Origin of the sequence: Kitasatospora sp. NBC_01300 (assembly GCF_041435235.1) — a bacterium.
Taxonomy (GTDB): Bacteria; Actinomycetota; Actinomycetes; order Streptomycetales; family Streptomycetaceae; genus Kitasatospora.
In genome coordinates this window covers 7,103,770-7,159,143 of record NZ_CP108408.1, presented here as the reverse complement: position 1 = coordinate 7,159,143, position 55,374 = coordinate 7,103,770, and the positions used below count along the sequence as shown (strand labels likewise).

Annotated in this window: 51 protein-coding genes and 3 pseudogenes (2 of these 54 cut by a window edge); 26 read left to right on the top strand and 28 right to left on the bottom strand. The window is 74.0% G+C overall.

Annotated features, from left to right (window positions below; translation table 11 throughout):
* Positions 1-1,058 carry the 5' portion of an S-(hydroxymethyl)mycothiol dehydrogenase gene (locus OG556_RS31010; RefSeq protein WP_371521946.1) on the bottom strand. 28 nt of this gene lie to the left of the window's left edge, so the window shows 1,058 of its 1,086 coding nt (coding positions 1-1,058); the start codon lies at positions 1,056-1,058; its stop codon lies beyond the left edge, outside the window.
* Positions 1,059-1,680: 622 nt separating this feature from the next.
* On the opposite strand from OG556_RS31010, the gene OG556_RS31005 reads away from it, so the two are divergent.
* The 3 genes from OG556_RS31005 to OG556_RS30995 all read left to right on the top strand — a co-directional run bounded on the left by OG556_RS31005 (position 1,681) and on the right by OG556_RS30995 (position 4,476).
* Positions 1,681-2,898, top strand: a complete 1,218-nt coding sequence (locus OG556_RS31005; protein ID WP_371521944.1) for a cytochrome P450 — start codon at positions 1,681-1,683, stop codon at positions 2,896-2,898.
* Positions 2,895-3,158: a ferredoxin gene (locus OG556_RS31000; RefSeq protein ID WP_371521942.1), complete on the top strand. Its 264-nt coding sequence runs from the start codon at positions 2,895-2,897 to the stop codon at positions 3,156-3,158. The genes OG556_RS31005 and OG556_RS31000 overlap by 4 nt, the downstream gene beginning before the upstream one ends.
* 133 nt (positions 3,159-3,291) lie before the next feature.
* Complete coding sequence (locus OG556_RS30995) at positions 3,292-4,476, top strand: MFS transporter (RefSeq protein WP_371521940.1); 1,185 nt, start codon at positions 3,292-3,294, stop codon at positions 4,474-4,476.
* On the opposite strand, the gene OG556_RS30990 is transcribed toward OG556_RS30995, so the two are convergent.
* The 4 genes from OG556_RS30990 to OG556_RS30975 form a co-directional block, all read right to left on the bottom strand.
* The gene (locus OG556_RS30990) at positions 4,457-5,362 is read right to left on the bottom strand and encodes a LysR family transcriptional regulator (protein WP_371521938.1); all 906 of its coding nucleotides are present in this window, start codon (positions 5,360-5,362) and stop codon (positions 4,457-4,459) included. The genes OG556_RS30995 and OG556_RS30990 overlap by 20 nt on opposite strands.
* Positions 5,363-5,371: 9 nt before the next feature.
* Positions 5,372-6,640 carry a phosphotransferase gene (locus OG556_RS30985; RefSeq protein ID WP_371521936.1) on the bottom strand — a complete coding sequence of 423 codons (1,269 nt, stop codon included), beginning with the start codon at positions 6,638-6,640 and terminating at the stop codon, positions 5,372-5,374.
* Between the two features lie 83 nt (positions 6,641-6,723).
* Positions 6,724-7,581 (bottom strand): PhzF family phenazine biosynthesis protein, encoded by an 858-nt coding sequence (locus tag OG556_RS30980; RefSeq protein ID WP_371521934.1) that lies wholly within the window; start codon positions 7,579-7,581, stop codon positions 6,724-6,726.
* 91 nt (positions 7,582-7,672) lie between these two features.
* Positions 7,673-8,770 (bottom strand): DUF5937 family protein, encoded by a 1,098-nt coding sequence (locus tag OG556_RS30975; RefSeq protein WP_371521932.1) that lies wholly within the window; start codon positions 8,768-8,770, stop codon positions 7,673-7,675.
* A gap of 169 nt (positions 8,771-8,939) precedes the next feature.
* Between OG556_RS30975 and OG556_RS30970 the strand changes: the two genes are divergently transcribed.
* The 4 genes from OG556_RS30970 (at position 8,940) to OG556_RS30955 (ending at position 12,984) form a co-directional block, all read left to right on the top strand.
* Positions 8,940-10,220, top strand: coding sequence for an MFS transporter (locus tag OG556_RS30970; protein WP_371521930.1), 1,281 nt, complete (start codon positions 8,940-8,942; stop codon positions 10,218-10,220).
* Positions 10,221-10,335: 115 nt separating this feature from the next.
* A complete protein-coding gene (locus OG556_RS30965) occupies positions 10,336-11,139 on the top strand; it encodes an MBL fold metallo-hydrolase (protein WP_371521928.1) in 804 nt (267 codons plus the stop codon).
* 6 nt (positions 11,140-11,145) lie between these two features.
* Positions 11,146-11,577 (top strand): nuclear transport factor 2 family protein, encoded by a 432-nt coding sequence (locus tag OG556_RS30960; protein ID WP_363587527.1) that lies wholly within the window; start codon positions 11,146-11,148, stop codon positions 11,575-11,577.
* Between the two features lie 144 nt (positions 11,578-11,721).
* The gene (locus tag OG556_RS30955; RefSeq protein ID WP_371521926.1) at positions 11,722-12,984 is read left to right on the top strand and encodes an NAD(P)/FAD-dependent oxidoreductase; all 1,263 of its coding nucleotides are present in this window, start codon (positions 11,722-11,724) and stop codon (positions 12,982-12,984) included.
* Positions 12,985-13,406: 422 nt separating this feature from the next.
* Here the strand turns inward: OG556_RS30955 and OG556_RS30950 are convergent.
* The 5 genes and pseudogenes from OG556_RS30950 to OG556_RS30930 form a co-directional block, all read right to left on the bottom strand.
* Positions 13,407-13,679 (bottom strand): annotated as a pseudogene (locus OG556_RS30950) (transposase); the annotation flags it as partial.
* A 164-nt stretch (positions 13,680-13,843) separates the two neighbouring features.
* On the bottom strand, positions 13,844-14,140 hold the full coding sequence (locus OG556_RS30945) for a hypothetical protein (protein WP_371521924.1): 297 nt from the start codon (positions 14,138-14,140) through the stop codon (positions 13,844-13,846).
* A 1,214-nt stretch (positions 14,141-15,354) separates the two neighbouring features.
* Positions 15,355-15,648 carry a DUF6087 family protein gene (locus tag OG556_RS30940; RefSeq protein ID WP_371521922.1) on the bottom strand — a complete coding sequence of 98 codons (294 nt, stop codon included), beginning with the start codon at positions 15,646-15,648 and terminating at the stop codon, positions 15,355-15,357.
* A gap of 549 nt (positions 15,649-16,197) precedes the next feature.
* Positions 16,198-16,671 carry a hypothetical protein gene (locus OG556_RS30935; RefSeq protein WP_371521920.1) on the bottom strand — a complete coding sequence of 158 codons (474 nt, stop codon included), beginning with the start codon at positions 16,669-16,671 and terminating at the stop codon, positions 16,198-16,200.
* Positions 16,672-16,953: 282 nt separating this feature from the next.
* Positions 16,954-18,357, bottom strand: a complete 1,404-nt coding sequence (locus tag OG556_RS30930; RefSeq protein WP_371518244.1) for an IS1380 family transposase — start codon at positions 18,355-18,357, stop codon at positions 16,954-16,956.
* Between the two features lie 115 nt (positions 18,358-18,472).
* Here OG556_RS30930 and OG556_RS30925 point away from each other — a divergent pair.
* Positions 18,473-19,291, top strand: a pseudogene (locus OG556_RS30925) (Scr1 family TA system antitoxin-like transcriptional regulator); the annotation flags it as partial.
* Positions 19,288-19,491, top strand: coding sequence for a DUF397 domain-containing protein (locus OG556_RS30920; protein WP_371521918.1), 204 nt, complete (start codon positions 19,288-19,290; stop codon positions 19,489-19,491). The pseudogene OG556_RS30925 and the gene OG556_RS30920, both read left to right, overlap by 4 nt.
* Before the next feature lie 157 nt (positions 19,492-19,648).
* Here the strand turns inward: OG556_RS30920 and OG556_RS30915 are convergent, their stop codons facing one another.
* On the bottom strand, positions 19,649-20,086 hold the full coding sequence (locus OG556_RS30915; protein ID WP_371521916.1) for a hypothetical protein: 438 nt from the start codon (positions 20,084-20,086) through the stop codon (positions 19,649-19,651).
* A 395-nt stretch (positions 20,087-20,481) separates the two neighbouring features.
* Here OG556_RS30915 and OG556_RS30910 point away from each other — a divergent pair, with 395 nt between their 5' ends.
* A complete protein-coding gene (locus OG556_RS30910; RefSeq protein ID WP_371521914.1) occupies positions 20,482-20,898 on the top strand; it encodes a DUF3592 domain-containing protein in 417 nt (138 codons plus the stop codon).
* Between the two features lie 497 nt (positions 20,899-21,395).
* On the opposite strand, the gene OG556_RS30905 is transcribed toward OG556_RS30910, so the two are convergent.
* The gene (locus tag OG556_RS30905; protein WP_371521913.1) at positions 21,396-21,761 is read right to left on the bottom strand and encodes a hypothetical protein; all 366 of its coding nucleotides are present in this window, start codon (positions 21,759-21,761) and stop codon (positions 21,396-21,398) included.
* 141 nt (positions 21,762-21,902) lie between these two features.
* Here OG556_RS30905 and OG556_RS30900 point away from each other — a divergent pair, with 141 nt between their 5' ends.
* From OG556_RS30900 to OG556_RS30890, 3 genes are read left to right on the top strand one after another with little or no spacing between them, the layout of a single operon-like run.
* Complete coding sequence (locus OG556_RS30900) at positions 21,903-22,262, top strand: hypothetical protein (RefSeq protein ID WP_363587515.1); 360 nt, start codon at positions 21,903-21,905, stop codon at positions 22,260-22,262.
* Positions 22,259-23,281, top strand: a complete 1,023-nt coding sequence (locus OG556_RS30895; RefSeq protein WP_371521911.1) for a hypothetical protein — start codon at positions 22,259-22,261, stop codon at positions 23,279-23,281. Before OG556_RS30900 ends, OG556_RS30895 begins: the two co-directional genes overlap by 4 nt.
* Positions 23,278-23,667 (top strand): roadblock/LC7 domain-containing protein, encoded by a 390-nt coding sequence (locus tag OG556_RS30890; protein WP_371521909.1) that lies wholly within the window; start codon positions 23,278-23,280, stop codon positions 23,665-23,667. Before OG556_RS30895 ends, OG556_RS30890 begins: the two co-directional genes overlap by 4 nt.
* A gap of 81 nt (positions 23,668-23,748) precedes the next feature.
* Here OG556_RS30890 and OG556_RS30885 read toward each other — a convergent pair whose 3' ends face one another.
* From OG556_RS30885 to OG556_RS30865, 5 genes are all read right to left on the bottom strand, one after another.
* Positions 23,749-24,807: a Clp protease N-terminal domain-containing protein gene (locus OG556_RS30885; protein WP_371521907.1), complete on the bottom strand. Its 1,059-nt coding sequence runs from the start codon at positions 24,805-24,807 to the stop codon at positions 23,749-23,751.
* Positions 24,808-24,922: 115 nt separating this feature from the next.
* Positions 24,923-26,494, bottom strand: a complete 1,572-nt coding sequence (locus tag OG556_RS30880; protein ID WP_371521906.1) for an APC family permease — start codon at positions 26,492-26,494, stop codon at positions 24,923-24,925.
* 381 nt (positions 26,495-26,875) lie between these two features.
* The gene (locus OG556_RS30875) at positions 26,876-27,292 is read right to left on the bottom strand and encodes a hypothetical protein (protein WP_371521904.1); all 417 of its coding nucleotides are present in this window, start codon (positions 27,290-27,292) and stop codon (positions 26,876-26,878) included.
* Positions 27,293-27,295: 3 nt separating this feature from the next.
* Complete coding sequence (locus OG556_RS30870) at positions 27,296-27,850, bottom strand: universal stress protein (protein ID WP_371521902.1); 555 nt, start codon at positions 27,848-27,850, stop codon at positions 27,296-27,298.
* A 279-nt stretch (positions 27,851-28,129) separates the two neighbouring features.
* A complete protein-coding gene (locus OG556_RS30865; protein WP_371521900.1) occupies positions 28,130-30,529 on the bottom strand; it encodes a DUF4118 domain-containing protein in 2,400 nt (799 codons plus the stop codon).
* 136 nt (positions 30,530-30,665) lie between these two features.
* Here OG556_RS30865 and OG556_RS30860 point away from each other — a divergent pair, with 136 nt between their 5' ends.
* The 4 genes from OG556_RS30860 to OG556_RS30845 all read left to right on the top strand — a co-directional run bounded on the left by OG556_RS30860 (position 30,666) and on the right by OG556_RS30845 (position 33,873).
* On the top strand, positions 30,666-31,013 hold the full coding sequence (locus tag OG556_RS30860; RefSeq protein WP_371521898.1) for a GntR family transcriptional regulator: 348 nt from the start codon (positions 30,666-30,668) through the stop codon (positions 31,011-31,013).
* Positions 31,010-32,023: a DUF1648 domain-containing protein gene (locus OG556_RS30855; protein ID WP_371521896.1), complete on the top strand. Its 1,014-nt coding sequence runs from the start codon at positions 31,010-31,012 to the stop codon at positions 32,021-32,023. The genes OG556_RS30860 and OG556_RS30855 overlap by 4 nt, the downstream gene beginning before the upstream one ends.
* 119 nt (positions 32,024-32,142) lie before the next feature.
* Positions 32,143-32,904 (top strand): hypothetical protein, encoded by a 762-nt coding sequence (locus OG556_RS30850; RefSeq protein WP_371521894.1) that lies wholly within the window; start codon positions 32,143-32,145, stop codon positions 32,902-32,904.
* Between the two features lie 129 nt (positions 32,905-33,033).
* Positions 33,034-33,873 carry an SAM-dependent methyltransferase gene (locus OG556_RS30845; RefSeq protein WP_371521892.1) on the top strand — a complete coding sequence of 280 codons (840 nt, stop codon included), beginning with the start codon at positions 33,034-33,036 and terminating at the stop codon, positions 33,871-33,873.
* A gap of 11 nt (positions 33,874-33,884) precedes the next feature.
* Here the strand turns inward: OG556_RS30845 and OG556_RS30840 are convergent, their stop codons facing one another.
* The gene (locus tag OG556_RS30840; RefSeq protein WP_371521890.1) at positions 33,885-34,595 is read right to left on the bottom strand and encodes a response regulator; all 711 of its coding nucleotides are present in this window, start codon (positions 34,593-34,595) and stop codon (positions 33,885-33,887) included.
* Complete coding sequence (locus OG556_RS30835; protein WP_371521888.1) at positions 34,592-35,794, bottom strand: sensor histidine kinase; 1,203 nt, start codon at positions 35,792-35,794, stop codon at positions 34,592-34,594. The genes OG556_RS30840 and OG556_RS30835 overlap by 4 nt, the downstream gene beginning before the upstream one ends.
* A 132-nt stretch (positions 35,795-35,926) precedes the next feature.
* On the opposite strand from OG556_RS30835, the gene OG556_RS30830 reads away from it, so the two are divergent.
* Positions 35,927-36,838, top strand: coding sequence for an ABC transporter ATP-binding protein (locus OG556_RS30830; protein WP_371521886.1), 912 nt, complete (start codon positions 35,927-35,929; stop codon positions 36,836-36,838).
* Complete coding sequence (locus OG556_RS30825; RefSeq protein WP_371521884.1) at positions 36,835-37,698, top strand: ABC transporter permease; 864 nt, start codon at positions 36,835-36,837, stop codon at positions 37,696-37,698. The genes OG556_RS30830 and OG556_RS30825 overlap by 4 nt, the downstream gene beginning before the upstream one ends.
* A 33-nt stretch (positions 37,699-37,731) precedes the next feature.
* Here OG556_RS30825 and OG556_RS30820 read toward each other — a convergent pair whose 3' ends face one another.
* Positions 37,732-39,201 (bottom strand): MFS transporter, encoded by a 1,470-nt coding sequence (locus OG556_RS30820; RefSeq protein ID WP_371521882.1) that lies wholly within the window; start codon positions 39,199-39,201, stop codon positions 37,732-37,734.
* A gap of 230 nt (positions 39,202-39,431) precedes the next feature.
* On the opposite strand from OG556_RS30820, the gene OG556_RS30815 reads away from it, so the two are divergent.
* Positions 39,432-41,498, top strand: a complete 2,067-nt coding sequence (locus OG556_RS30815; RefSeq protein ID WP_371521880.1) for an MDR family MFS transporter — start codon at positions 39,432-39,434, stop codon at positions 41,496-41,498.
* Here OG556_RS30815 and OG556_RS30810 read toward each other — a convergent pair.
* Positions 41,495-42,028, bottom strand: a complete 534-nt coding sequence (locus tag OG556_RS30810; protein ID WP_371521878.1) for an N-acetyltransferase family protein — start codon at positions 42,026-42,028, stop codon at positions 41,495-41,497. The two genes, OG556_RS30815 and OG556_RS30810, sit on opposite strands and share 4 nt — an antisense overlap.
* A 50-nt stretch (positions 42,029-42,078) precedes the next feature.
* Positions 42,079-43,116 carry an aldo/keto reductase gene (locus OG556_RS30805; protein WP_371521876.1) on the bottom strand — a complete coding sequence of 346 codons (1,038 nt, stop codon included), beginning with the start codon at positions 43,114-43,116 and terminating at the stop codon, positions 42,079-42,081.
* A 147-nt stretch (positions 43,117-43,263) separates the two neighbouring features.
* Here OG556_RS30805 and OG556_RS30800 point away from each other — a divergent pair, with 147 nt between their 5' ends.
* Positions 43,264-43,935: a TetR/AcrR family transcriptional regulator gene (locus OG556_RS30800; protein ID WP_371521875.1), complete on the top strand. Its 672-nt coding sequence runs from the start codon at positions 43,264-43,266 to the stop codon at positions 43,933-43,935.
* 584 nt (positions 43,936-44,519) lie between these two features.
* On the opposite strand, the pseudogene OG556_RS30795 reads toward OG556_RS30800, so the two are convergent.
* Positions 44,520-45,071: pseudogene (locus OG556_RS30795) on the bottom strand (TerD family protein); the annotation flags it as partial.
* Positions 45,072-45,277: 206 nt separating this feature from the next.
* On the opposite strand from OG556_RS30795, the gene OG556_RS30790 reads away from it, so the two are divergent.
* Positions 45,278-46,537, top strand: a complete 1,260-nt coding sequence (locus OG556_RS30790) for a pyroglutamyl peptidase (RefSeq protein ID WP_371521873.1) — start codon at positions 45,278-45,280, stop codon at positions 46,535-46,537.
* Between the two features lie 30 nt (positions 46,538-46,567).
* Here the strand turns inward: OG556_RS30790 and OG556_RS30785 are convergent, their stop codons facing one another.
* On the bottom strand, positions 46,568-47,068 hold the full coding sequence (locus tag OG556_RS30785; RefSeq protein WP_371521871.1) for an inorganic diphosphatase: 501 nt from the start codon (positions 47,066-47,068) through the stop codon (positions 46,568-46,570).
* A gap of 107 nt (positions 47,069-47,175) precedes the next feature.
* Here OG556_RS30785 and OG556_RS30780 point away from each other — a divergent pair, with 107 nt between their 5' ends.
* The 4 genes from OG556_RS30780 to OG556_RS30765 all read left to right on the top strand — a co-directional run bounded on the left by OG556_RS30780 (position 47,176) and on the right by OG556_RS30765 (position 51,018).
* Complete coding sequence (locus OG556_RS30780; protein WP_371521869.1) at positions 47,176-47,994, top strand: hypothetical protein; 819 nt, start codon at positions 47,176-47,178, stop codon at positions 47,992-47,994.
* Between the two features lie 146 nt (positions 47,995-48,140).
* Positions 48,141-48,350, top strand: a complete 210-nt coding sequence (locus tag OG556_RS30775) for a ferredoxin (RefSeq protein WP_371521868.1) — start codon at positions 48,141-48,143, stop codon at positions 48,348-48,350.
* Positions 48,340-49,707: an NAD(P)/FAD-dependent oxidoreductase gene (locus tag OG556_RS30770; protein ID WP_371521866.1), complete on the top strand. Its 1,368-nt coding sequence runs from the start codon at positions 48,340-48,342 to the stop codon at positions 49,705-49,707. Before OG556_RS30775 ends, OG556_RS30770 begins: the two co-directional genes overlap by 11 nt.
* Positions 49,708-49,800: 93 nt before the next feature.
* Complete coding sequence (locus OG556_RS30765) at positions 49,801-51,018, top strand: cytochrome P450 (RefSeq protein WP_371521865.1); 1,218 nt, start codon at positions 49,801-49,803, stop codon at positions 51,016-51,018.
* Between the two features lie 57 nt (positions 51,019-51,075).
* On the opposite strand, the gene OG556_RS30760 is transcribed toward OG556_RS30765, so the two are convergent.
* The 4 genes from OG556_RS30760 to OG556_RS30745 form a co-directional block, all read right to left on the bottom strand.
* Entirely contained in the window at positions 51,076-52,959 is a 1,884-nt protein-coding gene (locus OG556_RS30760) for a CocE/NonD family hydrolase (RefSeq protein WP_371521863.1), read from the bottom strand.
* Positions 52,956-53,381 carry a cupin domain-containing protein gene (locus OG556_RS30755; RefSeq protein ID WP_371521861.1) on the bottom strand — a complete coding sequence of 142 codons (426 nt, stop codon included), beginning with the start codon at positions 53,379-53,381 and terminating at the stop codon, positions 52,956-52,958. Before OG556_RS30755 ends, OG556_RS30760 begins: the two co-directional genes overlap by 4 nt.
* 161 nt (positions 53,382-53,542) lie before the next feature.
* Positions 53,543-54,277 carry a Mut7-C RNAse domain-containing protein gene (locus tag OG556_RS30750; RefSeq protein WP_363617531.1) on the bottom strand — a complete coding sequence of 245 codons (735 nt, stop codon included), beginning with the start codon at positions 54,275-54,277 and terminating at the stop codon, positions 53,543-53,545.
* A 234-nt stretch (positions 54,278-54,511) separates the two neighbouring features.
* A protein-coding gene (locus OG556_RS30745; RefSeq protein ID WP_371521859.1) for an MFS transporter crosses the window boundary here: on the bottom strand, positions 54,512-55,374 show its 3' portion. Its footprint extends 403 nt past the window's final position; the window shows 863 of its 1,266 coding nt (coding positions 404-1,266); its start codon lies beyond the right edge, outside the window; the stop codon is at positions 54,512-54,514.

Genomic DNA, 55,374 nt, shown 5'->3' with positions numbered 1-55,374 from the left:
TCGCCCTGGTGCATGCGCTCGAACGCCTGCTCCACCGCGTCGAGTTCGATGGTCTCGGTGACGAACGCACCGAGGTCCAGGCGGCCCTGGAGGTGGAGGTCGATCAGCATCGGGAAGTCCCGCGAGGGCAGGCAGTCGCCGTACCAGGAGGACTTCAGCGCGCCGCCGCGGCCGAACACGTCGAGCAGCGGCAGCTCCAGCGTCATCTCCGGCGTGGGCACGCCGACCAGGACGACGGTGCCGGCCAGGTCGCGGGCGTAGAAGGCCTGCTTGTACGTCTCCGGGCGGCCGACCGCCTCGACCACCACGTCCGCGCCGTTGCCGCCGGTCAGCTCCCGGATCGCCTCGACCGGGTCGGTGTTGCGGGAGTTGACGGTGTGGGTGGCGCCGAGCTTGCGGGCCGTCTCCAGCTTGCGGTCGTCGATGTCGACGGCGATGATCTTCGACGCGCCCGCCAGCCGCGAGCCCATCACGGCCGCGCCGCCGACGCCGCCGCAGCCGATCACCGCGACCGAGTCGCCGCGACCGACGCCCCCGGTGTTGATGGCGGCGCCGATGCCCGCCATCACACCGCAGCCCAGCAGGCCGGCGACGGCCGGCGAGGCCGCCGGGTCGACCTTGGTGCACTGGCCGGCCGCGACCAGGGTCTTCTCGGCGAACGCGCCGATCCCCAGCGCCGGGGACAGCTCGGTGCCGTCCAGCAGCGTCATCTTCTGCTTGGCGTTGTGGGTGTTGAAGCAGTACTGCGCGCGGCCGCGCCGGCAGGCGCGACACTGGCCGCACACCGCGCGCCAGTTGAGGACGACGAAGTCGCCCGGCTCGACCTCGGTGACGCCCTCGCCGACCGACTCGACGATGCCCGCCGCCTCGTGCCCGAGGAGGAACGGGAACTCGTCGTTGATGCCGCCCTCGCGGTAGTGGAGGTCGGTGTGGCAGACCCCACAGGCCTGGATCTTGACCACCGCCTCGCCCGGCCCCGGGTCCGGCACCACGATCGTGGTCACCTCCACGGGCGCGCCCTTGGCGCGCGCGATGACTGCCTTGACCTGCTGGGCCATCCGATTCCACCTCCGTCGGCCGATGCGGCTCTGCACCGGCGTGACCTGCGACAAACGACTGCCCACGAAGCGTAGCGCCCGTAGCGACGGGCGCCGACGGGGCGGGCCCGGTGATCCGGCTCACCGCACCGGCCGCGAGGGCGTCATATGCCGTCGAGATACCCGCCGGACCCCCGGCGCGGCCCGCAGGGCAGGGCGCGCGGGCGGTGCCGAGCGCCCGTCAACGTGCCTCGAAGTGCCCGGAAAGGAGCGCCGTTGGCTGGAAGTGCCGCTGACGCGCGCGCCGCCGCCCACGTACGGTCGTAGCAGAAGCGGTCCACGCGACCACGCTCAGCACATCCGCCCCACCCGACGGTGCGCCACCGCGCGCCGTCCGCGCCGAGGCGTACCGACCGTACGCCGTCGCACGATTCGCGCCATCCCCCGTTCCGGTCCGCGTTCGCCTCCGCTTCCGCCTTCGATCCGCCGTTCGCTCCACCCGCTCCGCCGTTCGTCCCGGTCCGCCGAACCCGGCCCGGGCCGAGCCGCCCGCCGGCCCGCCCCACCCGTCCCCGCACCATCCCGGTTCCACCCCCCGTCGGGCCGTCACGCGCGGCCCCCCGCCCTGGAGTCTGGAGTACGGATGTCCGCCGAGAACAGTGCGACCGGTGCCGGAACCGGCACCGTCCCGCTCATCCCGATGCACTGCCTGCGCCGCCTGGAGCCCGGCCCGCCGCGGCTCGCCGCGCTGCCCACCGGCACGCCCGTCTGGCTGGTCAGCCGCCACGCGGACGTGCGGCAGGTGCTGACCGACCCGCGCCTGGGCCGCGCCCCGCTCTACGCTCCGGACGCCCCGCCGATCACCCTCATCCCGAACATCCTCGACAGCCCGCAGGGCCTGCTGAACATCGACGGCACCGAGCACCAGCGGCTGCGCCGCACCGTGCAGCGGGCCTTCACGCCGCGCGCCATCGCCCGCTGGCGGCCCTGGGTCGCCTCGGTGGTCGAGGCCCTGATCGACGAGATGATCGACCACGGCTCCCCCACCGACATCGTGGCCGGCTACAGCCGCAAGCTGCCCGTCCAGGTGATCACCCGGCTGATGGGGCTCGACAACCTGGACGGCAAGAAGCTGTCGCACTGGAGCGACCACGCGCTCTCCGCCACCGCCTACACGGCCGAGGAGATCGCCACCGCCATGGCCGAGTTCGCCGGCTTCGGCGCCGCGGTGATCGCCGAACGCCGCGCCGACCCCGGCGAGGACCTGGTCAGCAGCCTGCTCGCGGCCGCGGCCGAGGACGGCTCGATCACCGAGGAGCAGTTGGTCACGCTGGTCATCGGCCTCGTCGTGGCCGGCCACGAGACCACCATGACGAGCCTCGGCAACGCGCTGGTCTACCTGCTCACCGAGGACCGCGAGGCCTGGCAGCGGCTCTCCTCCGACGAGGCCAGCGCGACCGCCGCGACCGAGCAGATCCTGCGCGCCGTCCCGCTCGGCGACGGCCAGCACCTGCCCGGCCTGCTGCGCCGCACCATCGAGGACGTCGAGATCGGCGGGGTGGTCATCCCGGCGGGCAGCGTCGTCGCCGCCGACACCGTCGCCGCCAACCAGGACCCGACGGTCTTCACCGGGGACCTGCTCACCGAGCTGTTCTCCCCGCTGGCCGCGCCGATGCTGACCTTCGGCGCCGGGCCGCACCACTGCCTGGGCGCCTGGCTGGCCCGGATGGAGCTCGAACTCGCCCTGCACCGCCTGGCCCGCCGGCTGCCCTCGCTGCGCCTGACCGGGCCGGCCGAGGAGATCGACTGGCGGCGGGGCCTGCTCACCCGCAGCCCCGAGACCCTCCAGGTCGCCTGGTGACGGCCACCCCGGGGACGGGCGCCGACGCGGTGGTCGTCCGGGTCGACCGGGACCGCTGCATCGGCTCCGGGATGTGCGCCCTGAGCGCCCCCGGCTCGCTGGCGCTCGGCGCCGACGGGCAGGCCGAGCCGGTGGCCGACTACGCGGCCGACGGCGCCGAGCTGACGGAGGCACTGGCCGACGCGGTCGACTTCTGCCCGGTCGAGGCGCTGACCCTCTACTCGGCCGCGGGCGGCTACCGGATCGCCCCGGCGGAGTGACCACGCCCCCGGCGCCGTCCGCCGCACCATGGCGGACGGCACCGGGGGCGTTCCCGGATCGATGAGCCTGGCTAATCGACGGATGAGCTCATCGATCTTGTTCCGCCCTCGGCGCGGCTGATGGGCTGGCCCCATGACCGACGCCGACACCCTCGCTCCCCCGGCCGCCCCCGGCAGCCCGCCCCGCTGGGCACCGATCACCGCCGTGGCCCTCGCCACCTTCACCGTGGTCTCCGCCGAGATGATGCCCGTGGGACTGCTGACCCCCGTCTCGAAGACCCTCGGCGTCTCCGACGGCGTCACCGGGCTCTCCCTGACCATCACCGGGCTCCTCGCCGCCGCCCTGTCCCCGTTCGTTCCCGCGCTCATCGGGCTCCGGGACCGCAAGCACGTGCTGGTCGCCTTCATGCTGCTGCTGTCGCTGGCCAACGCGCTCACCGCACTCGCCCCCAGCTACCCCGTGCTGGCCGCCGGCCGCGTCCTGCTCGGCCTCGCGATGGGCGTCGTGTGGGGCATCACCGCGGGGCTCGGCCCACGCCTCGCCGACGGGCCCCGGATCGCGCTCGCCACCACGCTGATCTTCTCCGGCGTCTCCATCGCCTCGGTGCTCGGCGTCCCCCTGGGCACCTACCTCGCGGCGCTGCTCGGCTGGCGCTCCGCGTTCTGGGCCCTCGCCCTGCTCGGCGCGGTGTCCGCCGCCGTCCTCGCCCGCACGCTCCCCGCCCTCCCCGTCCACGAGCGCGGCCGGCTCGACGGGATCGCGGACGCGCTGCGCAGCCGGGGCGTCGCCGCCGGACTCGCCGTCACGGCGCTGGTCGTGCTCGGCCACTTCACCGGCTACACCTACGTACGGCCGGTGCTCGAACTCGACGCCGGCCTGAGCAGCGGCGTCATCGCCGCCTGCCTGCTGGTCTACGGACTGGCCGGCGTCGCCGGGAACTTCACCCTCGGCCCGGCGGCCGGCCGGCGCCCCAAGGCGGCCGTGACCACCGCCCTCGCGGGCGTCGCGCTCGCCACCGCCCTCCTGCCGCTCCTCACCGGGAGCGTGGTGGCGGTGCTGATCGCGCTCGTCGTCTGGGGCGCCTCGTACGGCGGGGTCTCGATCTCCACCCAGACCTGGGTCCGGATCGCCGACCCCGCCCGGATCGAGGCCTCGGCGGCGCTGTGGGCGGGCGTGTTCAACGCGAGCATCGCGCTGGGCTCGCTCGCCGGCGGGCTGGTCATCGACCGGGCCGGGACCCACGCCGTGCTCCTCACGGCGGCGCTGGTCACGGCGGCCGGGCTGCTGCTCGCCGCCGTCACGCGCCCACGGCGGTGAGCGCCCGCACGAAGGCCCCGGCCAGCGGGTGCGGCGGCCGCTCGCCCTGCACCACCAGCAGCGTGGACGGCTCCAGGCCCGGCACCGGCAGGTAGCGGATGTCCGGCCGCTGGACGTACGCCGTGCTCGCCTCGCACAGCAGCAGCCCCAGGCGGGTGCTGGCCACCGTCGACAGCCCCTCCTGGAGCGTGGCCGCGCCCGCCGGGTAGGCCAGCTCCCGCCCGTCCCGCGTCCGCCGCGGGGCGTTCGCCCGGCGCCAGTAGTCCGGGGCGGGCCCACGCGGTTCGATCAGCGCCAGCCCGGCCAGCTCGTCCGCGGAGACGCTCGCCGCCCCGGCCAGCCGGTGCCCGGCGGAGAGGGCGACGTACATCGGCTGCCGCGAGAACTCCAGCAGCACCCGCAGGCCGTCCTCCCGGCACGGGGACAGCACGATGGCCAGGTCGATCTCGCCCCGGCCCAGGTGGGAGAACGGATCGCCCCAGGACAGTTCGACGAGCTGGGCCGCCCCCTCCGCAAGGCCCGCGATCGCCCTGGCCACCGGCTCGTACACGGCGCACTGGAACCCCAGGCGCAGCGGCCGGTCCGTCGAGGCGGCCCGGGCGCGGGCCGCCTCGAAGCCCGCCCGGAGCCGGTCGACGGCGGGCACCACCTGCTCGGCCAGCTCGCGCCCCAGCTCGGTCAACTCGACCCGTCGGCTGGTCCGTTCGAACACCGGGGCGCCGACCCGGCCCTCCAGCCGCTTGATCAGCTGGGAGACCCGGCCCTGCGAGACGCCCAGCAGCTGCGCCGTCCGCCCGAAGTGCAACTGGCGCACCAGGACGGAGAAGCACTCCAGCTCCTGGAGCGGCAGCTCCGGGTGCACGGGGCCTGGCGTCGTCCGATCCACTCCGGCAGTCTAGGTGTTCTGTCCCGTGAGGTCGGGAACGCCGCAGGCCAGTGCCGCGCGCAGCTCGGCGGCCGGGTCGCCCGCGTGGTACGGGCGTTCGCTCTCCTCGATGTGGTCCAGGAACTCCTGGTAGCGCAGCGCGTAGGACAGGTGGTACAGCGGCTCGACCAGCTTCAGCGCGCGCCACGGCCGGGATCCGGGCGCGTGCTCGCTCCAGGCCTTCAGCCAGACCTCGACGAAGTGCTGCCAGCGCTCCGGCGCGAGGTAGGCGCGCGGGCGCAGCCCGTCCAGGGCGGGGTGGCCGAGGCAGGAGTCGGCGTAGTCGACGACCACCGGACGCTCGCCGTCGGAGCGCCAGTTGCCGGGGTGGAAGTCGCCGTGCACCAGGGTCTCGGGGAGACCGCAGGCCGCCAACTCCTCCAGCAGAAGCGGCAGTTCGGCGACCAGTCGGCGGACGTCGGCCAGTTCCCCGGGCGTCAGGTCGGTCTCGCCGGGGAGCCGGCCGAGCAGCGCCTGCGCCTGGGCGAGCAGGGTGCGGGGCGTCCGGTCGCGCAGCCCGGCCTTCGCCGCTCGCCCGTCGGCGGCCAGCGCCGCCTGGGCGGCGACCAGTCGGGGCACCACCTCCTCGACGGTGTCGAGGGACGGCGACCAGCAGTCCTCGCCGGGCACGTGGTCCAGCAGCAGCCGCCCGCCCGCCGGGTCGGCGGCCAGCACCGGCGGTACGAGGCCCGGGTCGACGCCGCCGAGCAGCGCGATCACCTCGCCCTCCCGGGCATTGAAGGCGGGCGTCGTGGTCTTCAGCCAGGCGTCGCGGCCGGTGGCCGTCGGGAGGCGGAGGAGGCCCGACAGGTTCCAGGTCCGGATCTGCCGCGCCGGGCCGGCGACCGGACGGCCGGCCCCGGCCAGCTCCGCCTCCGCCCAGGCCAGCGCCTCCCCCGGCCCGGCCGGCGTGGCCCAGGCCGCGCGGCGCTCGGCGGGGCCGAGCAGCGCGGCCGTCCCGGCGTCCAGCGGCCGGGCCTCGACGGCCGTCGGCCGCTCCAGCGCCTCGGCGTGGTACCACACCTGGCCGCCGTGCCCGCCGCGCCCGCCCGGCTCGCTCCGCCCCTCCACCAGCCGCAGCACCAGCACCGGCACCCCGGCGAGTTCGGCCGCCCGCGCGCCCACCCCGTCCACCGACGACCACCACCCGCCCGCCGCCTGGAACGGGCCCACGGGTCCGAAGTACTCGGCCCCGTGGGTGAGATGGACCGTGACGGTGCGTTCGCTCGCTCGCTGCATCCGGGCAGCTTCGCCCACCCGGGCCCGGTGTGCGAGCGAATTTCCGGACGCCCCGGGCCGGGACCGGGCCGATCGCGTTCGCGCTACGGGATCGCCACCGCCGCGCCGGACACCCGGATCCGGGCGTCCCCCGTCCGCAGTTCGACGTGCAGCACGCCCGGGCGGCCCAGGTCCTCGCCCTGGTGGAGGGTCAGCACCGCCGGGGCCGCCGCCGCGCCCTGCTCCCGCAGGTAGGCGCCGAAGGCGGCCGCGGCGGCGCCGGTGGCCGGGTCCTCGACGACGCCGCCGACCGGGAAGGGGTTGCGGACGTGGAAGACGTCCCGGGCCTCGCGCCAGACGAGTTGGAGGGTCACCAGGTCGCGGGCCCGGGTGTAGGCGGCGAGGCCGTCGAAGTCGTAGTCGAGGCGGGCCAGGCGGTCGCGGCCGGCGGCGGCGAGGACGAGGTGGCGGGCGCCGGCGTAGGCGATCCGGGGCGGCAGGGTCGGGTCGAGGTCGGTGCGGGCCCAGCCGAGCAGGGCGAGGACCTCGTCGACGTCGGCCTCGGTCACGTCCTCCACCTGCGGCTCGACGCTGGTCAGGGTGGCGCGCAGCACGCCCTCCGCGTCCTGGTCGACCTGGACGGGGACTTCGCCCGCGGCCGTCGTGAAGACGTACTGCCCGGGGCCGGTGCGGGCGGCGAGCGCGACGGCTGATGCGACCGTGGCGTGGCCGCAGAACGGCACCTCGGTGAGCGGGCTGAAGTACCGGACTCCGTAGGCGCCTTCGGTCGCTCCCGCGGTCAGGAAGGCCGTCTCGGAGTAGCCGAGCTCGGCGGCGATGGCGAGCATCCGCTCGTCGGTCAGGCCTGCGGCGTCGAGTACGACGCCCGCCGGGTTGCCGCCCTCGGGGCGGGTGGTGAAGGCGGCGTAGCGCAGGATGCGGGGTGAGGCGTCGTCGGTCATGCCCGGACGAACGCGTTCCGCTCCCCCGCTGTTCCCGCTCACCTGTTCCCGGCCCGCCAGCCCGCCGGCCCGCCGGTCACCACGCCACCGGTCACCGCAGCAACGCCTCCAGGAAGTCCGAGCCGAGCCGGGCGCTGCCGGACAGGTCGAGCTGGTAGAGCATGTACCGCCCGCGCCGCTGGGTGATGAGCAGCCCCGCCTTGCGCAGGACGGTCAGGTGCCGGGACACCTCGGGCGCGCTGAGCTGCCAGGCGGAGGCGAGTTCGCCGGTGGTGTGCGCGCCGCGGGCCATGGTGCGGGCCAGGCGCAGCCGGACGGGGTGGGCGAGGGCTTCCAGCCGCTGCTGGACGAGGGCCAGCGAGACGGGTTCGGGGATGCCCGCCTCGGCGACGGGGTACTGGAGGACGGGACGCCAGCCCGGGGTGTACACCACCACGAGGTGGGGCCGACCGAAGGCGGTGGGGATGAGGGTGACGCCGCCGCCCTCGGTGCCGCTGGTGGCGTTGTCCTGGAGCTTGTCGATGACGATCCGCCGCCGCCCGTCGGCGCTCTGGTCGAGGGCGACGGAGGGCGAGACCGCGGCCAGCGCCTCGGCGGGGCCGCGCCGGGCCAGCAGGTCCGCCTTGTGCCGGGCGTCGGCGGCGAGGGCGGGCAGGACGCGCTGCCAGGCGTCGGCGAAGAACGCGGACTCGCAGTCCTCCAGCATCCGCCGGACGAGGGCCCGGACGGCGGGCGGGTCGGCGAGCAGCCGGTCCGCGAAGGCGGCCTGCCGGGGGCCCCGGGCGAGCGCGAGTTCGCGGGCCCGCTCGTTGGCCACCGGGTCGGTGAGCGGGGAGGGCGCCCGGCGGGCCGGCCGGGAGGAGCCGCAGGTGCTGGCGAGGGCGGCGGCGACGTACAGCTCGTCGTCCATCCGGTCGACGGCGTCGAGCTCGGCGGCCAGGGTGGCGCCGGGCAGGCCGGGGACGAGGAAGTCGGCGCGGGAGGAGCGCCAGAGGAAGTCGGCCTCCAGCAGCCGCTCGGACAGCTCCGGCGGGATCGTCGCGGCGGTGCTGGACGCCCAGCCGTGCAGCGCGGGGTGGTGCGCGGGCTCGGCGAGGACGTCCAGCATCGCGGTCAGCTCGCCCAGCGGGGACGGCGTGAAGAGCAGGCGCTCGTCGGGCAGGCCGGTGATGTCGATGGTCACGCTCATGCGTCCGCCGTGCTCCTCCCGGCAGGGGCGTCCGCCCACCCGCGCCTCTTGATGATCGGTTCGCCCACGACGGCGATCCTGCCACCCTCCCGGATCCGCTCCCGCGTCGATTGACGGTTAGCGTCAATCGACGTGCCCGGCGGGCCGGGCAGGGCGGACGGTACCGGCCATGAGCCTGATCCAGGACAAGTCCGTCCATGACCACGCCGCCGTCCGCGACGGCCTGCCGCCGGCCCCGCCGATCGGTACGAGCCGCGGGGGCCCGTCCACGCTGCTGCGACTGCTGACCGCCGCGGGCGGGCCCCGGTACGCGGCCGCGCTGGTGGTGGACTCGGTGGGCTCCGGCCTGCTGCGGCCGTTCCTGCTGCTGTACGGGATCGGGGTGCTGCACCTGGGCGCGGCGGCGGCGGGGCTGGCGATGTCGGCGGGGATGGTGGCGGGCCTGCTGGCGGTGCCGCTGACCGGCCGGTGGATCGACCGCGGCGCCCTGACCCTGCCGGCGGCGGCCACGTTGGCGGTGCGGGCGGCGGGCGCGCTGGCACTGCTGGTCGCGGACGGCCTGCCGGGGTTCGTGGCGGCGTCGGTGCTGATCGGGGTGGGCAGCCAGTCCTGGCCGACCACGCACGCGGCGGTGGTCAGCACGCTGACCGAGGGCCGGCTGCGGGATGCCGCACTGGCGGCCGGGCGGTCGCTGCGCAACGCGGGACTGGGCGCGGGGGCGCTGCTGGCCACGCTGGTGGTGACCGGCGGGGCGGGCGCGATCCGGGTGCTGGCCGGGGCGACGGGCGCGGCCTGCCTGGCCGCCGCCGCGCTGGTGCTGTCGCTGCGGGTGCGCGCGCCGCAGCGGGCCGCCGACCGGGCGGTGGACGTGCGGGAGCAGGGCGAGTCGCTGCGGCGGATCAGCCTGCTGAGCCTCGCCAACCTGCCGTACGCGTTCTGCTTCGACGTGCTGGAGGTAGCGCTGCCGGCGCTGCTGGTGCTGCACCTGCACGCCTCCCCGGCGTGGTCGTCGGGGGTGTTCGTGGGCAACACGGTGCTGGTGATCGCGCTGCAGCTGGTGCTGGTGCTGCGGCTCGCGGACCGTTCGCGGCGGGCGGTGCTGGCCGCCTCGGGGGTGACGCTGGCGCTGGCCTACCTGGGGTACTGGGCGGCCGGCTCGCTGGGCGGCACGGCGGGTGCGGCGGGCGTCGCGGCGGTCTCGGTGGTGTTCACGCTGGGCGAGATCCTCTACACCGGTGCGGGGACGGCCCTGGTGACGGCCGCCGCCCCGCCGCACCTGCTGGGACGGGCGCTGGCGCGCTGGGAGCTGTCCGCGGGCGTGGGCCGGGCGGCGGCGCCGGCGGCACTGACGGCGCTGCTGGCGGCCGGTCCGGGGGTGCTGTGGCCGGTGCTGGCCGGGGCCACCCTGCTGGGGGCGCTGGCGGTGCTGCGACTGGCCCCGAAGGCGTGACGGCCCCGGCGCGGGTCGGATCGGGCCGGCCCGCCCCTCCTCCGGATGCGGAGCGCACCCGCAAGGCCGATGCTGGCCGCGAGGCGTGCCCGGCAGCAGGAAGGACAACAGACCCATGAGTGCTCTCGACTTCGAGATCATCGACAGCCCCGACAGCTCGCTCAACAAGACCTCCGTCCTGGTCACCGGCCCGAAGGACGCCCTGCTGGTGGACGCCGGGTTCACCCGCTCCGACGGTCGCCGGCTGGTGGAGCACATCCGCGCCACCGGCAAGCGGCTGGCCGCGGTCTTCGTCAGCCACGGGGACCCGGACTTCTACTTCGGCGCCCAGGAGGTCCAGGACGCCTTCCCCCAGGCACGGTTCCTGGCCACCGCCTCCACCGTCGAGCACATCCAGGAGACGTTCGAGGGCAAGCTCCAGGCCTGGGCCCACCTCGGTCCCGAGCTGCCCACCCGGCTGGTCCGGCCCGAGGTGCTGCACGGCGACGAACTCGTCTTCGAGGGGCACCGGTTCGAGCTGCGCGGCGCCGACTTCCACCTGCCCGACCGGCACTACCTCTGGCAGCACCACCACCACGCGGTACTCGGCGGCGTGCTGCTCTTCGAGGGCCTGCACGTGTGGACCGCCGACACCCCCGAACCGCCCCAACGTGCCGCCTGGATCGACCTGTTGGACGGGATCGAGGCGCTCGAACCGCAGTTCGTCGCGGCCGGCCACCGCACCGCCGGCGCGGCCACCGACCTCACCTCCGTCCGCCACACCCGGGACTACCTGCGCGCCTTCGAGACCGAGATCGGCCGGGCCACGGACGCGACCGCCGCGAAGGAGGCGCTGGAACGGCGCTTCCCCGACCTGGGGCTGAAGATCGCCGTCGACCTCGGCACCAAGGTCGCCATGGGCGAGATGGCCTGGGGCTGAGCAACGATGATCGAGATCCCGAGGGACACCGCCTCGTTCGCCGAGTCCTCCGCCCCGGCCGACGTGGTCCGCCGCCAGTACCTGGCCTCCGCCCACGGCGACCTGGCCGCGCTGCGCGCCACGCTCGCCGACGACGTGGAGTGGACCGAGATGGCCGGCTTCCCGCTGGCCGGCACCTACCGCACCCCGAAGGGCGTCACCGCCAACGTGATGGAGCGCCTGGCCGCCGCCTGGGAGAACTGGACGGCGCACGACGACACCTACGTGGTCGACGGCGAGAACGTGGTGGTGCTGGCCCGCTACACGGCCGTCCACAAGATCACCGGAAAGCCGCTCGCGGTGCGGGTCGCCCACCACTTCACGGTGCGCGGCGGCCGGATCGTCCGCTTCGAGCAGTTCGCCGACACCGCGCTGGTCCGGGAGGCGATGACCCCGTAGCGGCTTCTTTGACCGCCCCCGCGCACCGGTTCGCGTTCACCCGTACGGGGGAGCATGGCGCGGCGCGCCCGGCACGGCCTCGACACGCCACCCGGACGGCGGCAGGCTGGCCCCTGATTCCGGCCGGAGAGCGAGGAGTTCAGCATGGGCACGGGCACGGCGGGAACGGCGGAGGACGGCGGGCGCGAGCGGCCGATCGTGATCGTCGGGGCGTCCCTGGGCGGCGCGAAGGCCGCACAGGCGCTGCGCGAGGCCGGGTACCGGGGCGGCATCGTCCTGATCGGCGACGAACACGACCGCCCGTACGAGCGGCCGCCGCTGTCGAAGGGGTACCTGCTCGGCAAGACGCCCCGGGAGAAGATCTACGTCCACCCGCCGCAGTGGTACGGGGAGCAGAACGTCACGCTGCGGCTGGGCACGGCGGTGGCCGCGATCGACCCGGCCGGGCACACCGTGACGCTCGCCGACGACGGCCGGATCGAGTACGCCAAGCTGCTGCTCACCACCGGCTCGACCCCGCGCCGACTGCCGGTGCCGGGCGCCGACCAGGACGGCGTGCTCTACCTGCGCCGGGTCGAGGACAGCGACCGGATCAAGGCCGTGCTGCGCCCGGGCGCCCGGGTCGCGGTGATCGGCGCGGGCTGGATCGGCCTGGAGGTGGCGGCCGCGGCCCGGGAGGCCGGCGCCGAGGTGACGGTGCTGGAGGCCGCCGAACTGCCGCTGCTGCGGGTGCTGGGCCGGGAGGTGGCGCAGGTCTTCGCCGACCTGCACCGCGACCACGGCGTCCAGCTGCGGTTCGGCGTCGAGGTCACCGAACTCACCGGCTCCGGCGGCACGGTGAGCGGCGTACGGCTGGGCGACGGCACGACCGTGCCGGCCGACGCGGTGGTGGTCGGCATCGGCATCACCCCCACGACCGGCCTGGCCGAGGCCGCCGGGCTGGAGATCGACAACGGCGTCAAGACCGACCAGCAGCTACGCACCTCCGACCCGGACGTCTACGCGGCCGGCGACGTCGCCAACGCCTACCACCCGCTGTTCGACACGCACCTGCGGGTCGAGCACTGGGCCAACGCCGTCAACCAGCCGCAGACCGCCGCCCGCGCGATGCTCGGCCACCCGGACGCGGTGTACGACCGGATCCCGTACTTCTTCAGCGACCAGTACGACCTCGGCCTGGAGTACATCGGCTACGTCGAACCGGACGGCTACGACCAGGTGGTGTTCCGGGGCGACCCGGCCACCCGCGAGTTCATCGCCTTCTGGCTGACCGGCGGCCGGGTGCTGGCGGGCATGAACGTCAACGTCTGGGACGTCACCGACCCGATCCGCGAACTCGTGCGCTCCGGCCGGACGGTGGACCCGAAGGCACTGGCCGACCCGGACACCCCGCTCGGAGAGATCTGACACAGGGACGAGCACTCGCCGCCCGCACGACCCCGCGGATCACACACTGACGAACAGCACGGAGCCCCCGGGATGACACCACCAAGCGCCGCCCGGGGGCTCTGCTGCCGTTCCTCTCCAGTGCTCCCCGTGCAGGCACGGGAGAGCAATGTTCAAGGGCCACCGTCTCCGTAGAGGATATGGCGACCATTGGCCCGTAAGGATGTGACTAGTACTCCAGCCGTAGATCGTGATCTTCATGCCTGATTCGCGGCTTGTCGGCTGTAGTGACTGGCCTGGGCGCGGGCTTGGTGGCGGCGCCGCCAGCGGGACCAGCCGAGCCGGTGGGCCACTTCGTGGACCGGCCGGACGACGAGCGTGATGAACAGGCGCTGGATCTCGTTGCAGGTGAGCGGGATCAGGTCGGCTGGCCCGGGTGGGGACTTCTTCACGTCCCCGGTCTCATCGACCATCAGCACCGCCTGGTCGTCGTGCAGATGCTCAACCACGTAGTTGCACACCTCGTCGCGCACCAGATCGGCGTCCCACTTGGCCCGGCCCAGCAGGTGCTGCATCCCGTCCGGAGTCGCCTCGCCGGCCCACTCGGCGATCGTCCAGCAGTTCTTGCGCGGCAGGTCCGACAGCAGCCCGAGCACGAACGCCCTCGCCCGGCGACGGGGTTCGACCCGCGCAAACCGGCCAGCAACCCTGCCCATCAGATCCTCGAACATCAACTGCCACCGGGCAGGGTCTACGCTGTGACCTACGGCCACCGGCTGATCTTTGGTTGTCCACACAACACCCGATGATCAACGGTGGCCGTACCTGTCTGCGCACCTGCCCAACCAGCAAGATCAATAGTTGAAGTACGAGCCGTTCTTCAGCTGGCCGAGACCTGAAGCTTGTAATCCACGGAGACGGCAAACGATCCCGATGATCCCCTGATGCTCAGTGTGTGGCTGCCAGGTGCCAGCGGTTCCAGTTGTACCCAGAGGCCGCAGGCCTGGGTTCGGAAGCGCCCCCCGCCCTGGGTGAGCGGATTGCCATCCACAGCACTGATCTGCACGGCTGTCGCTTCGTATCGTTCGGGTTCCAGAGCTTGGCCGTCGAGGATGGCACTCCCATGTGCCGAGGCCATGAACGCGGTGCAGTCGCCTGCTTTGCCGAAGAGGTTCATTAGGGGGAAGGCTACTGGCACCGCTGCAGGCACTGTGCACGAGCGTGTCACGGTCCCGCCAAAGGTGCCGGCCAGGAACCAGATGCCGCCTGTCTGGCCCTGAGCGCACAGGTGGCCGTCCTGATCTGAGACAGGGTTCGAGTCGCTGACGCTCGAAGCCGCCCAGGTCCACCAGCGGCCCTGCAGATCGGCAGCGCTCAGCTTGGCTCGCGCGCTTGGAGAACCTGCTGCGGGCAGTGCAGACGCGGTCACCGCCCCGGCCGGGGAGCTACTTGTGTCCGTAGAGGGCGGGGCAGACGTGGTGGAGCATGCGCTGACCAGAACCGATGCGCCGATCAGCAAGGCTATGGATCTTCCGAGATGCATGAGCGAAGAGTACGAGGCCGTGACCTTCTTGCCCGCAGGAGGGCGGGCGCCCGGGCGGCTTCCGTACCACAAGGACTGCGATGCAAGGATTTGACGCCGGATCACGATCTACGGCTGGAGTACCAGGGGGAAATCAGAGTTTCGGTGAACCTGGCTGGAAGTGGCCTCGCCGTACATACCGTGCTGCCGCTAGTTTCTGACCGTTCAAGGGGGAGGCCGAGAGTCGGCCCTCTCAAGCTGAACTGGGGGGCCATGCGAATGAAGCGGAACATCATCAAGACACTCGCAGTTGGAACACTGGGAGTCAGCCTCACCATGGCCACCGCCGGTTTGGCACACGCCGACCCTCTTACTTGGCAAGGCTACACACGAGACAGCTCGTGGAACTGTGGCCAGCCCGGTAGCACCGTCTCCTGGCATGGTCTCTACCTGCTGCCATGTATGAAGACGTCGGGTAGCTCCTGGCAGTCAGTCCTGATCGTTACCGGCGGCGGCTCTGCCACGAGCGTCCAAGCTCACGTGACCTCTCAGCTGAACTGGAACGACTGGAGTTACGGCGACTGTAACAACAGTAATTTCTACCCCATTGCGCCTCGCCAGAGCTTGGCCTGCTTCGACAGCACGAGGACAAATGCCGGCAGCGAAGTGGGGGGAAACTGGTTCGTGACCGTCACGAACAACGGGACCAGTTGGTCTACCAACGTGACGGCCCCCATCAGCTTCACTTCCTAGGCGGTTCCTCGCCGATAGACCTCTCATTGGCGAGGGCGGGTTCTTGCCGACGAGCAGACCGCCTGACCCTGAAGCAAAGAATCCCCTCCCCTTTCTGGGAGGGGATTCTTCGTGTTTCAGGCCGGCTTTCGGTGCCTGCCAACCGACTTCTTACGGACCGGCGGTGGCGCTCCTTGAACCACCCCGTCACCCGAGATGCCGTGCAGGAACCTCTGGGCGCTCGCGTAGTTCTCGGCATAGCCCTCAGGAGTCCACTGGTAGCCGTCCCAGCGGAGGAGGAGGCGAGGAAGGTCCGGGTGGAGGTGAGAGGGCCGGTTCTCGTGACCGACGATGACGGCCTTCAACTGACCCACCGGGCGCAGGCGTCGATCGCCTCGCTCCGCCCACTGTGACAGCGATTCGTCGTCCATCCAGGCTTCCTTCACTCCCGCAGTCCGCCACCAGGCTACCGGCGGCCCTCCCCCAACAGACGTCGATCCGCGCCCTCACATTCCAGAAGCCGTCCTGGTCGTGCCCCTGGCCGTTCTTCGAGTCCTGGTTCGCGGTGGTGTTGGTCTCGGTTCCCACACTGATAACCACCTGGCCTGGAGGGAGATTTCGTGGTGCGCGCCAGTGCCGGCGCTGGCTCCCGCCCCCGGGGTCGCCGGGGGCGGGAGTTTCAGGCCCACCCGGGTTGTCCGTCCGTGACGTGTGACGGCTCCAGGGCAGGGGTTCCGGCCGGGGGATCAGGACTCCGCCGGCCGGTGGATTGAGGGGGACGGCCGCTCCCCGCCAGAAGGGGGTGACTGACAGGGAGCGGTGTGGCTCGACGAGGGCCCGGCACCAACCCACCCTCGGAGCCGACCGGCAGGGGAGGTCTGCCTGCCGGTACTCACCCGTCCGCGGCCGTCTTTCGCGGACGGGCGTTGAACCCCGTCGTCGCAGAGGATGAGTGCTCGCGCTGCGACGACGGGAGCCTGTCAGTCCGGCGGGTCCGGTTCCCAGCCGCACCACACGCCGGCCGGAGTGACCACCATCCACTCACGCCCGCCGCCCTGCTCATGCTGCGGCCGGGCGGCCGGCTCGGCCTTGAGTCCCATACGCACTCGGATCGCGGCCAGTTCCTCAGGAGTACATCGGAGGTCACACTGAGCGGCGGCGATGCCCGCCAACACGCCCGTTGCGGCGACCAGTTCGACGTTCACGAGAGCGGCCGACGGTGCGGGTTGCACCCGGATCCGGGCGCGATCTCCCGGGGGTCGCACCGCCGCAGCTGATCCGGCCTGGTCGTCCACTCCTGTCCCCCGCCGATCGGCCTCAGGAAGGCCGCCCCGCAGAGGAATCTCCATGAAGACCCCCTCTCGGGGCTTGCCGTCGGCGTCACGGTGCGCCAGGTCCTGCACCACCTCGTTGCGGACGAGGTCGGGCAGCGTGGATTTCGAGTCTTCGGACATGGGGGGCTCCGATCCGTAGTGCGATGACTACTCAGGGGCACCAACTGTCCTCTACGCTTGACGGGTGTTCAACCTGACGGATCTGCTTGCTGAGTAGAAAGTTTGGCCCATGAACAGGTCTGAGCTAGCCTCCGCTTTTCAGTTGGGCCTGGCTGAGCTCGGTTGATGGCACTGGCGACGTGTTGTGCCTGTGTGGGGGTGTGGGGGCATGCCGAGGGCCCGACGCGTGGCCGGTGCCTCCAAGGTCCTCGGTTCGTGGGTGGGCAGGGATGGTCGGGGAAATCAGGTGACGGGTCGGGGCAGGGCCTGCAGTCGTGTGAAGGCGGTTGCCAGGTCGTGGCGCCAGGGCCAGGTGGTGGCGATCCGAAGGTGTAGTCGGCGGGCGCCGCGGGTTATGCGGGCGGCGGCGTGCAGCAGCCGGTAGCGGAGCTTCTTCGGCTCGGCCGTGGCCAACTCTCCGTCCAGCAGGAGGGTTTGGGCCCAGGCGAGCAGGTCTATGGCGGCCAGGGACAGCTCGAGCCAGGCGGCGTTGATCTGGAAGTGACGGGAGGGGAAGCGGCCGAATCCGGTGGTCTTGCCGCAGCGGATCCGATCTTCGATGCGGGCGTGGGCGCGGTGGCGGACCTCCAGTAGTTGCAGGGAGCCCCGGCCGTTGGGGGTGTCGGTGAGGAGGACCTGGTGGCGCATGCCCTCGTCCAGGTCGAACAGCGTGAGCTGGGCGCCGGGGTGCGGGCGTTCGCGGCGGACAATGATCCGGGTGCCCTCGGGCAGGCCCGGCAGGTCGACCAGGCCGGTCAGCTCGGCGACCTGGGCGCCGTCGCGCAGGGAGCCGTCCTGTTCGAGGGCGGGATGCCATACCCGTTCCGGGAGGTGGCGGATCGCGCGGCGGACCGGCTCGGTGATGGACCATCCGACGGAGAAGGACGCCCGGATCCCGCGGGAGCGCAGGGCTCGGATGTGGGCCAGGAAGGCCTTGGCGGAGCCGGCGCTGTCGGCGCGGATGAGGATCTCGGTGCCGTGGCGGTGGGCGTCGGGTATCTGGGCAAGCGCGGCATCGAGCACGCTGATGTGGTCGGTGGCGGTGTTGGCCGCGGCGTTGCCCGGCCGCAGCACACCTGCCAGGGCCTCGCCGGTGTTGTCCAGGAAGCACAGCAGCGGGTGGTAGCCGAAGCCGTGCTTGTAGGTCGGTGCCGCGTGCTCCTTCTCGGAATGGCAGGTGACCAGGGTGGCGTCGATGTCGAGGACCAGGCCCGGCAGTTCACGTCCGCCCGCGTGAGAAGCGGGGATCCCGTCGCGGGTCTCGCCGGCCTGCAGCCAGACGATCTCGCGGGCGGCGGCGCGGGCCGAGCGCAACGCTGCGAGCGCGGCAGGATCGATGCCGGCCAGCAGCCGCCACGCGGTCGGGGTGGAGGCGACCGGGCCGAAGACCTCGGGCTGGTCGCGCAGCAGCGCGAGGTCGGCGATCGCCTCGCCGCCGTCGGCGAGCATCACCGCCAGATCGGCGGCGATCCGGCCCGGTTCGTGGCCGGTGCCGCGCGGGCGGAGCCGACGCAGGGCGTCGCCGAAGGCCTGCGTGAGGCCGGTGGCATCGGCGAGATCGGCCAGCAGGCGCGACCCGGCGTGGCTGACGACCCCGCGCCCGTCGGTGGAGACGACGAGCCGGGGACGTGACCCGGTAGTGTGCACGTAGAAAGTGCCTTCCTGCTGGGCTGACGGAGACCTTAGACAAGCCTCATCGTCCCAGTTCAGAAGGCACTTTCGCGTTCCCGCTCATGATCCGGACACGGCCCCAAGTGAAACGCGCAGGCTAGACCCCGCTGCCTCCCCCCAGGCCAAGTTCGGCGCGTTCCTCCGCAGTTCGCGCGAGGAGCGGCGGTGGACACAGAAGGACGTGGCAGAGATGATCGGCTGTTCCCCAACCCACATCTCGCATCTGGAAAATGGTCACCGACGCCCGACTCCACGCGTGGCACGGCAACTTGACACTGCATTTGGGATGGACCGGGTCTTCACCAATAAGGCGCTTGAGGTCGATTCTTCGACTCTCCTTGAGGGGTTCCCGGCGTACGTGGCCAAGGAATCGAAGGCGCGAGAGCTTCGACTGTTCACCTTGGGCATCGTGCCGGGGGTACTTCAAACCATGGAGTACGCACGGGCCATTGCAGCGGCAGCCGTAGACCGAGGCAGCATCACAGAGGATCAGGCCGCTGAACGGGTGCGATATCTTGAGCGTCGACAAGCGAAGTTGAACCGTGAGCCTCCGCCCGTGATCCACGCCGTTCTGGATGAGAGCTGCCTCCGTCGGCCGGTCGGCGGCGATGCGGTGATGGCAGCCCAGTTTGACCGTTTGCTCAGCTTTGCCCGCCTGCCGCACACCGTGCTTCAGGTCGCCCCGTTCTGCATAGGGGAAGCCAGGGCTTTCGATCTCCCCGTGTACATCCTCACCCTGGCTGACCGCTCCCTGATGTCGTACGCCGAGAGTGCCCAACAAGGGAACCTGGAGCGGGACAGCGACGCTGTACAGCCCATGCTCACGACCTACTATCAACTACAGGCCCGAGCACTCTCGCAGGATGCGTCCGTGGCCCTGATCACGCAGCTAAGAGAGGATCTACCGTGACCGCCGAGCCTCAGTGGTTCAAGTCTTCGTACAGCAGCAACGGCGGCGAGTGCGTCGAGGTAGCCGGGAACCTGGTCGCAGAGGGTGCCGTTCCCGTCCGCGACTCCAAGGACCCCGAGGGGCCTGCTCTCATGTTCCCGGCTTCGGCTTGGTCGTCCTTCGTCTCCGCCGTCCGTACCGGCGAGTTCGGCGACGTCTGACGTACGCGCGCTGCCCCGAGACCCCGCCACTCCTTTCCGGAGTCGCGGGGTCTCCTGGCTGACCGCTCCCTGATGAAGATGTTGAAAGCGCGCCGGGCTCGGGCAGCCGGAGCAAGATCTTCAAAAGGCTTCCAGGGATCCGGCCGCTGACTTCGGGTCAGGTCCGCTTGCGGCTCGCGATCTCGTCAGCGAGCTGCTGCACCTGGGCGGGGTCCGCGTCCCGGGCGAGGGCGACGTAGTGGTCCATGACGGCCGGCCGGTAGCGCACGGGGAACGTCTGTCCCGGGGCGAGTCGGGTGAGCTCGGTGATCGTGAGGTTTTCGTCCGCGATACCGCGGAACGAGATGCCGCCGGCGGTCTCCACGTCGAGCATCAGGACCACGCGTGGATTGCTGTTGACCTCCCGCCAGTCGACGAGAACGCCGAGCGCAAGCGCCCCCGTACGCAGTTCCGCATTGCGCTTCCGTGCCTCACTGCTCAGGACCGGGTTCGGGGCGACGCCCGGGAAGTCGGGCCCGACACCGAGCGATTCCCGACTCAGGTCGGGCCTGAGCTGCGCCATCATATCGTTGAGCTTCTTCCGCGAACCGAACATCCTGGCCCCTCCCTCACACCGGTGCCGGACTCTCGGCCTGGCGCTTCGCCTTCACCGCGATCGTACGTCGCGGCCATTCCCGACCTCCGGCGCATCGCGCCGTCCCGATGGGATCGCCGTCCGCGGTCGCGGACGGACTCGGTCGGTGCACCTGTCTGTCGGACGAGCCACGTCCGCACGCCGCAGGAGGACCAAGCCGTGATCGATACTGACCCCAACAGTGCGTCCCGGGCAAGACCGTACGGTGCCGCGATCCTGTGCGGAGAGAGGAGGCCCCGTCACGCCTTTTCCGGAGTGGCGGGGCTCCGCCGTGAACTGGGCGGGTTCCAGGCGTCGGGAGTGCCTGCGGTCGGCAATACTGGGGTGTCCGGGGGCGATTCGGACAGGGAGGCGCGGTGGGCGGGACGGCCGGATTCGCCGTGGTGGTGTTCGGCGGCCTGGGCGGCGTGGTCGCCTACCTCGCCGGGGTGGTCGGCCTGCGCGACCTCCGGCGGCTGCGCCGGGTCGGCGTCCCGGCCCTGGCCCTGGTGCGCGCCCGCGTCCCCACCCCCGAGGACCGCGCGCTGCCGCCGCGCCCGCTGCTGCAGTTCGAGACCGAGGACGGCCGGGTGGTGGAGGTCTTCTCGCCCGTCCCGTCCACCCCGCGCCACCCGCTGCCGGACGGCGGCCACGTGCAGGTCCGCTACGACCCGGCCGACCCCCGGCAGGTCCTGGTGGAAGGCCGCGAGCGCAGACCCCTGGAGTACGGCTTCGTGGCGCTCGGGCTGCTGATGGTGCTGGCCGCGATCACACTGGCGGTCGCCGTCCTGTGAGGCTGCCCGCCTGAATCGTCCTCAAGGACGAGGACGAGGCCGCTTTCGCGATGACGCCGCCGCGCGCCCGCACCTGGGGCCAGCCCGGACACACGCCCTCATACGCACCCGACCTCAACCCTGTCGAAGGCCTCTGGTCGCTCCAGCGACGCGGCATGGTCGAGCCGATTCCGCGGCACCGCCGGAACACCGGCGCTCCGGCGGTTCGACCACGGTATTCCTACGCCCCGTCGCCGGCCGGAACAGCCGGGGCGAATATGACGCCCAGTCATCGGAAAGTCACGCATTCCCATGGTCGGCGTACACCCGCGATATTCGCGGCCCGATTCCCACGGACGGATCTCCGTAGCCGGTTCGTCACGCCACGCATTCACTCCGCCCGGAATTCCACGCGCGAAACGCGGCCCGCGCGGGCCTTCCGGACGGGCCCTCGGGCAGTCCTTCGGGCAGGCCTTCCGGACGGCACGCCGACACCCGGGCCGCCGGCCCGGCCTCGGCTAGACGTCGAGGGCGGCCTCGATGCGCTTGAGACCGTGCCGGGCGAGCGCGAGGTTGGCGCGCGAGCGGTCCAGCGCCAGGTAGAGGAAGAGCGAGCCGTGACTGCGGTTCAGCGGGCGGATCAGGTGGTACTGGGTGCCGAGGGTGATCAGGATGTCCTCGATGACATCGTCGATCGACAGCGCGGCCAAGGCGCGTATCTTCGCACGAACGACCTCGGTGTTGGCGGCGGCCGCAATCTCCAGGTCGAGCTGCGGCCCCCCGCCGAGGGACCCGAGCGACATACCGCTCTCGTAGTCGGCCACGGCCACTCCGATGGCCCCCTCGATGGCCATCGCGCCCTTGAGTGCGTCGTCAATGTTCATGCGCTGTTCGTCCTTTGCGTGACTTCCGGGCAGAACTCCCGTGTGCGGGAACAAAATAGCAAGAAGTCACCGGTTGTGGTCGCCTCGTGAAAATGATGGAATAAAGTACGCTACCGGGGTTCAGAACGTGAAGGGGTACTGGTGCGCGCACTCGAAGCTTCTCTCTCCGATGTGCTCGGCTCCCCCGGAGTGGTCGGTGCCGCGCTCGTCGACGCCGTCACAGGTCTCAGCTACCAGTCCGCCGGGGACCACCGGCTGCTCGGGACCGGGGCCGAACTCGCCGAGCTGACCAACCTGATCGGCGAGCGGCTGTACGAGGCAGGGGCGGAGAGCGAGTTGGAGAGCCTGGTGGTCACCAGCACCCGCCATCACCAGGTCGTCCAGGTGGTGTCCCGGAAGGGCGACCCCCTGCTGCTGGCCACCGTGCTGGACCGGGAGCGGACCAACCTGGCGCTGGCCGTCCGCCAGACCGCCGACCGCGCGCAGGACTTGCTGGCATGACCGACCCGTCCCACGACACGGCGCCGCCCGCCATGACCGCAGCTCCCACGACGCCGGCTCCGCCCACCGCGCGCAACGTGCCCGCGCTGCTGCTCGCGCTGCGCCGGACGGAGTTCACCGGCTCGGTCACCGTCTCCAGCGCACCGGGCGGCACGATCCACCTGGAGCAGGGTCTGGTCGCCGCGATCGAGACCCCCGGGGCCCCGACCGCCGAGACCCTGCTGCTGAAGTCCCGGCGCGTCGGCGAGGAGGAGTGGGCGTCCGCCGAGGTGGCCGCGTCCGCCGGCCGGCCGGCGGACGCTCCCCCGACCTGGGGCGGCGACCTCGGCGCGGCCCTGGTGGCTCAGGGGTCGATCGGCGCCGCCGAGCTCGAAGCCGTCTGCGCCGCCGCCGCCTTCGACGGGGCCTTCGCCCTGGTGCTGAGCCCGCCCGGCAGTTGGGAGACGGCCGAGGCGGCGCCGGCTGCCAGGATCGCGCTGCGCCCGGGCATCGAGCCGGAGCGGCTCTTCGAGGAGACCGCCCGGCGGACGGCCCTGCTGGCCCGCCTCTGGGGGCCTCCCGGCGAACTGGCCCGCATCCGGATCCGTCCTGCCGCCCGGGCCGAATCCGGCGCGCTGCGGATCCCGGTCCGCTACCGGGAGATCCTGGCCGCCGCCACCGGCCGCCGCACCGCGCGCGACCTCGGCTTCGCCCTGGGGCGCGGTGTGTTCGCGGTGCTCCTCGACGTCGTACGGATGGACGCCCGGCACCTGCTCCACCGGGAACCGGCGCACCCGACTCCCCTGGCACCGAGCGTGGCCCCGCGCATGCCGACGGGCGAACCGCCGCCGGCCGGCACCGGGCCGCTGCCGCGCCGCGTCCGCAGCGGGCGCGGCGCGGGTGGTCCGGGCGGCCCCGGCGGCCTGCCCGCCCGATCCGAGGGAGCGGCGGCCGCTTCCGACGGTCCACCGAACGCACACCGCGCCGAACACACCGCGCGCACCGAGACGACCCAGCAGAGTGAGAAGAGCGCACCATGAGCAGCCAGACACCGACCGCCGTGCTGGTCGACGAGTTGAAGTCCCTCCGCGACCGGGTCATGGGCATCTCGGAGAGTGTCATCTCCACCACCGACGGCCTGTTGGTGGCCGCCGACACGGCCACCGTCCACCCCGAGTCGGCCGCCGCCCTGTCGGCCGCCATGCTCGGCCTCGGCCGGCGCACCGCGGCCGAGGTCGGCGTGGGCGGCCTGCGCGACGTGGTCACCCGCTGCAACAGCGGCTACGTCGTGGTGCTGGCGATCGGGGAGCAGGCACTGCTGATGATCCTGGGAGACGAGGGCCTCGACGTCGCCGGCCTGCACCGCGAGTCGCCCGCCACGGTCCGCCGCCTGAGCGAGCTGCTCGGGATGGTCCCCGCGGTCTAGGGGCTCTCTTTCGGATCACGCCGGGCGCGAGACGTGATCCGAAAGCGAGCCCCTAGTCTCAACGCCGTTCGGTCACAGCAGTCAGGGGTGATCGGGCCGGTCGCCGCACAGGGCCTCGACCAGTCGCCGGGCCCGGGTTTCCTCCGAGAGCAGCATCTCCACCAACGGCCCGGTTCCCTGCCTGTCCGCGGCGCCGGACAGGTAGGCATCGACCGCCCGCGGGTCGGCCGCGAGCGGCACCCGCCCGGCGGTGAGCGCGGCGTGGGCCCGGGCGTAGTCCAGGCCGAGCCGGGCCAGCCGCACCCCGCCCGCGTGCCGCTCGGCCGGGTCCACGCCGCCCTCGCCGGCCAACTGCGGGTGCCGGCACGCGACTTCGTGCACGGCGAGAACGGCCAGCAGCACGTGTTCGGTGCCGGGCGCACGGCGGCCGAGGCGCTGCGCCTGCCCGTCGGCCTCCAGCCGGACCCAGGCCATCGGCGCGGCCGCGATGTTCACCTTGGCGAAGCCGGGCACCAGCAGCCGCTTCCAGCGCGGCAGCCGGTACGGCGTGCGGCCGAGCAGCGCGTCCCGGGTGGGGCGCAGCAGCGGGTCGAGGTCGTCGCGGTCGTCGGGGGCGCCCGGGGCACCGGGACCGTCCGGCGCATCGGGGCCGGCGGGCGCCGCCAGTCGCTCCAGCACCGCTCCCGGCGCGACGCCCGCCGCGCGCAGCAGTTCGGCGGCCCGGGCGTGCGGATCGGCGAGCAGGGCGCGCAACAGGTGTTCGGCGCTGAACTTCCGCTCGCCGTCCTGCCGGGCCCGTTCCATGGCACCGGTCAGGGCGCGGGCGGCGGCGCCGCTGAGCAGCACGCCGCGCTCCCCGGTCGGGCCGAGCGCGTCGCGGGCCGGCACGCTCGCACCGGCCCCGTCGTCCGATCCCCAGCGTGCCGGGTCGGCCCCGCCCTGGCGGTCGCGCAGGACGGCGAGCAGGGCGGTCGCGGTCGCCCCGGCGTCCGCCAGGGCCTCGCCGGCCGGGCCCTTCGCCCCGGCGACGGCAGCCAGCAGGTGTTCCGTCCCGAGGCGGCCGTCACCCCCGCCGCGCGCGCCCCGGGCCGCGCCCAGGACGCCGAGCGTGCGCCAGTCCGGTTCCAGCGTCGTCTCCATCCGGCCCCTCCTACCACGATGCTTTGCCCGAACTATATGCCTGCTTTGCTAGCCCTTTACACGTGACTCCGCGTCAAGGAAACGTCAGAACCAGCCGGTTCGGAACGCCCTGGGCTCAGGGCGCGGAGGCCGGGTCGGCGGCGCTCACCGGGACGTCGGGGTGACGGAACCAGGACCCCTGCACCAGCCGCTGCACCAGCATCAGCACCGCGCCGAGCAGCAGCGCGCCCAGCCCGATCACCGTCACCCCGCCGACCCGGCCGATGCCCGGCAGGTCGATCGAGGTGGCGCCGTAGTCCGGGTCGGCGTAGACGTCGAAGGCGCCGTAGGCGAAGAAGTACAGCAGCATCAGGCCGCCGGCCAGCGGGAGGACGCCCTTGAAGACGAAGTCCCGGACGCTGCGGGTGAGGACCCGGCGGTAGTACCAGACGCAGGCGAAGCCGGTCAGGCCGTAGTAGAAGGCGATGCCGAGGCCGACCGAGGCGATCGAGTCGGCCAGCACGTTGCCGCTGATCGCGGTGAGCAGGACGTAGAAGGCGATCGACGCCAGGCCCATGGCGACCGTCGACCAGGTCGGGGTGCGGTGGCGCGGGTGCACCCGGGCGAAGCCGGTCGGGATGGCCCGGTGGGTGGCCATCGAGAAGGTGGTGCGGGCGGTGGGCAGGATCGTCGTCTGGGTGGAGGCGGCGGCCGAGGTCAGCACCATCAGGATCAGCAGCCGGCTGAGCACCGCGCCGATCCCGGTGGTGCCGAACACCGCGTCACCGAGGCCGGACAGCACGTCCCCCGAGTGCGCCGGGTTGCCGAGCCCGATGCCGTCCGCGCCGACCCCGGCGAAGGACTGCGCCGAGGTGGCGACCAGGACGTAGATGAGGAGCAGCAGCACGGTGGAGATGACGGCCGCGCGGCCGGGGGTGCGGGCGGAGTCGGCGGTCTCCTCGTTGACGGACACGGCGGTGTCCCAGCCCCAGTAGATGAAGACCGCGGCCAGCATGCCGGCGGTGAACGCGGAGGTCGAGGGCACGTTGAACGGGTTGAACCAGGAGGCGTCGACGGGGATGGCGGTCGGGGGCGCGGCGGCGCCGTACGCCTTGACGAGCGCGGTGACCGAGAAGACGACCAGCATCACCACCTCGACGGCCAGCAGCCGGCGTTGCAGGGTCGCGGACAGTTCGATGCCGATGTAGCAGATCGCCGTCATCAGGACGATCCACAGCACCCCGGCGCCGGTCGTCCACACCCGGCTGTCCGCGAGCGAGTCCAGGCCGACCAGCCGGAAGCCGTACACCCCGGCGATCTGCGCCAGGTTGGCCATCACGATGACGTCGGCCACGACGATGCCCCAGCCGCCCATCCAGCCGGTGCGCGGGCCGAACGCCCGGGCGGCCCAGGTGAAGGTGGTGCCGCAGTCCGGGTCGGCGGCGTTGAGCTCCTTGTAGGCGTAGGCGATCAGCAGCATCGGGATGAACGCCAGGACGGTGACGATCGGCGCCTGGAGGCCGACGCCGACCACGACGATGCCGAGGGTCGCGGCGAGGCTGTAGGCGGGGGCGGTGGAGGCGAGGCCGATGCACACCGAGGACAGCAGGCCCAGGGCGCCGTTCTTCAGGCCCTTCTCACCCGCGCCGGAACCCGTCGGACGGTCACGGGGACCGCCGGTCGGGGGGCTGGTCGGGGACGCCGACACTGGCCCCACCCCCTTGGGTGCGCAGCGGGGGCCGCGAGGACGGATCTGGTCGTCTCAGCGTAACGCCGCCCTCGGCGGGCGGCCCGGGGGCGGCGAGCGGGCGGCCCGGGGGCAGGGCTTGCGGACTGCCGGGCTGCCGGGCTGCCGGGCCTCCGGGCTGGACGGACGACGCGCGGCGCGGGCCGTGGTGCGGTCGCGGCGGTGCCCGCCTGGCTCGGCGGGCCCGCTGTCCGAACGGCGACCGCTCCGCCGCCACGGCGCCGCGCGCCTCCTACCTGTTTTCCACCGGTTGCCGAGGGCTCCGGAGTACCGGCCGGAGCCCCGGTCTCGGCGTGGTCCGCCCGCCGGCCCGAAGGCCGGTGAGGGACCGTCCGTGGGGTTTCACCCGAGTTGGTCGAGGCGCAGCCGTGCCACCCGGACCGTCCGGCGCGGCAGCGCGGTGGGCAGGGCCACCAGCAGGGCGGTGGCGGTGAACATCGCGAAGTGCGAGCCCTCCGGCCAGGTCCCGGCCCAGCCCAGTTCGCCGTGCCGGTGCTCGGCGAAGGCGTTGCAGCACAGCCAGGCCGCCAGTCCGATCAGCGGCGCCGCCCTGGGCCGGGAGACGGCGCCGAGGATCGCGCACAGGCCGAGGTAGGCGACGTGGGCGAGGCCTCCCGAGTGCAGTTCGCCGAGCCCGCCGAGGCCCATCGCCAGGACGCCGCCGGCGAGCAGGGCCACCGTGCCCGAGGTCGGGGCGGAGAGCCGCTCCAGGACCGGGTGGTAGTGCCGCCCGCCGGGCCGGGCCGCGTACATCCGCACGCCCTACCCCTTCGCGGCGACGAGTTCGGGCACCGGGCCGACCGGCAGGTGCCACCGGGTGCGCCGGTGCAGCGCCTCCAGCTCGCGCAGCAGCTCGGGCACCGGGACGGCCAGCACCGGGCAGCCCGCCTCGCGCGCGCAGTGCGCCGTGACCGAGCGCCGCAGCCGGCGGCGCAGCAGTCCGCCGCTCCGGCCGAGGACCAGCAGGTCGTCCGGCCGGTCCGCGGCCTGGACGAGGGCGGGACCGGTCTCGCCCCTGATCACCAGCGGGCGCAGCGGCACGCCGGGGTCGGCGCCGCCGAACGCCGCGTCGAGGGCGTCCAGCAGCCGCTGTTCGGCCGCCTCGCGCACCGCGGCGAGCAGCGGCGGGCACGGCGAGCGGCGGTACCCGAACTCACCGCCGGGCGGCTCCCAGGCGAGTACCGGGACGAGTTCGGCGCCACGGCTGCGGGCTTCCGCCACGCCGCGGTGCAGGGCGGCGAGGCTGCCGAGCGATCCGCTGACCCCGACCACCACCCTGCCGGTGCCGCTGCCCTGGTGCCGCCCGTTGCCGTGCATGGTCCGTCCTCGCGTCGTCGTTCCGGTACCCGGCGTGTCGCCCGGCCTGTCACCTGGTGTGTCGCCCGGTGTGTCGCCCTCCACCCAACCGCCGCGCGGGCCGGCCGACGCCCGTCCTTGACGCCTTCCTGACGCCCCGGGCCGCCTTCCCAACGCGCTCCATACGCCGACCGCCCGCCTGCCTCCCGCCGACACCTGGTTTCACCCGTTCGACGGAGCCGGGAGGCAGGAGGCAACGCGGTGCCCCGGATACCGGATCGCGGGCGATCAGCCGCGGCGTCAGGCCGGGGCGCGGGCGAGGTCGAGGGTGTAGGCGGTGCCGCCGGCCGGGGACGGCTCGACGGTGAGCTCGCCGTTCATCGCCTCGACGAAGCCCCGTGCCACGGTGAGGCCGGTGCCGTCGGCGGCCGGGCCCGGGGCCCTCACCCGGAGGTGGATCCGCCCGGCCACCGCGCCCGCGTCCACCAGGGCGGGCCCGGCGGCCCCCGCCAGGAGGTCCGCGAGGGCTCGTTCCAGCAGGCCGGCGTCGGCGAGCACGGGCGGCAGGCCGTCCGGGAGGGCGAGGCGCACGTCGCGCTGCTCACCGCTCTGCTCGACGGGCAGGGCGGCCAGCGCGGCGGCGAGCACCGGGGCCAGGGCGGTCGGGCGCAGCAGCACCGGTTGCTCGCCGGCCCGCAGCCGGTCGAGGTCCAGCAGGTCGGCGACCAGGCGTTCCATCCGCCGTACCTCGGCGGCGATCCGCCGCCCGGGCGGCCCCGGCAGGTCGGCGGCCTCGCGGCGCAGCGCGGCGAGCGGGGCGCGCAGGTCCTGTCCGACGGCCTCCAGCAGCGCGGTGTGCAGGGCGTCGGTGTGGGCGAGGGTCTGGGCGGCGGCGGCCTGGGCGGCCAGCCGTTCGCGTTCCCGGGCCAGTCGCAGCTGGGTGACGTAGGGGCCGAGCAGTCGGGTGTCCTGCTCGGTGAGGGCCGGTCCGCGCAGGGCCAGGACGGCATCCGGGCCGAGGTCGATGGCGAGCGAGGCCTCTTCGGGGCGCTGCGGGAGGGCGGTGCCGGAGGCGGCGGTGGGGCGCCAGAGCTCGCCGGTGCGGACCAGGACGACGGCGCCCTCCAGGCCGAACACCTGGCGCAGGTCGGCGACCAGGTCGGGCACCGCGCGGGCGCCGGATTCGGCCGCCGCCCCGGCCAGCCGGGCCAGCACCGCCGCTTCGGCGCGGGCCCGGTCGGCCTGCTGGGAGCGGCGGGTGAGGCCGTCGATGAGGTGGGCGATGATCCCGGCGACGGCGAGGAAGAGCAGCAGCGCGGCGAGGTCGGCGCCGCGGGTGACGGCGAGGCTGTGCCAGGGCGCGGTGAAGAAGTAGTCGGCGGCGAGCGCCCCGGCGGCGGTGCTGGCGGCGGCGGGCAGCAGGCCGCCGAGCCGGGCGGTGGCGGCGACGGCCAGCAGCAGGCAGAGCAGGGCGCCGGGGAGGGCGAGCGAGTCGCGCAGCGGGGAGAGCGCCCAGGCCAGGGCGGCCGTTGCGGCCGGGCCGGCCAGCCAGGCCAGGCGTCGGCGGCGCGGCGGGACGGCGGCCGGGCGGCGGCGCCGGGGTGCGGGCGGGACGGCGAGCAGGCCGGGTTGGGGCGGGGGGACGACCCGGACGTCGATCGGGCCGGCCAGCCGGATGACGCGGTTGATCACCGAGCCGGAGACGAGTTCGCGCAGGCGGCTGCGACTGGTCGGGCCGAGCAGGATCTGGGTGGCGCTCTCGGCGTGGGCGAAGTCCACCAGGGCCCGGGCGGCGTCGTTGCCGTCGACCTCGATGTAGCCGCCGTGGAGTTCGTGCAGCAGGGCGCGCTGGCCGGCGAGGGCGGGTGGTTCGTGGACGGTGGCGCCGTCGTCGGGCCGGACGTGCACGCCGATCAGGTCGCCGTGCACCCGGGTGGCGGTGCGGGCGCCGCGGCGGATCAGGTGCTCGCCCTGCGGGGCCCCGTTGAGGGCGACGACGATGCGTTCCTTGGTCTCCCAGGGCGCCCGGATGCCGTGCCGGGCGCGGTAGTCGGCGAGTTCCTCCTCGACCCGGTCGGCCAGCCAGAGCAGGGCGAGTTCGCGCAGGGCGCCGAGGTTGCCGGCCCGGAAGTAGTGGTCGAGGGCGACGTCGATCCGGTCGGGCGGGTAGATCGCGCCCTGGGCCATCCGGGTGCGCAGGGCCTGCGGGCTGAGGTCGACGAGTTCGATCCGGTCGGCGGCGCGGACCACCTCGTCGGGGATCCGCTCGCGCTGGGCGACGCCGGTGATCTGCTCGACGACGTCGTTGAGGCTCTCCAGGTGCTGGATGTTGACGGTGGTGGCCACGTCGACGCCGGCGTCGAGGAGTTCCCGGACGTCCTGCCAGCGTTTGGGGTGGCGGCCGCCGGGGGCGTTGGTGTGGGCGAGTTCGTCGACGAGCGCGAGCTGCGGGCGGCGGGCGAGCAGGGCGTCGACGTCGAGTTCGGTGAGGGTGGTGCCGCGGTGGCCGACGGTGCGGCGGGGCAGTACGGGCAGGTCGCCGAGCTGGTGCTCGGTGCCCCGGCGGCCGTAGGTCTCGACCAGTCCGACGACGACGTCGAGGGCTTCGTCGTCGCGCAGCCGGCGGCCCTCGGCGAGCATGGCGTACGTCTTGCCGACCCCCGGCGCAGCCCCCAGGAACACCCGCAGTCGTCCGCTCACCGCCGTGCCGCCACCTCCTCGGTGTCCATGCTCCGCCGGGGCGCCGGGGTGCGCGAGGGGACGGGCGCTCCGGTGGGTGGCGGGGTGCCCGAGGGGGCCGCCGCAAGATCCTGATGGTGCTATCGTCATTGGCACCATGTTGCTGAAGCTGGACACCGGCGACGCCCGCCCCCTGCACGAGCAGGTGGCGGGCGCGATCAGGCGGGCCGTCGCCGAGGGCGAGTGCGCCCCCGGGGACAGGCTGCCGCCGGCCCGGGAGCTCTCCCGGGCGCTGGGGGTGAACACCAACACCGTTCTGCGCGGGCTGCGCACGCTGCGCGACGAGGGTGTGCTGGAGTTCCGCCGGGGCCGTGGCGTCACGGTCGCCGAAGGCGCCGACGCGCGCTCCGAACTCGCCGAGCGGGTACGGCAGTTGGTCGCCGAAGCGGCCCGGGCCGGCTACAGCAGGAACGATCTCGTGGACATGATCAGGGGGATGTCGTGACGGACGGGAAGCTCATAGCGAAGGAGCGCCGGGAGCCCGGGGCGGGCCGCGGCGCGCTCTGGGGCGCGGTGGCCTGGTCGGCGGGCGTCCTGGCCCTGCTGATCGCGCTGCCGTGGGCCGCGCGCCACCGGCTGCCGGACCCGCTCGCCACCCACTGGAGCGGGCAGGACCCGGACGGCTCCATGTCGTTGACGGCCGCCGCGCTGTTCCCGGCCGGGGTCTGGCTGGTGCTGGTGCTGGCCGCCGCGGCCGCCCGCCGGTTCCGGGCCGGGACGGCGGGCGGCGCCACCGGGGCGGCACTGGCGTCCGTCGGGGTGCTCCTGACGGGGGCGCAGACCTCCATCGTGCACGCCAACCTGGACCGCGCCCGCTGGCAGGAGGCCGCGCCGATGGGCTTCGAGGTGGTCGTGCTGGTCGTGGCGGCGGGCCTGGCCGGCCTGCTGACCTGGCTGGCCGTCCGCCCGCGCGTCGACGCCCCGACCGGGGCGAGCCCGGCGGCCCGGATCCCGGCGCCGGCGACCGCGCCGGGCGAGCAGCTGGTCTGGCTCTCCCAGGCCGCCAACCCGTGGCTGCAACTGACCTCGGCCGTCCTCGCCCTGGGCGCCCTGGTCGCCGTGCTGGCGCTGGCCAGCGGGCTGATCGCGCTCAACTGGTCGCTGATCGTGCCGTTCGCCTCCACCTCCGTCATCACGCTCGGCTGCTCCTCGGTCAACGCCCGGGTGACCACACAGGGCTTGTCCGTCGGCTTCGGCCCGTTCGGCTGGCCCAGCCGGAACTGGTCCCCCGCCGACCTCGACTCGGCCCGCGCCGAGCTGCGCACCCCCGCCCAGGCCGGCGGCTGGGGCTACCGCATCAACGGCCTCGGCACCACCGTGATGCTGCGCAGCGGCGTCTGCCTGGTGGTCCGCACCCGGCGCGGGCGCGAGTTCGCCGTGAGCGTCGACGACGCCGAGCGCGGCGCGGCCCTGCTCAACTCCCTCATCGCCAGGTCCGCCAGCCCCACCGGCTGACCCCCGTCACGCCGCTGGGTCACATCTTCAAACCGCCCGTTCAGGTGGTGTGGACAGGGGCCGCACCGTGGGTACACCAGCTGACAGCTGCTCACAGTGCAGAGGGCAAGGAGGCGTCCGTGACCCACGAACGGCGGACGACGGAAGACCCGGAGCGCGACGCGGTCGACGCCCGGGGAGGCACCAACCAGGACGAACGGACCATCACCTTCCTACGACTCGGCGTCGGACTGATCGGCATCCTGCTGCCGCTCGCGCTACCCCTGGGAAACTGGCTGTTCGCCGAGCTCAGGGGCCAGAGCACGGCGGGATTCTGGCCGGCCTCGATGAGCGGCTCGTACTACACCAGCACCCGGAACCTCTTCGTGGGCGGCCTGTGCGCGCTCGGGGTGTTCCTGATCTGCTACCGCTTCGACCGCCGGGACGACCGCTGGAGCACCGCCGCCGGCGTGTTCGCGCTCGGGGTCGCCCTGTGCCCGACCGCGCCGCAGGGCGCCACCGCGTTCCAGAGCGCGGTCGGCCTGCTGCACTACGCCTTCGCCGGACTGCTGCTCTTCGTGCTGGCGATGTTCTGCGTCTACTCCTTCCGCAACCCGCGCTCCACCCAGCCGTCCTGGGTCAGCCGGGCCTACCTGGCGGCCGGGGTGCTGATCCTGGTGCTCCTGGCGCTCGCCGTCATCGCCGGGGTGGCCGGCATCGGCGCGGACTGGGCCGTCCGCCCGCTGTACCTGTGCGAGTGGTTCTCGACCTGGGCCTTCGGTGCCGCCTGGACCGGCGCCGCGCTCGAACTCGCCGCCGCCGGTCGATCGTACGGACACCACCCGCTCCTCCCGGGGCAGAGCGGCTCCCCGGCCACCGGCAGCCCGGCGGCCCAGCCCTAGGATGCGCTCTTAAGGGGGCCTTAACCCCAAGAGATGGTCATCTTGTCGTCCCGTAACACCGTTACCATGCGCACCAAGGCCCGCCACCAGGGCGGCCGGTGACGGAACCCCAGCAACGGGAGGACGAGCATGTCGAACGAGGTCCGGGCAGGGCGCGGTCCGCAGGAGGAGTACCCGTCGGTGGATCTGCGGATGGACGTACCGCACTCGGCGCGGGTCTACGACTACCTCATCGGCGGCAAGACCAACTTCGAGGCGGACCGCGTCGCCGCGCACGCCTCGGTGCAGGCCTGGCCGTCGCTGCCGATCTCCATGCGCACCACCCGCGACTTCATGCAGCGCGCCGTCCGCCACCTCACCGAGGAGTACGGCGTCCGGCAGTTCCTGGACATCGGCACCGGCATCCCCACCTCGCCCAACGTCCACGAGATCGCCCAGTCGATCACCCCGGACGCGCGGGTCGCCTACGTCGACAACGACCCGATCGTGCTCACCCACGCGCGGGCCCTGATGTCCAGCACGTCGCAGGGCCGCACCTGTTACGTGGACGCCGACTTCCGCGACCCGGAGTCGATCATCCAGAACCCCCGGCTGCGCGAGGTCCTCGACTTCTCGCAGCCGGTGGCGCTGTCGCTGATCGCCATCGTCCACTTCGTGCTCGACGAGGACGACCCGCAGGGCATCGTGCGCCGCTTCATGGACGCCCTGGCGCCGGGCAGCTTCCTCGCCCTCACCGTGTTCACCGGGGACACCGACCCGGTGGGCGTGGGCGGCGTCGGCCGGGAGTACAACACGCGCGGCATCCCGCTGCAGATCCGCGACCAGAAGGAGACCGCGGCCTTCTTCGACGGCTACGACCTCCTCGACCCCGGCGTCACCCTGGTCCACCACTGGCGCCCGGACGCCGGGGCCGTGCCGATCCGCGACCAGGACATCGCGATGTACGCGGGCGTGGCGATCAAGCGCTGAGCCCGCCGACGTCAGCCGGGAACGGCGACCAGGCCCGCCTCGTAGGCCAGGATCACGAGGTGGACCCGGTCGCGGGCGTCGAGCTTGGCGAGCAGCCGGGTCATGTAGGTCTTCACGGTCGCGATGCTGAGGACCAGTTCGGCGGCGATCTCGGTGTTGGACAGGCCCCGGCCGACCAGGGTGAGGATCTCCCGCTCCCGGTCGGTGATCGCGCCCAGCCGCCGGGCGGCCGGTGTCGGCGCGGGGGCCGGTGACACGGCGGATGTCGGGCCCGGGGCGGCCGCCTGGCCCGGGGCCGGCCGCTGCTCCGCGAAGGAGGAGATCAGCCGGCGGGTGACGCTCGGTGCGATCAGGGCGTCCCCGGCGGCCACCACCCGGACGGCCGCGAGGATGTCGTCCAGCGCCATGTCCTTGACCAGGAAGCCGGACGCCCCGGCGCGCAGCGCCGCGTACACGTGGTCGTCGTCGTCGAAGGTGGTGAGCACGACGACCCTGGTCGGCCCACCGCCGGCGGTGATCAGGCGGGTCGCCTCGATGCCGTCCATGCCGGGCATCCGCAGGTCCATCACGACGACGTCGGGGCGCAGTTCGCCGGCCAGCCGGACGGCCTCGGCACCGGTGCCGGCCTCGCCGACCACCTCGACGTCGGCGGTCTCGGTGATGACCATCTCCAGCGCGGCCCGGACCAGCGGCTGGTCGTCGACCAGCAGGACGCGGGTCATGCGGTCACCGCCCCGGGGATCGGCAGTCGGGCGGCGACCCGGAAGCCGCCCTCGGGGCGCGGCCCGGCCTCGAACTCGCCGTCCAGCAGGCCGACCCGTTCGCGCAGCCCGGCCAGGCCGAAGCCGGTGCCCCCGTCCCGGCCGGTGCCGGGGCCCGTGCCGCGGCCCCGGTCGGTGATCTCCACGGCCACCTCGCCCGCCGTGCGGCGGTCGACCAGGACCTCGCAGGAGCGGGTGTCCGCGTGCCGCACCACGTTGGTGACGGACTCCTGGATGACGCGGAACGCCGAGAGGTCGATCTCCGGTGGCAGCGGGCCCTGTTCGCCCCGCCGCCGGACCTCGACCCGGACGCCGGCGGCGGTGGTCGCGGCGGCCAGCCGGTCGAGGTTCGCCAGACCGTGAGGGGTGGTGGCCGACGTCTCGCCGTCGGCCTGGCGCAGCGCGACGAGCATCCGGCGCAGCCCGGCCAGGGTGTCCCGGCCGGCGTTCTCGATCTCGCCGAGCGCCTGCTTGGCCCGTTCGGGGCGGGTGTCGATGACCCGGCGGGCGGCGCCGGCCTGGAGGGCGACGATGCCGATGGTGTGGGCGACGGTGTCGTGCATCTCGCGGGCGATCCGCAGCCGTTCGGCGGTGACGGCCTCGGTGGCCGCCCGGGTGCTCAACGCCCGGGCGTGCTCGCGGTTCTGCCGCATCGAGCGGCCGATCAGCCAGGCGACCAGGGCGAGCAGCGCGGCGCCGTCGGCGGAGCCGATGTGGGTGCCGGTGAAGATGCCGACGGTGTTGCCGTGCACCAGGCCGATGTGCAGCACGAGCAGGCTCATCACCAGCGCGAACGCGGCCCGCGAACTGCGGCGCGGCCGGGTGGCGGTGATCAGGCAGAGCGCGACGTCCACGGCCAGCAGGGAGGCCGGCGGCACCTGGGTGCCGGCGGCCCAGCCGTCGGTCTCGGTGAAGGCGGCGACGAACAGCAGCGCGACCGCGAGCACCGGAAGGCGGCGCACCAGCGCGGCGCCGGCGAAGGCCACCGCCGTGTCGGCCAGGGTGAAGGCCAGGCCGCCGTGGGCGGCGGCCCCGCCGTGGTAGCGGGCGTTGCCGCCGAGCAGGACGGCGGGGTAGGCGGCTGCCACGCACCAGGCGAGCCCGACCCAGACCTCGGGCGAAATGCGCCGGAACAGGGGCGGAGAGGGCGTCGCAAGCATACGAAGATCGTATCGGCGGCCTGAATCGCCGTCATCGGACCGTGGTTGTACGACCGGGGGTGACGGCCGGGGCCCGCGGTGTCAGCGCCGGTCCGATGCGGCGGCCCGGCCCCGCCCGGCACCGTGGAGCCCATGATCGAAGTCACCGAGCTGACCAAGCGCTACGGCCGCACCACCGCCGTCGAACGCCTCACCTTCGCCGTCCGGCCCGGGCGTGTGACCGGCTTCCTGGGCCCCAACGGCGCGGGCAAGTCCACCACCCTGCGGCTGATCCTCGGCCTCAACGACCCGACCGACGGCACCGGCACCGTCGACGGCCGCCCCTTCCGGGCGCGGACGCGCGGCCTGCGCGACGTCGGCGCCCTGCTCGACGCGGGCGACGTCCACGGCGGGCGCACCGGCGCGGCCCACCTGCGGGCGCTGGCCCGCGCCAACGCGATCCCGGCCGCGCGGGTCGAGGAGGTGCTCGCCGAGGTCGGTCTCGGCAAGGCCGCCGGGCGCCGGATCGGCGGCTACTCGCTGGGCATGAAGCAGCGGCTCGGGATCGCCGGCGCGCTGCTCGGCGACCCGCCGGTGCTGCTGTTCGACGAGCCGCTCAACGGCCTCGACCCGGAGGGCGTGCTGTGGGTGCGCGGCCTGTTCCGCCGCCTCGCCGAGGAGGGGCGGACGGTCTTCGTCTCCAGCCACATGATGGCCGAGATGGAACACACCGCCGACCGGCTGGTGGTGATCGGCCGGGGCCGGCTGATCGCCGACGAGAGCCTGGCGGAGTTCTCCGCCCGGGCCGGCCGCACCGGCGTCACCGTCCGGGCGGCCGAACCCGACCGGCTGGCGGCCGTGTTGACCGCGGCGGGCGCCACCGTCCGCCCCGACCCGGACGGCGCGCTCGCCGTGACCGGCCTGGACGCCACCCGGATCGGCGAACTCGCCCTGGAGCAGCGCCTGTTGCTGCACGCCCTGACCACCCGTGCCGCCTCCCTGGAGTCGGCGTTCATGGAACTGACCGCCGACAGCGTCGACTACCTGGCCGGAGAGCCCCGATGAGCACCGCGACCACCGCCCCCCAGCCCCACCCCCAGTCCCGTCCCCGGCCCCTCCCCCGGCCGCGCGCCCGCTTCGGCGACCTGCTCGCCGCCGAGTGGATCAAGTTCTGGTCCCTGCGTTCGACCGTCTGGGTGCTGGGCCTGAGCGCCCTGTTCGTCATCGCCGCCAACCTCAAGGCGGCCCGGTACACCCACGACCACTACACCGTCGGCGACGGCGATCCGGCGACCATGCTGCAGGCCGCGCTCAGCACCTCCTTCACCATGATCGCCGCCGACGTCGTGATGATCGTCGCGGGCAGCGTCGGCGCTCTCGTCCTGGTCGGCGAGTACGCGAGCGGGCTGATCCGCACCACGCTGGTGGCCGTCCCGGACCGCCGGGCCATGATCGCCGCCAAGGCCTGCGTACTGACCGCGGTCATGCTCGGCTACGGCGCCGTCACCGCGGGCGTCTCCTTCGGCGCCTGCCAGGCGGTCCTCGCCGACACGCACATCGGCGTGTCCGTCACCGACCCGACCGCGCTGCGCTTCGTCGCGGCCGCCGCCCTGTTCGCCCCGGTCTGCGCCCTCGCCGGATTCGCCCTCGGCGCGCTGATCCGGCACACCGCCGGAGCCGTGGTGGGCACCGTCCTGGTGCTGTTCTTCCTCCCGGCGTTCTTCAACGAGCGCTACCGCTGGTCGGCCGACCTCCTGCACGCCATGCCGCTCCAGGCCTGGCGCCGGCTGGCCCAGGTCGACCTGACCCACTCGCTGCCCTCGGCGCACCCGGCCACCGTCGCCGGCTCCTGGGCCACGTTCGCGCTCTGGGCGCTCGCCTCGGTGGTGGTCGCCGTGACCGTCGTCCAGCGCCGCGACCACTGACCCGCCGTCCGGCGGCGGCGCCGGACGCGGTGCTCACCCCTCGCGGCGGCCCGCCGCCAGGTCCGCCAGCGACACCAGCAGCGCCGCCAGGACCAGGCCCGCCGCGACCGTCACGCCCAGCTGGAAGGCCAGCGCCCAGTCCGGGCGCGGGCCCTGGGCGTGGGCGAAGAAGACCGAGCCGACGACGGCGATGCCGACCGCCGAGCCGACCCGCTGGGCGGTCTGCATGACGCCTCCGGCGCTGCCCGCCCGGGCGATCGGCACCTGCTGGAGGGTCAGGGTCTGGTTCGGGGCGATCACCAGCCCGCTGCCCACCCCGGCGACCAGCAGCGGCGTCACCGTCGCCCAGCCGATCGCCGCCCCCGTCCACAGCTGCACCGCCAGGGCCGAGGCCAGCAGGCCGGCCAGCACCAGCACCAGGCCGAGCAGCACCAACCGGCGGCCCAGCCGGTGCACCAGCCGTCCGCCGATCACCGCGGACACGCCCGAGCCCAGCGCGAACGGCGTGATCGCCAGGCCCGCCGTCAGCGCCGAGTAGTGCAGGCCCGCTTGGAGGTAGAGCGTGAAGATGAAGAAGATCGCGGTGAACCCGGCGAAGTACACCAGCGACAGCGCCACCCCCGCCGCGTACGGGCGCACCGCGAACAGCGCCATGCTCACCAGCGGCTCCCGGCCCCGCGCGTAGTACCGCTCCCAGCCCACGAAGGCCCCCAGCAGCACCGCCGCCAGCGGCAGCAGCAGCCAGCGCGTCGGACCGTGCCACTGCTGCGCCTGGACGAACGGCAGCAGCAGCGCGACCGTCCCGGCACCGAGCAGCAGCACCCCGACCGGGTCGAAGTCCCGGTGCCCGGCCCGCGAGGCCGCCGGCGGGGGCGGCGGGAGCAGCCGGTAGGCGATCGGCAGGGCGGCCACCCCGATCGGCAGGTTGACCAGGAACACCCAGCGCCAGCCGTTCTGCGGGCCGAACAGGTGGATCAGCAGGCCGCCCAGCAGCGGACCGACGGCGGTGGACAGGCCGATGGTGGCGCCGAGCGTGCCGAAGGCCCGGCCGCGTTCGGCGCCCTGGAACAGGACCTGGATGAAACCGGAGACCTGCGGCACCAGCACCCCGCCGGCCGCGCCCTGGAACAACCGGGCCAGCACCAGCCACTCCTGGTTCTGCGCCGCCCCGGCCAGCGCGCTGGCCGCGGTGAACAGGGCGAGCCCGGTGAGGAAGACGGCCCGGCGGCTGCGGGCGTCGCCGAGCCTCCCGGACGGGACCAGCACCAGGCCGAAGGCGAGCGCGTAGCCGCTGAGCACCCACTGCAGGCCGCTGTCGGACATGTGCAGCCCGGCCCGCACCGTCGGCAGGGCGACGTTGACGATGCTGACGTCCAGCAGCGTCATGAACCCGGCGACCAGGCAGACCGTCAGCGCCCGCCAGCGCCGCGCCTCGGCCCGCCGGCTCGCGGCGGCGGCGCCGGGCCGCTGTTCCGGGGTGCTGCACGGGGGTTGGGCCGTCATGGGAGCACCTTCCGGGCGTCCGGCGGTCGTCTGGCTTCGCGCCCGGCGGCCGGCCGTCGTCCGGCTTCCCGGTCCGGCTGTGCCCGCCCGCCACGCGTGCCCCCCTCCGAACGGCCATCGTGGACGGCGCGGCCCCGGAGCCGCCAGCCGGGCTGCGCCGCCCGCGCCGCCGCTCACCCGGACGGCCGAACCCGATCGCGGCCTCCCCCGGCGCCCCGGAGGCTGAGGACATGAACGCCGCCACCGAAACCCCGCCGACCGCCCCGCCGGTGCTGGACGCCCGGCAGCGCAACGTCGTCTTCGGCACCATCGTGCTCGGCATGCTGCTGGCCGCGCTCGACCAGACCATCGTCGGCACCGCGCTGCCCACCATCGTCGCGGACCTCGGCGGGGCCGCGCACATGTCGTGGGTGGTGACGGCCTACCTGCTGGCCGAGACGGTGGCCACCGTGCTGGCCGGCAAGTTCGGTGACCTGTACGGGCGCAAGCTGCTCTTCCAGATCTCGGCGGTCGTCTTCATCACCGGCTCGTTCCTCTGCGGCCTGGCGACCAACATGACGCTGCTGATCGCCTGGCGGGCGCTCCAGGGCATCGGCGCGGGCGGCCTGATGGTGACGGCCATGGCGCTGATCGCGGACGTCATCCCGCTGCGCGAGCGCGGCAAGTACCAGGGTGCGATCGGCGCGGTGTTCGGCGTGGCGACGGTCATCGGGCCGCTGCTGGGCGGGCTGTTCACCGACCACCTGTCCTGGCGCTGGGCGTTCTACGTCAACGTGCCGATCGCGATCCTGGTGGTGATCGCGGCCGCCCGGACCATCCCCTCGGTGCGCTCGGCGGTGCGCCCGGTGATCGACTACCTGGGGATCGCACTGGTCGCGATCGGCGCCAGCGCCCTGATCCTGGCGACCAGTTGGGGCGGCAACGAGTACGCCTGGGGCTCCGGGGTGATCATCACCCTGTTCGCCGGCGGCGCCGTCGCCCTCGGGCTGTTCTGCTGGGTGGAGAGCAGGGCCGTCGAACCGATGCTGCCGATGCGGCTGTTCCGGAACCCGGTCTTCGCGGTCTGCTCGGTGCTCAGCTTCATCGTCGGCTTCGCGATGCTCGGCGCGCTGACCTTCCTGCCGACCTTCCTGCAGTACGTCGACGGCGACTCGGCGACCGTCTCCGGGGTGCGGACGCTGCCGATGGTGATCGGGCTGCTGCTCGCCTCGATCGCCAGCGGCAACGCCGTCAGCAAGACCGGCAGGTACCGGGTGTTCCCGATCGTCGGCACCCTGGTGATGGCCGTCGGCCTCTACCTGCTCTCCCGGCTCGAACCCGGCACGGGCACCGCGCTCGCCTCCCTCTACATGTTCGTGCTCGGCGTCGGCATCGGGCTGAGCATGCAGGTGCTCACCATCGCCGTGCAGAACACCGTCGACTACGCGGACCTCGGCACCGCCACCTCCGGGGTGACCTTCTTCCGCACCATCGGCAGCTCCTTCGGCACCGCCGTGTTCGGCACCATCTACGCCAACAGCCTCAAGACCGAACTCGCCCGGGGCGTGGCCTCCTCGGCCCGCCTCACCGGCGCGGACCCGGCGCTGCTCACCCGGGCCGCCGAGAGCCCCCAGGGCCTGCACCGGCTGCCCGCCGCGCAGGCGGCCCCGATCATCCAGGCCTACTCCGACGCCCTGCACACCGTGTTCCTGTGGACGGTGCCGGTCGCCCTGGTCGGGTTCGTGGTCGCGCTCTTCCTCAAGCAGGTGCAGCTGCGGGACACCGCCCGGGCCGGCTCCACCGACATGGGCGAGGGCTTCGCCCAGCCGACCACCAGCGACTCCGACCCGCACCTGGAGTACGCCGTCGGCAAGCTCGTGCGCGGCGTGGACCTCGACACCGTCCGCTCGATCGTCGACGACTCCGACACCCGGGTCGACCTGGCCGGGGCCTGGGCGCTGATGGAGGTCGCCGGCCACACCAAGGCCGTCGGCCAGGCCTCCCTGGACCTCATCGCCGCCCGCAAGCGGGTGCCGCCCGAGGTCCTGGAGCCGGTCTTCGACCGGATGGCCGCCGAGGGCTACCTCACCCGCGACGGCGACCGGCTCTCCCCCACCGAGGCCGGCTCCCAGGAGGTCCGCGTCCTCGCCCAGGCCTGGTCGGACTGGCTCAACGCCCGGCTGGACGCCGACGCCGGCCGCCCGCGCAGCCCCCAGCTGCGCACCGCGGCGACCGCCATCGCCTGGCGCCTGATGGTCGAGGACCTCGCCAACGGCCTTCCGGCCCACGCCCGTCCGAAGGACGTGGCGCGGACCTAAGCCACCGCCAAGATCTCCTTCGCCAGGACCAGTTCGCGCCGCACGCCGTCGGCCATCAGGTCGCCGGGCTCGTCGGTCTCGGCGAACCCGTTGCGGTGGTAGAGGGCGATGGCCGCGTCGTTGTCGGGGTTCACCGCCAGCTTGAGGGTGGTGAACCCCTGCTCGGCGGCCCAGCGGGCGATCGCGCCGATCAGCCGGTCCCCCACGCCCCGGCCGCGCGCCGCCGGGCCGACCCACAGGGAGATCAGCTCGGCGGCCGCCCCGACCTCGTCGGCCGGGACGCCGCTGGCCATCGCGACCGGACGGCCGTCCAGCACCGCGACCAGGTCGAGGGCGCCGGGGATCTCCAGGCGGGAGCGCCAGCGGGCCTCGTGGTCGCCGGCGCCCTGCCAGTCCGCCAGGGTGGAGCCGAAGGCGTACGGCGCCTCGGTCAGCGCGGCCAGGCGCAGCTCGCGCCAGAGCGGCCAGTCGTCGGAGCCGAGCCGGCGCAGCTCGGGTTCGTGCAGTTCGGGTTCGTGCAGTTCGGACATGGTGCGGACCTTGCCGCAGGCCGGGCGGGACGGCAAGCGGATTTCCCGGTTCAGCCCACGAGCGGCGGGTTGAGGCGGGCGAAGGCCTCCTGCCGGCGGTAGGGGAAGTACGGGTACGGCGCGGTGCGGGCGCTGGCCGCGTCGAGCCGGGCGACCTGCTCGTCGGTCAGCGACCAGCCGACCGCGCCGAGGTTCTGCCGCAGCTGCTCCTCGTTGCGGGCGCCGATGATGACCGAGGAGACGGTCGGGCGGCGCAGCAGCCAGTTGATGGCGATCTGCGGGACGGTGCGGCCGGTCTCGGCGGCGATCCCGTCGAGCGCGTCGACCACCCGGTACAGCAGTTCGTCCTCGACCGGCGGGCCGTAGTCGGCGGTGTCGTGCAGCCGGCTGTCGGCCGGGAGCGGCCGACCGCGCCGGATCCGGCCGGTGAGGCGGCCCCAGCCGAGCGGGCTCCACACCAGGGCGCCGACGCCCTCCTCCTGGGCCAGCGGCATCAACTCCCACTCGTAGTCGCGGCCGACCAGCGAGTAGTAGACCTGGTGGGCGGCGTAACGGGGGCGGCCGTGGCGCTCGGCGACGGCGAGGGACTTCATCAGCTGCCAGCCGGAGAAGTTGGAGACGCCGGTGTAGCGGATCTTGCCGGCCCGGACAAGGTCGTCGAGGGTGGCCAGCACCTCCTCGATCGGGGTGCCGGCATCGTAGGCGTGCAGTTGGAAGAGGTCGAGGTAGTCGGTGCCGAGGCGGCGCAGCGCGTCGTCCACGGCCCTGGTGAGGCGGGCCCGGGAGGTGCCGGCGTCCTGCGGGCCGTCGCCGGTCGGCAGGCCGGCCTTGGTGGAGACGAGCACCTGGTCGCGGCGGCCGCGGATGGCCTGGCCGAGGACCTCTTCGGAGGCGCCGTCGGAGTAGACGTCGGCGGTGTCGAAGAGGGTGACTCCGGCGTCGATGGCGATGTCGAGCAGGCGGCGGGCCTCCTGGACGTCGGTGGTGCCCCAGGCGCCGAACAGCGGTCCACGGCCGCCGAAGGTGCCGGTGCCGAGGCTGAGCGCGGGGACCTTGAGGCCGGACGAGCCGAGTCGGCGGTACTCCATGGCGGTTGTCGTACCGGTTGCCGTGCTGGTTGTCGTGCTGCTTTCCATGGCAGTTCTCCCCTCGGAGCCCTTAACGGGACTCCCATTCCGTTAGGATGGTTCGACCTTAGCAGGGCCCATCGATCTAATGGAACAGGAATCCCGTTAATGACTGCCGAGCCCTCCGCGCCGGACGCACCGGACACTCCGGACGCGCCGGAGACCCCGGAGACCCCCACGCCCGGGACGCGGCGCCCCGGCGGCCGCACCGCCCGGGTCCGCGCCGCCGTCCTGCGGGCCGCCGAGGACGCCCTGGTCGAGCACGGTTTCGGCGGGCTCGACCTGGGCGACGTCGCCCAGCGGGCCGAGGTCGGCCGGACCACCGTCTACCGGCGCTGGGGCACCACCAGCGCGCTGGTCGCCGACCTGCTCGCGGACATGGCCGAGCAGTCGCTGCCGCGCACCCGCAGCGGCTCCCTCGCCGAGGACCTGCGGGCCAACGCCCGGCTGGTCCAGCGCACGCTGGCCGACCCCCGACAGGGGGCGCTGTTCCGCGCCGTGATCGTCGCCGCCACCTGCGACCCGGGCGCCGCCGAGGCGCTGCGGCACTTCTACCTGCGCCGGGTCGAGGAGTGGGCGCCGTGCGTCACCGAGGCCGTCGAACGCGGCGAACTCCCGCCGGACACCGACGCGTTCGAGGTGGTCCGGGCCGTCTCCGCGCCGCTCTACTACCGGATGCTCACCACCGCCGAGCCGCTCGACGAGGCCGCCGCCGACCGCGCCGCGGCCGCCGCCGAGGCCGCCGCCCGGGCGGGGGCGCACCGGCGGGAGAGCGCCTGACGGCCCGGGAACGTCCGGGAACGCCGCCGGCCGCGCAGTTCGACGAACTGCGCGGCCGGCGGGAGGGCTGACGGTCCGGGGGCGACCCGGGAAACGACCTAGAAGAAGCTGTCGTCGTCGCCCTCGTAGTAGTTGTTCACGACCACCTCGGGCGTGTCGTCGCTGAACGCCTCGTTGAGCAGCGCGCCGCCGACCAGGCCGGCCGCGCCCGCGCCGATCAGCGCGCCGGTGCCGAAACGGCGCCCGCCCTGGCCCTGCTGACCCTGAGCGGGCTGGCCCTGGACCGGCTGCGGATAGCCCTGCTGCGGGGTGTAGAACGGCGGCACGGTGGTCTGCACCCGCTGGGCGCAGGCGGCGCAGGTCTCGATCTGGCGCGGCACGCCCCACTGCGGCGACCACAGCACCGCCGTCGAGCCGAAGCCGTGCGAGGGGTCGAAGAAACACGTCACGGGGGAACTCCCTGGTCCTGGCTGGGTCATCGGGACAGCGGGCGCCACGGCGGGCACGGCGGGCGCCATGGCCGGCGCGGCGGGCACGGCCGGAGCCGGCGGGGGCGCGGGCGCGGCGGCGGGCGCCGGTTGCAGGACGTCCACCCCGAAGTCGGCGGCGATGCCCGCGAGCCCCGACGCGTACCCCTGCCCGACGGCCCGGAACTTCCAGTCCGCACCGTGCCGGTAGAGCTCGCCGAACACCATCGCCGTCTCGCTGCCCGCCTCGGCCGCCACGTCGTAGCGGGCCGCCTCGGCGCCGCCGTCCGGGTCGGTGAGCCGGATGTACGCGCCGCGGACCTGGCCGAAGCTCTGGCGCCGCTGCGCCGCGTCGTAGACCGCGACCGCGAAGACGATCTTCTCCACCCCGGCCGGGACGTCCGCGAGCCGGACGTCGATCCGCTCCTGGTCGTCGCCGCCACCGGCGCCGCCGTGGTGGCGGACCGAACCGTCCGGGCTCTGCAGGTTGTTGAAGAAGACGAAGTGCTGGTCCGAGACGACCTTCCCGGAGGCGTCGCAGAGCAGGGCGCTGGCGTCCAGGTCGTACCCGGCGCCGGCCGTCCAGCCGAGGCCGACCCGGACGACCCGCAGCCCGGGGGCCTGCTTGCCCAGGGAGACGTTGCCGCCCTTCGTCAGGGCCACACTCATGGGACTCCTCCACAACCGTTCGAATGACCGCTGTTTCCGCTGTTCGACCACGACAACGCTGTAGAGCTCGCGCCGGTTCCCGACTTCCCGTCAGTACTGGACGGACGTTCCAGCAGGCCACGGGCCCGCGGCGCGGCCTCGCCGGCCGGCCCGCGCGGACGGGGCGCCCTGGCGGGGTGTCGGCTCCCGACCTATTGTCAGGTGACATGACACGCCTTCGTCGCGCCGCCACCCTGGCCGCCGCCCTCACCGGCACCCTCGCCGCCCTGCTCGCCCCGGCCGCCGCCCAGGCCGGCCCGGCAGCCTGTCAGGTCGTCGGCACCGCCCCGGTGGACACCGAACAGGCCCGGCTCCAGGACCAGCGGACGACCGCCTTCACCGAGCGCTCCGGCCTGCGCGACCTGCTCCGGGGCTTCCCCGCCGCCCTGTGCGCCGCCCGGAACGCCCGGCAGGCGGAGCGGGTGGCGGGCGCCTGGGGCCGGGCGCTCTGGCAGGCCGGAGTGGACCGGGCCCAGGGCCGGCGGCCCGGCGGCGAACTCCCCGCCCGCGACGACCGCCCGCTGTACTGGACCAGGCTCGCGATGACCGTCCAACTGGCCCGCTGGCAGCCCCGGTTCGACGTCGACCCGGCCGACCTGCGGGCCCGCTTCGAGGACGCCTCCCGGGGCCTCGACGACGGCTTCACCGCCGCCCCCGGCGTCCGGCGGATCTTCGTCAGCGGCTTCGACCCGTACGGCCTCGACACCGAGCCGCGCCGCGCCAACCCCTCCGGCGCGGCCGTGCTGCAACTGCACGGGCGCCGGATCACCCTCGCCGACGGCAGCCTGGCCGAAGTCCGGGCCGTCCTGCTGCCGGTCCGCTACGGCGACTTCGACGACAGCGTCGTCGAGCGCGCCTTCGGCCCGCACCTCACCCCCGGCCCGCAGGCCGCCGACCTGATCACCAGCATCAGCCAGGGCTACCCGGGCCTGTTCACCCTGGAGGCCTGGGCCGGGCGGGCCCGCTCCGCCGATCCCGCCACCGACAACACCGGCACCCTCTCCGGCGGCACCCGGCAGCACCCGGTCACCGCCCCGGGCCTGGACGACGGCCCGGAGTTCATCCGCACCACCCTGCCCACCGACGCCATGACGGCCGTCCAGCAGCCCTACCCCGTCCGCCTCAACACCACCGTCACCGAGATCCCCGAGGGCGGCGTCGACCCCGTCGACCGCGCGGACGGCCCCACCCCCGGCTCCCGCGCCGTCGCCGGTGGCGGCGGCGGGTACCTCTCCAACGAAGTCGCCTACCGCTCCAACCGCCTGCGCCTCGACCTCGCCCCCGACCTCCCCGGCGGCCACCTGCACACCCCCGTGCTCACCGGCCTGCCCGCCCAGCAGGACCGCCTCACCGCCCCGGAGTTCGAGCAGAACGAGGCCGCCATCGCCGACCAGGTCCGCGAGATCCTGCGCCACGCCCGGTTCTGAGCCCCCGGCACGCGGCGGCGGCGGGGACGGCTACACCGACCGGGCGAAGCGCGTCCCCGCCGCGCGCGCCCGGGACTCGGCGATCTGCGCGTACGCGGCCTCCCGGTCCGCCCAGTGCGAGCCCTCGACCGACTTGCCGCGCTCCAGGTCCTTGTAGACCTGGAAGAAGTGGGTGATCTCCAGCAGGTCGAACTCGCGCAGGTCGCCGATGTCGCGCAGGTCGCCGTAGCGCGGGTCGTGGGCCGGGACGCACAGCACCTTCTGGTCCGGCCCGCGTTCGTCCCGCATCACCCACATGCCGACCGCCCGGCAGGTGACCACGCACCCCGGCACGGCCGGTTCACCGCCGAGCACCAGCGCGTCCAACGGCTCCGCGTCGCCGCCGAGGGTGCCCTCGACGTAGCCGTAGTCCGCGGGGTAGCGGGTGGCGGTGAACAGGGTGCGGTCGAGGCGGATCCGGCCCGCCGCGAAGTCCATCACGTACTTGTTCCGCGACCCCTGCGGGGTCTCGATCAACACCTCGAACTCCACCGCGGCCTCCTCCTCTGCGTCTGGGGAGATTGTCCGCCGTCCCGGCCGTCCGGGCACCCTCCGCAAACGCCCTCCGCGGCCCGCCGGGGTCCGTTAGCATCCGGATCATGGGGAGTTGGCGTGTCACCGTCCAGAACCACCACCGCCGCAGCGGCGGGCGGCCGCAGGGGCGCCCGGAGGGGCCGCTCGCCCGCCACGGCGACCTGGCGCTGTACGGGCGGGACGGCGAGATCAGCTGTGTCGACGCCGAGGGCCTGGTGCGCTGGCGCCGCCCCTGCGCGGGGCGCCCCAACGCGGCCCACCTCTCCGGCGGCCGGGCGCTGGTCACCACCGACTCCTTCGAGTACACCGCCTGGGGCCACCTCGGCCCCGCCCTGCTGCTGGACCTCGACGACGGCGCCCTCGTCGCCGAACTGCGCGGCGAGCGCGGCACAGCCCTGGGCGACGGCCGCTTCGTGCTCGGCCTGGAGGGCTACGGCGCCTTCGACACCTGGGCCTACGACCGGGACGCCACCCTGGTCGACTCCTGGCGCAGCTACGGCCACTACGTGGTCGGCGGCGGCCTGCGCGTCGTCGAGACCGACCGCCGCCGGCCGACCGGGAGCCGGGTGGTGCGGCTGCTGCCCGGCGGGGGGATCGAGAGCGGCCCGCTGCTCGCCGACCCGCAGGCCCCCGCGCCGGTGGTGCTGGCCGACGGCACCGTCCTGGTGCTGGACGCGGGAGTGCTGCGCGCCGTCGGGCGCGACCTCGACGCCACCGTGCTCGCCGAGTTGCTCCCGCTGTCCGGCGACGACCTGCACCGGTTCACCGGCACCCTGCGCCGCACGGCCGACGGCCTGACCGTGACGCTCGTGGAGCGCCACCCGACCCGGATGGGCGGCTACACCACCCACCGCTGGACCCTCGAGCTGGAGTCGCCCAACTAGCACGGCACCAGCACGGCGAACTGCTCTCCTGGCCCCCGTCGTTCCCCGGCGGCCACTCTCCGCGACCGCTCCCACGGAGCAGTACCGGGCGCGCGGGCGCTCCGGCGGCGGTAGGACGGACACAGACGTGCCCGGGAGGAGAGACCGTGAAGATCGTCGTCGACCTCAACCGCTGCCAGGGCTACGCGCAATGCGCGTTCCTCGCTCCCCGAGTGTTCGAACTGCACGGGGAGGAGGCCCTGCTCTACACCCCGCAGGCCGCCGAGGACCAGCGTGACCGCGTCCGGCGGGCCGCCGCGGCCTGCCCGGTGCAGGCCATCGTGGTCGAGGAGGAGGACCGGTCCGATGTCCGATGACCTCAAGAACGGCCGGATCGTCATCGTCGGCGCCTCGCTGGCCGGCCTGCGCGCCGCCGAGACGCTCCGGGACGAGGGCTTCGCCGGGCAGCTGACCGTGGTCGGCGAGGAACGCCTTCCCCCGTACGACCGGCCGCCCCTGTCCAAACAGGTGCTGCTCGGGCGGGTGCGCGCCGAGGAGACCGCGCTGCCCCGGCGCCGCGAGGTGGACGCGCAGTGGAAGCTCGGCGTCCGCGCCACCGGTGTGGACGGGGCAGGCCGGCAGGTCCTGCTCGCGAACGGCGAGCAACTGCCCTACGACCGACTGCTGATCGCCACCGGCACCCGGGCCAGGCCCTGGCCGAAGGCCGAGCAGGCCGCACTCGACGGGGTGTTCACCCTGCGCACCGCCGAGGACGCGGCCGGCCTGGCCGAGCGGCTGGACGCCGGCCCGAAGCGGGTGCTGGTGATCGGCGCCGGGTTCACCGGCTCCGAGATCGCCTCCGCCTGCCGGGAACGCGGACTGGACGTCACCGTCGCCGAGCGCGGCCCCGCCCCACTGGTCGGGGCCCTCGGCGGGGCCTTCGGCGCCCTCGCGGCCAAGGTCCAGCTCGCCCACGGGGTCGACCTGCGCTGCGGGGTGACCGTCTCCGCGCTGACCGGCCGCGCGGGCCGGCTCACCGGCGCCGAGCTCTCCGACGGCACCCGGATCGAGGCGGACGTCGCCGTGGTCGCCCTGGGCGCCGTCCGCAACACCGAATGGCTGGCCGAGTCGGGGCTCGCCGCCGGCCCGCGCGGGGTGGCCTGCGACGCGGGCTGCCGCGCCTTCGACATGTACGGGATCGTCACCGACGACGTCTTCGTCGCGGGCGACGTCGCCCGCTTCCCGCACCCCCTCTTCGAGTACCAGCTACTCTCCCTCGAACACTGGGGCAACGCGGTCGCACAGGCCGAGGTGGCGGCCCACAACATGGTCAGCCCGGGGCCGCAGCGGCGTCCGCACCTGAGCGTGCCGTCCTTCTGGTCCAGCCAGTTCGGGCTCAACATCAAGTCCGTCGGCGTGCCCACCTTCTCCGACCACGTGGTCCTCGCCCAGGGCTCGGTCGAGGAGCGCCGGCTCGTCGCGGTCTACGGGTACCGGGGCCGGATCACGGCCGCCGTCAGCGTGAACCGGGCCAAGTGGCTGGAGCACTACCAGCGGCTGATCGAGGCCGCCGCGCCGTTCCCGCCCGACTGGGACGGCGTGGAGCCGCCCGCCTCCCGCATCCCGGTCCCCTCCGACGTGCCCGACCCGAAGGTGCTCTCGCACGGCCCGACCGTCGCCCTCACCGGCCACCTGCCCGACCGGCGGCTGACCCTGCGGCGCTGGGGCGGCTGAGCCCACCCGCCACCGCTCGACGGGCGCACGCCCACCGGGCCCCGCCGCCCGTCGAGGACCACCACCGCCGCCACCCCCGAGGAGCCACCGCGCATGGCCGCCGCCGACACCCTGTTCCGCCGGATCACCGACTACGCCAACCGCGCCGACCCCTACCCCCTGTACGCCGAGCTCCGCGAGCACGGCGTGGCCCGCCAGGACGACGGCAGCTACCTGGTCGGCACCTACCACGAGGTCGCCGCACTGCTGCACGACCCGAGGATCAGCTCTGACCGCCGCAACCGCACCGTCCCGGACGAGCTGCAGGGCAGCGTCCCGGTCGCCTTCATCGGCCGGGACGACCCCGAGCACGAACGGCTGCGCACCATCGCCATGCGGCCCTTCGGCCCGCCCCACGCGCCCGACCGGGTCGACGCCATGCACGACGAGATCGCCCGGATCACCGGGGAACTGATCGACGGGCTCCGGGGCCGCGACCGGATCGACCTGGTCGAGGACTTCGCCTACCCGCTGCCGGTCACCGTCATCTGCCGGCTGCTCGGCGTGCCGCGCGAGGACGAGCCGCGGTTCCACGCCTGGTCCGAGACGCTGATCGCGGGCTTCGACCCCACTCCCGACAGCGATCCGTCCGAGCGCCAGCAAGCGGCCACGCAGGCCCGGATGGAGATGGGGCTGTACCTCGGCGAACTCGCCGAGAGCCGCCGGGGCAAGCCGTCCGACGACCTGCTCTCCGCCTTCGTCAACGACCCCGGCCCGTCGGGCGGCTTCACCCAGACGGAGCTGATGGCCACCGCCGTCCTGCTGCTCATCGCCGGGCACGAGACGACCGTCAACCTGATCACCAACGGCGTGCTCACCCTGCTGCGCCACCCCGAGAACCTGGAACTGCTGCGCGACAAGCCGGAGTTGATGCCGCGCGCGGTGGAGGAGCTGCTGCGCTACGAACCCCCGGTCCAGCTGCTGCCGCAGCGCACCGCGCTCACCGACATCGAGGTCGCCGGGGTCACCATCCCCAAGGGCGCGCCGCTGATCCTGGTGCTCGCCGCCGCCAACCGGGACCCTCTGCGGTTCCAGGAGCCCGACCGCTTCGACCCGACCCGCCCGGACAACCAGCACCTCGGCTTCGGCAGCGGCGTGCACAGCTGCTTCGGCGCACCGCTCGCCAGGGTCGAGGCGCAGCTCGCGCTCACCGCGCTCATCCACCGCCTGGACGGCCCCCGGCTGCTCCAGGACCCGCCCGAGTACCGGCGCAGCCCCGTCCTGCGCGGGCCCCGGCACCTGCCGCTCGCGCTCTCCGGGGTCAGAGGCTGATCGGCCCAGGCCCGGGAGGCGGCATCGGCCTCCCGGGCCCGGGCACGTTCGGCGGCGCTACGGGGTGCCGCGCACCACCGGCAGCTCCAGGAAGGACGGGTCGGCTCCGCCGTGCCCGATCCGGTAGCTCGCCCGGCCGTCGGCCGGGAGCAGCTGGAAGGAGTCCGGGTTGGCGGCGGCGACCGTGAGCCGGATCCGCTCGCCGGCCCGGAAGAGCACCGCGACGGGTTGCAGGTCGATGGTGACCCGACGGGCCCGGCCCTGCGGGAAGGGCGCCGCGTCGGTGGCCGCGTAGCTGCGGGGCGTGCGCAGCCGGCGCCAGTCGGGGTTGTCGCCCCGGTCGGACACGGCCCGGTCGGCGAGGGCGAGTTGGCCCTCGGTCAGGTAGGTGACCCGGCCGTCGGGGGCGACGTCCTCCAGGTAGACGTGCAGGGCGCCCTGGGCGGTGCCGTCGAGGCCGGTGACGTCGAGCGTGACGCGGCCGTTGCCGGTCACCCGGGTGTCGCCGGTCAGCGGCGGGGTGGTGTAGCTGAGGAGCTTGGCGTCCACGGCGGCCCGGTCGGGGTAACTGACCGGGCTGCCGGTGAGGTTGGTGTTCCAGCGGTCCAGCGGGCCGGTGCCGGCGGTGGGGTCGAGGCGCAGCAGGTCGGCGCCGGGGCGGTCGTCCGGATCGGGCCGTCGGCGGCTGAGCGTGGTGTCCTCGCCGAGGTAGAGCCGCTGCGGGCGGGTGCCGGGCAGCGGCCAGCGGGTGGTGGTGCGCCAGACGCCCTCGTTGAAGGTGTAGTAGTGCAGGTGCCGGGTGCCGTCGGGGCGGCCGTCGGCCCGTACGTAGCGGTCGAAGAAGTCGAACGTCCGCTGGGCGATCTGGGCGCGTTCCTGGTCGGTGAGGTGGCGGGCGGGCTGGAAGGGGTCGGCGAGGTAGCCCTGGCCGTGGCTCCACGGGCCGATCCAGGCGTCCTGGGTGTTGGAGAGGCCGGTGAACTGGGAGAGCACGCCGTTGGCGGTGCCCGCGTCGAGCCAGCCGGCGTCGGTGAGCACGGGGACGCCGCCGGCCTCGACGGCGTCGGCCTTCTCGCCGACGCTGCCGACCGTCCAGCTCTTCGGGCCGTCCTGGTAGTCGCGGTACACGCCGGCCTCGGCCATGTCGACCAGGTTGGCGTTGCCCGTGTGCTCGGCGCGCGCGGCGGCGAGCAGGGCCGGTCCGTCCGGGCCGTCGACCGGCCGGGGCACGGCCCCGGTCAGGCCGGTGGCCGCGCAGACCTGCCGGGTCTGCTCGTCGGTGTCGCAGGTGGTGCCGCCGGCCTGGTCGAGGATGCGCAGCAGCAGCGCGTACGGGGCGATCCGGGGCTCGATGAGCAGGCCGCCGGGGCGTACCAGGTCCTCGTACGGGTCGAAGTCGTAGGAGATCGGGGCTGCGGCGGTGATGTGGTGGTTGCCGAGGGCGGTGGCGAGCATCGCGGTGTCGCCGCCGTAGGAGACGCCGGTGGTGCCGACCCGGCCGTTGGACCAGGGCTGGGCGGCGATCCAGTCACTGAGCGGGCCGCTGTCGGCGACGGTGTCGGCGCCGAGTTCGGAGCTCAGGGTGCCGAAGGAGGCGCCGGTGCCGCGCAGGTCGGCGACCACGTAGGCGTAGCCATGGGCGTTCCAGCCGTCGGCGTCGCTGCTGCGGCCGCCGTTGCCGGGTGCGCCGGGGTAGACCCGGGCCCGCCAGTAGCGCTGGGTGACCAGGACGGTGGGCAGGTTCGCACCGTCCCTGGTGCCCTCGGGCAGCCAGACGTCGACGGCGAGGCGGACGCCGTCGGGCATCGTCACGTAGCGCGACTGGAGGTGCGGCTCGGCGGCCGGGGCGGCCGCGGCGGGCGCCACGGCGAGTCCGAGCACGGCCGCGGCCGCGACCAGCGCCGCCAGCGGGCGGCGCGGGATCCCCCCTGCCCGGCTCACCGGGAGGTCGCCTTCCAGGGGCCGTCCTCGGGCCTGGCCTCGGTGTCGGTGCCGGGCCAGGGCGGCATGGTGACGGCGGCGATCCGCAGCGGCCGGTCGGCGTCCTCGTCGGCCCGGAACTGGAACGCCGTACCGAGCGGGATCGAGGCCGCCGTCCCGGGCACGAGCCGGACGGTCTCCTCCCGCCCGCCCTGGCGGCGCCACAGCTCCCCGGCGCCCTCGACGACCTGCCACAGCTCCTGCACGGTGGCGTGCGACACCGCGTGCGACACCTGCCCGGGGGCGAGCTCGAACACCGCGAGGCTCCCCTGTCCGTCCAGGACCAGCAGCGGGAACACCGCGGCCCCGTCCGGTGCGGTCACCACCTGGACGTCGTCGACGTCCGCTGTCTGGAACGGTTGTTGCACTGGCTGACTGGTCATCCGACCCGGCCTCTCTCGCGTCACGGAGTACCTCGGTCTCGCCCCCCACCGCCGATGAGAACACGCCCCGGCGCCCGGCCGCCACCCTGAGATGTCCCGTAGTCCGACGCGCCGGCCCCGCGCCGCTCCGGCGGTGGACCCGTGCCGGCCGCGCGCCGGTCTCAGCCGCCGGCGGGCGTGCCGAACTCGCGGAGGGCGTCGGTGACGATCGCGTCCAGCCGGGCGTGGTGGGCGCCGCGCCAGTAGGCCTGGCCGCAGTCGACGCACTGGGCGAAGACGTCGTAGGAGCGCTCGGTGCCGTCCCGCAGTTGCTCGCGCACCGAGGTCTTGTCGGCCTCGCGCAGCGTGCCGTTGCAGGTGGTGCAGCGGCTCCACGGGTCGAGCGGGGGCGCGAAGCGGGAGAGCACGTCGCGCAGCTGCTCGTTGGGGCGGTGGCTGTAGACGTAGGCGCCGGCCCACAGTTCGCGGCGGCGCAGCAGGCCCCGGTCGCGCGAGAGCAGGACGCGCTGCTCGGCGGCGGAGCGGGCGGCGAGCGCGGCGTCGCCGATGTCCGGGTTCTCGTAGGCGGCGTCGACGCCGAGCAGGCGCAGCCGGCGGGTGAGGGTGCCGAGGTGGACGTCCAGCAGGAAGCGCGGCGGGGCGGGCGAGGGCTGCGGCCGGTCCACGGCCCGGACGGTGACGTGTTCCTCGTCGACCGGCACGTGCGACCCGGGCACCGGCCGGCCGTCCACCAGCAGGGTGCCGACCTCGGTGAGCGGGACGCCCAGGGACTCGACGACATGGCCGAGCGTCGAGGTGCCGTCGGTGCGCAGCGCCGAGCGGCCGGCCCGCCGGGGCCCGGAGACGAAGAGGTGCAGCTCGGGGGCGAAGTCGAGCCAGATCTGGGGTCGGTCCACGCGGCCAGCATGCCAGCGGGCGGCGGCCCGGGCCACCGGTTTCCGGTCAGCCGTCGGAGCATTCTCGGGCGGGCTCGCGGCGGCGGCGGCCGGCGCGGGCCCCGACCGGGGCTGAGCAGCCGGTTCGGGGCGGCGCGCAGGGGCCGCGCAGGGGCATCGAGGAGACCGTCGAGGCGGCGGGGAAAGCCGGTGCGAAGGGCACCGGGCCGGCGGGGAAGGCCGGCGCGGGGGCCGTTACGGGACCGCGACGGCGGGGGTGACCGGCGCCGGGCGGCCCCGGTCGCGGTCCCGCTCGGCCCAGCGGACGACCGGCCCCATCGCGTACCCGGCCGCCAGGAAGAGGCCGCCCAGGACGAGCCAGCCCGCGAGCCCGCCGTCCAGCAGCAGGGTGGTCAGCAGCAGCGGCCCGAGGGTGCGGGCGACGGCCACGCCGGTGCCGAAGAAGCCCTGGTACTGGCCGATCCGCTCGGGCGGGGCGAGGTCGAAGCTGATCTGCCAGGAGCCCGCCGACTGCCGCATCTCGCCGATCACCTGGAGGACGGAGGCCGCCACCAGCAGCGCGGCGACCGCCCACACCGGGACGTCCAGGGCCGACAGGCCGAACACCGCGCAGGAGGCCAGCAGCACCGCCCCGGCCGAGCGGACGGCCCGTGCGGCCGGGCCCAGGCCGGTGACGCCGCGCGCCGCCCGGACCTGGAAGGCCAGCACGGCCAGGGTGTTGAGGACGAACAGGGCCGAGCCGAGCCAGCCGATCCCGGGCGCCCGGTCGGCGATCCAGAGCGGGATGACCAGGCTGAGCAGCCGCATCCGCAGCAGCAGCACGGCGTTGACCAGCGCGACGGCGGCGTACCGGCGGTCGCGCAGGACGGCCAACCGGGGCCCGGCGCCCGACCGGGCCGGGGCGGGCGGGGCTTCGGGCAGCCGCAGCAGGATCAGCGCACCGGCCAGGAAGCCGAGCGCCGTCACCACGAAGGCCCCGAGGAACGCGGCCCGGGTGCCGACGGTGAGCGCGATGCCGCCGATGGCGGCGCCGACGGCCAGCCCCCCGTTGAGGGTCGACTGGAGGTGGGCGAGCAGCCCGGTGCGCTGGGCGGGCG

Excerpts from the sequence above, each read along its gene's own strand:
- OG556_RS30815 (WP_371521880.1), top strand. The coding sequence starts at position 39,432 with ATGAACGCCGCCACCGAAACCCCGCCGACCGCCCCGCCGGTGCTGGAC.
- OG556_RS30890 (WP_371521909.1), top strand. The coding sequence starts at position 23,278 with ATGAGCAGCCAGACACCGACCGCCGTGCTGGTCGACGAGTTGAAGTCC.
- OG556_RS30980 (WP_371521934.1), bottom strand. The coding sequence starts at position 7,581 with ATGACCGACGACGCCTCACCCCGCATCCTGCGCTACGCCGCCTTCACC.
- OG556_RS30915 (WP_371521916.1), bottom strand. The coding sequence starts at position 20,086 with ATGTTCGGTTCGCGGAAGAAGCTCAACGATATGATGGCGCAGCTCAGG.
- OG556_RS30840 (WP_371521890.1), bottom strand. The coding sequence starts at position 34,595 with ATGACCCGCGTCCTGCTGGTCGACGACCAGCCGCTGGTCCGGGCCGCG.
- OG556_RS30955 (WP_371521926.1), top strand. The coding sequence starts at position 11,722 with ATGGGCACGGGCACGGCGGGAACGGCGGAGGACGGCGGGCGCGAGCGG.
- OG556_RS30770 (WP_371521866.1), top strand. The coding sequence starts at position 48,340 with ATGTCCGATGACCTCAAGAACGGCCGGATCGTCATCGTCGGCGCCTCG.
- OG556_RS31005 (WP_371521944.1), top strand. The coding sequence starts at position 1,681 with ATGTCCGCCGAGAACAGTGCGACCGGTGCCGGAACCGGCACCGTCCCG.
- OG556_RS30780 (WP_371521869.1), top strand. The coding sequence starts at position 47,176 with ATGGGGAGTTGGCGTGTCACCGTCCAGAACCACCACCGCCGCAGCGGC.
- OG556_RS30755 (WP_371521861.1), bottom strand. The coding sequence starts at position 53,381 with ATGACCAGTCAGCCAGTGCAACAACCGTTCCAGACAGCGGACGTCGAC.
- OG556_RS30805 (WP_371521876.1), bottom strand. The coding sequence starts at position 43,116 with ATGGAGTACCGCCGACTCGGCTCGTCCGGCCTCAAGGTCCCCGCGCTC.
- OG556_RS30860 (WP_371521898.1), top strand. The coding sequence starts at position 30,666 with ATGTTGCTGAAGCTGGACACCGGCGACGCCCGCCCCCTGCACGAGCAG.
- OG556_RS30940 (WP_371521922.1), bottom strand. The coding sequence starts at position 15,648 with ATGGACGACGAATCGCTGTCACAGTGGGCGGAGCGAGGCGATCGACGC.
- OG556_RS30965 (WP_371521928.1), top strand. The coding sequence starts at position 10,336 with ATGAGTGCTCTCGACTTCGAGATCATCGACAGCCCCGACAGCTCGCTC.
- OG556_RS30945 (WP_371521924.1), bottom strand. The coding sequence starts at position 14,140 with ATGAACCTCTTCGGCAAAGCAGGCGACTGCACCGCGTTCATGGCCTCG.
- OG556_RS30825 (WP_371521884.1), top strand. The coding sequence starts at position 36,835 with ATGAGCACCGCGACCACCGCCCCCCAGCCCCACCCCCAGTCCCGTCCC.
- OG556_RS30810 (WP_371521878.1), bottom strand. The coding sequence starts at position 42,028 with ATGTCCGAACTGCACGAACCCGAACTGCACGAACCCGAGCTGCGCCGG.
- OG556_RS30970 (WP_371521930.1), top strand. The coding sequence starts at position 8,940 with ATGAGCCTGATCCAGGACAAGTCCGTCCATGACCACGCCGCCGTCCGC.
- OG556_RS30985 (WP_371521936.1), bottom strand. The coding sequence starts at position 6,640 with ATGCAGCGAGCGAGCGAACGCACCGTCACGGTCCATCTCACCCACGGG.
- OG556_RS30895 (WP_371521911.1), top strand. The coding sequence starts at position 22,259 with ATGACCGACCCGTCCCACGACACGGCGCCGCCCGCCATGACCGCAGCT.
- OG556_RS30765 (WP_371521865.1), top strand. The coding sequence starts at position 49,801 with ATGGCCGCCGCCGACACCCTGTTCCGCCGGATCACCGACTACGCCAAC.
- OG556_RS30835 (WP_371521888.1), bottom strand. The coding sequence starts at position 35,794 with ATGCTTGCGACGCCCTCTCCGCCCCTGTTCCGGCGCATTTCGCCCGAG.
- OG556_RS30935 (WP_371521920.1), bottom strand. The coding sequence starts at position 16,671 with ATGTCCGAAGACTCGAAATCCACGCTGCCCGACCTCGTCCGCAACGAG.
- OG556_RS30995 (WP_371521940.1), top strand. The coding sequence starts at position 3,292 with ATGACCGACGCCGACACCCTCGCTCCCCCGGCCGCCCCCGGCAGCCCG.
- OG556_RS30845 (WP_371521892.1), top strand. The coding sequence starts at position 33,034 with ATGTCGAACGAGGTCCGGGCAGGGCGCGGTCCGCAGGAGGAGTACCCG.
- OG556_RS30830 (WP_371521886.1), top strand. The coding sequence starts at position 35,927 with ATGATCGAAGTCACCGAGCTGACCAAGCGCTACGGCCGCACCACCGCC.
- OG556_RS30885 (WP_371521907.1), bottom strand. The coding sequence starts at position 24,807 with ATGGAGACGACGCTGGAACCGGACTGGCGCACGCTCGGCGTCCTGGGC.
- OG556_RS30870 (WP_371521902.1), bottom strand. The coding sequence starts at position 27,850 with ATGCACGGCAACGGGCGGCACCAGGGCAGCGGCACCGGCAGGGTGGTG.
- OG556_RS30820 (WP_371521882.1), bottom strand. The coding sequence starts at position 39,201 with ATGACGGCCCAACCCCCGTGCAGCACCCCGGAACAGCGGCCCGGCGCC.
- OG556_RS30975 (WP_371521932.1), bottom strand. The coding sequence starts at position 8,770 with ATGAGCGTGACCATCGACATCACCGGCCTGCCCGACGAGCGCCTGCTC.
- OG556_RS30790 (WP_371521873.1), top strand. The coding sequence starts at position 45,278 with ATGACACGCCTTCGTCGCGCCGCCACCCTGGCCGCCGCCCTCACCGGC.
- OG556_RS30960 (WP_363587527.1), top strand. The coding sequence starts at position 11,146 with ATGATCGAGATCCCGAGGGACACCGCCTCGTTCGCCGAGTCCTCCGCC.
- OG556_RS30800 (WP_371521875.1), top strand. The coding sequence starts at position 43,264 with ATGACTGCCGAGCCCTCCGCGCCGGACGCACCGGACACTCCGGACGCG.
- OG556_RS30905 (WP_371521913.1), bottom strand. The coding sequence starts at position 21,761 with ATGAACATTGACGACGCACTCAAGGGCGCGATGGCCATCGAGGGGGCC.